This is a genomic window from Amycolatopsis decaplanina DSM 44594 (genome assembly GCF_000342005.1).
Lineage (GTDB): Bacteria > Actinomycetota > Actinomycetes > Mycobacteriales > Pseudonocardiaceae > Amycolatopsis > Amycolatopsis decaplanina.
The window spans coordinates 1-56,058 of record NZ_AOHO01000084.1 but is presented as its reverse complement, the minus strand read 5'-3'; the positions used below and the strand labels follow the sequence as shown (position 1 = coordinate 56,058).

Here is a 56,058-nt window from a genome sequence, read left to right as displayed (position 1 = left end):
ATCTGTCTCTCCTCAGGTCGAGTCCAACATATCGAAGTATCGCAGATTCTCGATATGTTATTCCCGGCCGAGCTCAGATGGAGCGTCCCAGCAGGTCGACGAGCTGCGCGATCCGCTGTTCGTCACGGCGGTAGTGCGTCCACTTCCCCACCCGGGTGGACTGGACGAGCCCGGCGCGCTGCAGCAACGCCATGTACGCCGACACGGTGGATTGCGCGAGGCCCAGCTTCTCCTGGAGGTGGCTGACGCAGACGCCGACCTCGTTCTGGTCGGCGATCGCCTTCTCCGGCGGGAAATGCCGGTCCGGCTCGCGCAGCCATCCGAGCACCTGGAGCCGGATCGGGTTGGCGAGCGCCTTCAACACCTCGACCAGATGATCGGTGATCTCCGGGACTGGTTCGGCTTGTGCGGTCATAGTCCTTCGAGTTTAAGCCGTGCCGAGCCGCGCGGCCCGGCCCTTCGCCCCGCTCGCCCAGCACGCGCCGCGAGCGCAGTCGACCGAGTCCAGCGATCCGGTGTCGAACGACTTCCAATGCCGTCCGCCGTCCGGACTCAGATCGCTCCCGCCGGGACCGACCGCGATCACGGTGTTCCCCAGCCACGCCAGGCCCGAGCGGTAGCCGACCGGGGCCTCGGACGGCGTCCGCCAGGTGCGTCCCTCGTCCGCGCTGAGCGCGACCGCCGGGCCGGGAGCGTTCGGCGCCGCGTAGTCGCCGCCGATGGCCACGCCGTGCCGCGGGTCCCGGAACGTCACCGAGAAGACCCCGGCGGAGGCGCCGCTGGGCAACGGGGTGTCGGCGGCTTCCCAGGTCGTCCCGCCGTCGCCGGAGTGCAGGACCCGTGCGCGGGCCCCGCCGCCGGTGGCGATCCAGGCGTCACGCGGACCCGACGTGGTGAGGCACTGGCCGCTGGCGGCGAACCCGAACTCGCCGTCGAGCGCGGGGACCATGCCCTCGGCGGGCACGGGCTTCCACGTGCGACCGCCGTCCGAAGTGGACTGCAACCGGAACTTGCCGTCCACCGGATCGCTCATCGCGAGGCCGCGCCGGTGGTCGAAGAACGCGACACAGTCGTAGAAGGCGGCCGGGTCGCTGTTCTGGAAGGACAGTCGCCAGCTCTTGCCGCCGTTGTCCGTGCGATAGATCCGGGACGCGTCGCCGGGCCCGATCGACAGCGCGACCGCGTGATCGGCGTCGAAGGCCTCGATGTCACGGAAGTCGAGCGCCTCGGTGCCCGCCGGAGCGACGGGCTTCCAGGTGCGGCCGCGATCGGTGGTGCGCAGGATGGTGCCCTTGCTGCCACTGACCCACGCCGTGCGGGAATCCACCGCGGAGAGGCCGCGCAGCTGCGCGTCCGTACCCGTCGGGGTCTCGGTCCACGCGGGCTCGGGACATTCCGGCGCGGCCTGCGCGACGCCGGTGAACGCCAGCGGGACGACCGCTCCCAGCAGGACCAGCAACGCACGCATCGGCGCACCTCTCCCTTGAATATCCGTGAAGGCCACCTTAAAGGGCGCGGCGCCTTCCAAGATGGCCTTCACGGAGTAATTCAGAGCGAGGAGATGAGCCTTTCGACGCGTTCGTCCACCGAGCGGAACGGGTCCTTGCACAGCACGGTCCGCTGCGCCTGGTCGTTCAGCTTGAGGTGCACCCAGTCCACGGTGAAGTCTCGCCCGGCGGCCTGCGCGGCGGCGATGAAGTCACCGCGCAGCTTCGCCCGCGTGGTCTGCGGCGGGGTGTCCTTGGCCAGTTCGATCTCGCCGTCGTCGGTGACCCGCCGGACGAGCCCCTTCCGCTGCAACAGGTCGAAGATGCCGCGGCCACGCCGGATGTCGTGGTAGGCCAGGTCGAGCTGGGCGATCCGCGGGCTCGACAGGTCGAGGTCGTGCTTGTTGCGGTAACGCTCGACCAGCCGGTGCTTGATCGCCCAGTCGATCTCGGTGTCGATCTTGCTGAAGTCCTGCTGCTCGACCGCCTCCAGCGCCCGTCCCCACAGTTCGACGACGCGCTCGGACTGCGGCGACGAACCGGTCTCCTTGACGTGCTGGACGGCGCGGGCGTGGTACTCGCGCTGGATGTCCAGCGCGGACGCCTCGCGACCGCCGGCGAGCCGCACCTGGCGGCGGCCGGTGAGGTCGTGACTGATCTCGCGGATGGCCCTTATGGGGTTGTCCAGGGTGAAGTCGCGGAACTGGACGCCCGCTTCGATCATCTCCAGCACCAGGTTCGCCGATCCGACCTTGAGCATCGTGGTCGGTTCGGCCATGTTCGAGTCACCGACGATCACGTGCAGGCGCCGGTAGCGTTCGGCGTCGGCGTGCGGCTCGTCGCGGGTGTTGATGATCGGCCGCGAGCGTGTGGTGGCGCTGGAGACCCCTTCCCAGATGTGTTCCGCCCGCTGGGAAAGGCAGTACACCGCGCCGCGCGGCGTCTGCAGCACCTTGCCCGCGCCGCAGATCAGCTGCCGGGTCACCAGGAACGGCAGCAGCACGTCGGCGATCCGGGAGAACTCCCCGGCGCGGGTCACCAGGTAGTTCTCGTGGCAGCCGTAGGAGTTGCCCGCCGAGTCGGTGTTGTTCTTGAACAGGAAGATGTCGCCGCCGATGCCCTCGTCCGCCAGCCGCCGCTCCGCGTCGACCAGCAGGTCCTCGAGGATCCGCTCCCCCGCCTTGTCGTGCGTGACGAGCTGGACGAGGTCGTCGCATTCGGCCGTCGCGTACTCCGGGTGGGAGCCCACGTCGAGGTAGAGCCGCGAGCCGTTCGACAGGAAGACGTTCGACGAACGCCCCCAGGACACGACACGCCGAAACAGGTAACGCGCCACTTCGTCCGGGGAGAGCCTGCGTTGCCCGTGAAAGGTGCACGTGACCCCGAACTCGGTCTCGATGCCAAAGATCCGCCGCTGCATCCCACCAGAGTAGGCGGTGAGGACCCGCTGACGGTGCGCCGTTCGGGCGGCGACACGCGGTCGGTACGTTGCGTTCGGTGAAAGGTGTGCGGGACATCCCGATCGGGTATCACGCGCATGACGTCCTGGGCCGGAAGTGGGGAACCCGTGTTAAAGCAGCTCAAGCGCCCTTTTCGCAAGGTCGGGCGGACCGATCGGCGGCTGATGGCACGGAGTGCGGCCTTGCCGAGGACCAGGGCCGACGACGTGATCACGTCACTCTCGAAAAGTGCGGACAAATCCAAGCTTTGGTGGTGTGTCGCGGTCCTGCTCGCGGCGAAGAAGGGTCCGGCGCGCCGGGGCGCGCTCCGTGGCGTGGCCGCCATCGCCGGGGCGAGCGCGGCGGCGAACCTGATCGGCAAGCCGCTGTTCCCCCGACGCCGCCCCGCGGCCGAAGAGGTGCCGATGCACCGGCGCCTCGTCCGGCGGCCGACCTCGTCGTCGTTCCCGTCCGGACACTCGGCGTCGGCGGCCGCCTTCGTCACCGCCGTCGCGATGGAATCGCCCAAGACCGGCGCCGCACTCGTGCCGCTGGCCGCCGCCGTCGCCTATTCCCGGGTCCACACCGGCGTCCACTGGCCCAGTGACGTCGGCGTGGGGATCGGCATCGGCATCGGCGCCGGCCTGCTGACGCGGCACTGGTGGCCGCTGAACGATGACGTCCCCGGCCGCACCGCGCACACCGCCGAAGCGCCCGAGATGCGCGACGGCGAAGACATGCTCGTCCTGGTCAACCCGCATTCGGGGATCGACGGCCAGGATCCGACCGAGGAAGCCCGCTTCGCCTGGCCCAAGGCCACCATCCTCTACCCGGACGCGAAACGGGACCTGCGCGATCAGCTCTGCGACGAGATCGCCGCCCGCGACAACACCGTGCGCGCGCTCGGTGTCGCCGGCGGGGACGGGACGGTCGCCGCGGTGGCCGCCGTCGCGGCCGATCACGACCTGCCGCTCGCGCTCATCCCGGCGGGCACCCTCAACCACTTCGCCCGCGACGTCGGCATGCGCTCGATGCCCGACGCGGACGCCGCCACCGAAGCGGGCAACGCCGTCGGGGTCGACCTCGGCGAGGTCAAGATCAACGACGGTGACGACCACCGCTACTTCGTCAACACCGCCAGCCTCGGCGGCTACCCGGAAATGGTCCGGATCCGGGAAAAGCTGCAGAAGCGGCACCCGAAGTGGCCGTCCGCGGCCATCGCGCTCGCCCGAACCCTGCGACGCGCGAAGCCGCTGGAAGTGACCCTCAACGGCAAACACACCAGCATCTGGCTGCTGTTCGTCGGCAACGGCACCTACTCGCCGAAGGGGTTCGCGCCCTCACGCCGCCCGGCACTCGACACCGGCCTTCTCGACGTCCGCTACCTGCGGGCCGACGTGCCGTATTCGCGGGCGCGGTTCATCCTCGCCACCATCACGAACAGCCTCAACGCCAGCCACGTCTACCAGGAACTCGACGTCCCGGAGCTGCACGTCCGGCTGCTCAACGGCAACCGCCGCGTCGCCACGGACGGCGAGGTCGGCCCGCTCGGCAACGACTTCCGCTTCCGGTCGCGGCCCAGCGCGCTCACCATCTACCGGCTCTAGGACATGGCTAGGCGCCGAGCAGGGCGCTGCCCAGAGGCGTCAGCGAGTGCAGCACGGCGTTGCGGTCGCGTTCGGTGGTGATCAGCCCCGCGCGTCGCAACACGGCGGCGTGTTTGCTGGCCGCCGACGGGGTCACGCCCAGCCTGGCGGCCAGCTCCGACGTGCTGCAGCCGACCGCCAGGACCGCCAACGTCGCCGCCCGGGTCGGCCCGAGCAGGTCGGCGAGGGCGGTGCCCGGCGATCTCCGCACGTCGCGGCCGTACCCGGTCGACGGGGCCGCCTGCCGCACCGATGGGTAGAGCAACCGAACCGGTGATCGCCCCGCCGCCGGAACGATCACCGGGCACACCGCGAAGTAGGTCGGCGAGATCAGCAGCCCGGCGCCGCCCGCGCCGCAGGAACCGACGATCCCGTCGCCGACCTGGAGCGTCGGAGACGACCAGCGCACCAGCGGCCGCAGGCTCGTCAGCACCGCGTCCACCCCGTCGTGCAGCAGCAGCTGCGCCCGCATTCCGCGGTCCGCGTCGACCTGGGCGCGCGCCGGGTCCCATCCCGGCGCCAGCGACAGTTCGAAATACTCCTGCATCGCCTGGACGAGCTTCGGCAGCCCGGCGGTGTCCCCGTCCGGCAACCCCGCCGCCCAAGCCGGCAATTCGCGGTTCGCCGGGAAATCCCGCAACGCCGATTTCAAACCCACCGAGTCGGTCCGGGCGACCTCCGCGAGCCCAGCCTCCAAACCGCTCTCGTCCGCGTCCGGCACGAGGAACGCCGGGATCGGCGCGTACGGGCGGCACAACCACAGCAGCACCGAAGCCGACTCCGCCAACCCGAGCCGGACGCGATGCCGCCACCGGTTGAACAACGCCGAGCCCGCATCGCGCCGTTGCAGGATCTGCAGACTCGAAACCAGCTCGGCCAAGGGATCGGCTTCGGGCGCGAGCCGGACGCGCGTCAGGTCCTGCAACGTCAGCTCGATGCGCACGGATGTCCTCGCCTTGATCGAAGTCGTCGCCGTGTGATCGCGAGCCGGGCCATTCCGTTACATCGCTGAACTGCCCTATTGCCGCTCCCGGAAATCTCCTCGACGGCAGTGGTTCAGACCTGAATGATGTTCGCAGAAGGTCCGTTTCTCGGGGGTTTTACGCGGAGCCTTCCACGAGGGGGATTAACCGGCTGGGCCTACGGGCCGCGTTTCGTCGCGACCTGTCGCCTCCTGTCGTTCCCCTTCACCTCACTGGGAGAAAACGCTTTCCACAAAGGGGAAAGAAATGACGAAAATGAAGCGTCTGGCGGGAATCATCGCCGCCGCCGCGGGTGTCCTGACCCTGGTCACCGCACCCGCCGCCACCGCGGCCCCGAAGCCCGCCGGCGACGGGTTCAAGACGGTCACCGTGCACGGCATCAAGCTCATCCCGGTCAAGCGCACCTCGACCGGCGCTCGCACGCAGGCCGCCGGCGTGGCCGACGCGGACATGTTCCTCATCCCGTCCGGCCTGGACCCGAACAAGTGCTGGGACGCCGACCTGGGCACCATCAACCGCAACGGCACCAAGATGCAGGTCTGGGACTGCAACATGGACGCGGACCACCAGGCGTTCTACATCACCGACAACCCCGAGGGCTACACCCGCTTCCAGAACGTGGCCAGCGGCCGCTACCTGGACGCGGACCTCAACACCATGAACCAGAACGGCACCATCGTGCAGCTGTGGGACTTCATCCCCGGCGCCAAGAACCAGTGGTGGGGCGGCAGCGTCAACCCCGAGGGTTACGTCCGCTTCCAGAGCCCGAGCAGCGGTCGCTACCTGACCGCGGAGGGCAACTCGGCCACCAACGGCACGCGGCTCCAGCTGTGGAGCTTCATCGCCGGCGGCCGCAGCCAGTGGTGGGGCACCGGTCCTGCCTGAGGTCGTGAGGTCACCGGGGTCGTGAGTGGTGAGGACGGTTAGAACCGTCCTCACCACTCACGAGCCCCACCACGTTCCGCTCAGATCGCCTGAAGTACGTGAAGGCCCCCTTCCTTGCGCCTAGCGCAAGGAAGGGGGCCTTCACGTACTTGCCGAGGTTCAGTCCTTCTTGGACTCACCGTCGGGCTTGTCGCCCTCGGCGTCGTCCTTCTTCGGCTCCTCCGGCTCGGCGGGCAGGAGCGCGTCCAGCGCCGCACCGGCGACCCGGCGGAACTTGCGGCCGCGCCGCTCCCGCTCCAGGACGGCGACCTCGAGCTTCACCGGGTCCGAGTCGCCGTTCGTGGGTGTGGGGGTGTTGTCGCGCAACGCCTTTACCGCGACCCCCAGCGCCACGCCCAGCTCCATGTCCGGCTCGAAGCTCTCCTTCAGCTTCGTGGTGAGAGTGTCGGCCTGACCGCCCATCACGACGAACTCCGGCTCGTCGAAGATCGAGCCGTCGTAGGTCAACCGGTACAGCTGGTCCTCGGCGGCGGTCGCGCCGACCTCGGCGACACAGACCTCCACCTCGAACGGCTTCAGCTGCTCGGTGAAGATGCTGCCCAGCGTCGCGGCGTACGCGTTCGCCAGCGCACGCGCGCTGACGTCCCGCCGGTCGTACTGGTAACCCTTCAGATCCGCGTGCCGGATACCGGCGACGCGGAGGTTTTCGAACTCGCTGTAGCGGCCCACGGCCGCGAAACCGATCCGGTCGTAGATCTCCGACACCTTGTGCAACGTCGCCGAGGGGTTCTCGGCCACGAACAGCACGCCACCGCGGTACTTGAGCACGACCACGCTCCGGCCACGCGCGATGCCCTTGCGCGCGATCTCGGAACGCTCCCGCATCAGCTGCTCGGGAGAGGCGTACAACGGCATCGTCACTGTGGTGCTCCGCTCTTTCGGGCTCTCATCGGAAAGGGAACAGGGAGGAGGGCTAGCGCCCGCGCTCGGCGCGTCCGGCCACGACCGCCTCGGCCACCGCGGTCGTCTGCTCGAGCGGCAACGCCACCGCACCCTGCTCCGCGGTGACCGTCACGATCGTCGGGAAGATCCGGCGCACCAGATCCGGCCCGCCGGTCGCGGTGTCGTCGTCCGCCGCGTCGTACAACGCCTCGACCGCCGTCCGGATCGCGCCTTCGGCGTCCGCGTCCGGGTCGTACAGCTTCTTCAGCGACCCCTTCGCGAACAGCGAACCCGAACCGATGGCGTGGTAGCCCGCGTTCTCCTCGTAGCGCCCGCCCGTCGCGTCGTACGAGACGATCCGGCCCGCGTGCTTCGCGTCCTCGGCGTCGAGGTCGTACCCGACGAACAGCGGAAGCACGGCCAGCCCCGCCATCGCCATCTCTAGATTGGACTTCACCAGCCCCGCGAGCTTGTTCGTCTTGCCGTCGAGCGAGAGCGAGACACCCTCGATCTTCTCGTAGTGCGCCAGTTCGACCGCGTACAGCCGCACCATCTCGATCGCAAGCCCGGCAGAGCCCGCGATGCCCACCGCCGAGTACTCGTCGGTGACGTGGACCTTCTCCATGTCGCGAGAAGCGATCAGGTTGCCCGACGTCGCCCGCCGGTCACCGGCGATCAGCACCCCGCCCGCGAACTTGACCGCGACGATAGTCGTCCCGTGCGGCGCGTCCAGCCTGCCCGCGTCCGCCGCGACCCGCCGCTCCGGGAGCAGCTCGGGCGCCTGCGCCCGAAGGAAGTCCGAGAACGACGAGGTCGCCGACGAGAAGTACGCGGCGGGCAGCGCCGACTTAACCGAGGTGTGTTCCATACGTGCTCAAAGTTCCAATCTGTGTGATCCGCCGGCTCCGCACAGGCGGCCGCGCGGGCCGCCGGAAGACGGGTTACTCGCCGCCCTTTTGCACGTACGCGCGGACGAAGTCCTCGGCGTTCTCCTCGAGCACGTCGTCGATCTCGTCGAGGATCGTGTCGACGTCCTCACCGAGTTTCTCGCGCCGCTCCTGGCCCGCCGGACCGCCGCCCTCGAACTCTTCGTCCGAGTCGCCTCCGCCGTGCTTTTCGATCTTTTCCTGAGCCATCTCGCCTCCCGGTGTGGCCGATGTTCCTTAGCCTACCCAGCGGTCCCGACATTCCGTGGGATCCGTGATCGCTTAACCCCGATGAAAGGAAATCCCGCTAGTCCGAACCGGTGAGCGCCTCCACCAGCTCCTCGGCGGTCGCGGAGTCGTCCAGCAACTTCCCCACGTGGGCCTTCGTGCCCCGCAACGGCTCCAACGTCGGGATCCGCACCAGCGATTCCCTGCCGACGTCGAAGATGACCGAATCCCACGACGCCGCGGCGATGGAGTTGGCGTACTTCTCCAGCGTGCGGCCCCGGAAATAGGCCCTGGTGTCCGAAGGCGGGGTCGTGACCGCCTCCAGCACCTCCTCCTCGGTCACCAGGCGCTTCATCGAACCCCTGGTGACGAGCCTGTTGTACAGGCCCTTGTCCAGCCGGACATCCGAGTACTGCAGGTCGACCAGCCGCAACCGCGGCGCGCCCCAGGCCAGCTGGTCCCGCGCGCGGTAGCCCTCGAGCAATCGCAGCTTCGCGGGCCAGTCCAGCCTGTCCGCGCATTCCTGGGGATCCCGCGCCAGTGCGTCCAGGATCTCGCCCCAGACCCGCAGGACCTCCTTGGAGGCTTCGTCCGCGCCGGTGCGCTCCAGGTTCGCCGACGCGATCTCGTGGTAGGCGAACTGAAGGTCCAGCCCGGTGTACTTGCGCCCATTGGCCAGCGACACCTTCGCCTTCAGCGTCGGATCGTGGCTGATCTGGTGCACGGCCCGCACCGGTTCGTCCAGTTTCAGGTCGTCGAACCGGATGCCCGCCTCGATCAGGTCCAGCACCAGCGCCGTCGTGCCGACCTTGAGGTACGTCGAGTACTCGGCCAGGTTCGCGTCGCCGATGATGACGTGCAGACGGCGGTACTTGTCCGCGTCGGCGTGCGGCTCGTCGCGGGTGTTGATGATTCCGCGCTTGAGCGTCGTCTCCAGGCCGACCTCGACCTCGATGTAGTCGGAGCGCTGCGAGAGCTGGAAGCCCGCTTCCTCGCTCTGCTGCCCGACACCGACGCGGCCCGAGCCCGTGATCACCTGACGGGACACGAAGAACGGCGTCAGCCCGGCGATCACCGCGGTGAACGGGGTCGACCGCTGCATCAGGTAGTTCTCGTGCGTGCCGTAGCTCGCGCCCTTGCCGTCGACGTTGTTCTTGTACAACTGCAACGGCGGCTGCCCCGGGACGGTGGCCGCCTTGCGCGCCGCCTCCTCCATGACCCGTTCGCCCGCCTTGTCCCAGATGACCGCGTCACGCGCGTTCGTCACCTCGGGCGCCGAGTACTCCGGGTGGGCGTGGTCGACGTACAGCCGTGCCCCGTTGGTCAGGATCACGTTCGCCGCCCCGAGGTCCTCGACGTCCGGGTCGTGTCCTGGTCCGCTCGGGCCGGTCAGGTCGAACCCGCGGGCGTCGCGCAGGGGTGATTCCACCTCGTAGTCCCACCGCGCCCGCCTAGCCCGCGGGATGTCCGCCGCGGCCGCGTAGGCCAGCACGACCTGGGTCGAGGTGAGTACCGGGTTCGCCGTCGCGTCGCCCGGCACCGCGATGCCGTACTCGACTTCGGTTCCCATGATCCGCCGCATACCCACCACCCTACGGGGTCGGGGCCGTGCGACGATGCCCCCCATGTCAGGCAGTGACGAACTCGTTGCGCTCTATGACCTCGACGGAACCGCGGTGGGAGCGGCGACGCGCTCCCGGGTCCGCGCCGAAGGACTCTGGCACGCGGCCGGCGTGGTGTTGGTCCGTTCGGGTGATGGAAAGTCCGTCTACGTGCACCTGCGCACTCCCACGAAGGACGTCTATCCCTCCACTTGGGACTGCTGGGCGGGCGGCGTCGTCGCGGCGGGCGAGACCCCCGAGGAGTGCGCGCGCCGGGAACTGGCGGAAGAACTGGGTGTTCACGGAGTGGAACTACGGCTGCTTTTCACCCATGTCTACGACGAAGGCACGATCCGTTGCCACAACTTCGCCTTCGAGGCACGGTGGGACGGTCCGTTCGTCCATCAGACGTCCGAAGTCGCCGAAGGACGATGGCTGACGCTCGACGAGTTGCGTTCATGGCTCGACGATCCTTCGAGCGCGTTCGTGCCGGACGGCCGTCTCGGTGCGCTGGAGTGGTTCCGGCGGGAGGCCGCTCGCTAGGCCGAACGGAGGCGCTGCGCGACGATCGGCAACAGCCGCCTCGCCGCTTCCGTTGCCCTCGCCTCGGTCCCGGCGGTCACGCTGAGGGCGGAGACGAGGTTCCCTTTGGCGAGCAGCACCGTGCACGTCGTGCCATCACACCAGGCGCGCTGGACCTCGACGCCGGTTTGCTTCGCCAGAGTGAGCTTCTTGCCGTCGCAGTCCGCCTGGGTGACGACGTCCGAGGCGTCGCGGTCGGTGTACTCGGTGACCTGATGTTCCAGCGTCGAGCCACTCGCGTACGACCACGTCGCCGCGCGGCTCGTACCGCGGGTGAGACCGGTCAGACAGCCGGACACCTTGCCCTCGCCGGGGACGACCTCTTCCTCGGCGACGTCCTCGTCGGTCAGCAAGGCGGCGGAAACGGCCGCGGGGACGGGAGCCTGGGTCGACGGCGGCGGAACCGGGTCGGCCTGCGGTTTGACCGAGGGCTGTGAAGGCTCGACCGCGGGCGTCGGTGTCGGGTCGTCGTAGTAGGTGTCTAGATCGTTAGGACGGTCGGCGCACCCCGACAAACCGAACAGCGCGACCGTCGCCACCGCGAGCACCTGCCGATGACGCACCCTCGAGCCTCCCCGGTGTCCCGCCTGACGTTTGCCGCGAGACTAGTGCAGCCCCTCAATGCCAGCCGAGGCAGGACCTGTGCCGCCAGTAGGCGACCGGCTCTTCGGCGAGCGTCGCGAGTTCCGCGAGTTCGTCGGCGGTCAACTTCGCCTTCGCGGCAACGAGATTCTCGCGGAGTTGGGCCGTACTCGACGGGCCGACGACCGCGACCGGCCGCCAGTCCTGTGCCAGCACCGCCGCGATCGCCACCGCGTCCGGGCCTGCCCCGTGTTCCCGTGCGATCCGCGCGAGCACCGCCGGAGGCTCGACCACCAGCCGTCCGTTCGCGACGGTTTCCTTGACCAGCACCCGTTTCCCGGCGTCGCGCGCTTCCACGAGCGCCGGGCCGACGGATGGTTCGAGCAGGTTCCACGTCGACTGCACGGCGCTGAAGACCGGCGTTCCGGACACCTCCAGCTCGAACGCCCGGCGGACCGCGTCGGCCTGTGCCGGCCCGGACGTGGAGAACCCCACCGGCACACCGTCGGCGGCGAGTTCGGCCAGCGCGCCGATCAGCCGCTCGTCGGTGAACAGAGGACTGTCCACGGTGAGCGAGTGGACCTGGTAGAGCGAAATCGCTTTCCCCAGCAGGTCAACGGTTTCCGCCCACTGCTCGGCGAATCGCGCCGCGGTGTGCTCCTTGACCTCGTGCACCTCCGCGTCGAGCTTCCACTCCCCCACGTAGCGATAGCCCCATTTGCTCGACACCGTCACGTCCGCGTGGGCGCGATCGGCGAGCCAGCCGGCCAGGAACTCCTCCGAAGAACCATACGAACGGGCGACATCGATCCAGCGGACACCCGCGCGGTACGCGTCGTCCAGCACGTCGTAGGTCGCCGCGCGCATCGCCTCGAACTCGCGACCGGGCGGCAGCGCGTCGACGCGGCCCAGGTTGATGTACGCGGGCCTGCCGAGCGCCGCCAGTCCGACGGCGATCCGGTCGCCGACGGGGATTTCCGAGTCTGTCACCGGGCTCCTTCGTTCTTGTGGCGGAGGATCGCGAGCCACTGGCTCGCGTTCTGCGCCTGCCGATGAAGCTTTTCGAGGCGCGCCGCCGGCGCCCGAACGTAACCCTTGCCGAAGACGGGCGCGATCTGACGAAGGCTGGCACCTTCCTCCCTGGCGGCGAGCAGTGCCCAATCGGACGCGTCGGCGCAGGCCGCGGAGGCACGGCGCAACTCGCCTAGCAGCTCGATGAGTTCGGGGGCGCTCACCTCCCCCGCCTGGACGGCGGCGGCCGTTGTTTCCAGCCAGGCCAGGACATCGGCTTCGGTGATCGGCGCGCGCGGGCGCCCGGAGGATTCGCTCACAGCCCGTAAGTATAGGGCGTTATACAAACAATTCCGGCGATCGCCACGCGCGAGGCGTCGGACACATCGTCCGAAAACCGCTGGAGCACAACGGGGAATCCGGGATTCACTGAGCCCGAACTTGAGGACTCAGGAGAAGGACAATTGGGACGTTTCGGTATCGCGATCCGGTTCGCGGCACTCGCGATCGTATGGGGTGCGAGTTTTCTGTTCATCAAGGTCGGCCTCACCGGCCTGTCGCCCGCTCAGGTGGCGCTCTCCCGCGTCTGCCTGGGCGCGGTGGCGCTGATGGCCATCGCCGCCTGGCGCCGTAAGCCACTCCCCCGGGACCCGGCGCTCTGGGGCCATCTCGCGGTCGTCTCCGTGCTGCTGTGCGTCATCCCGTTCCTGTTGTTCTCCTGGGCAGAGCAGTACATCTCCTCCGGACTCGCCAGCATCTTCAACGCGACGACGCCGCTGATCACCATGCTCATCGCCGCCGCGGCCCTGCCGTCGGAACGCTTCACGAAGGCCCGCACGACCGGCCTGATCCTCGGCTTCCTCGGCGTGCTCACCATCGTCGGGGTCTGGCAAGGGATCGACGTCTCGCACGAACTGACCGCGCAACTGGCGTGCCTGGGCGCGACGACCTGCTACGGGATCTCGTTCGTCTACGTGCGACGGTTCATCTCGGTGCGGAACCTCGACGCCCCGACCATCGCGCTCGGGCAGGTCTGCTGCGGCGCCGTCGTGATGCTGGTGCTCGCGCCGTTCATCGCGACGACGCCGGTACGTCTCGATACGCCGATCGTGCTCAGCATGATCGCGCTCGGGGCACTGGGCACCGGGCTCGCCTACGCCTGGAACGCGTCGATCATCGCGGCGTGGGGCGCGTCGAACGCCTCGGCGGTGACCTACCTCACACCGGTCGTCGGCGTGCTGCTCGGTGTCCTTGTCCTCGACGAACCCCTGGCATGGAACCAGCCCGTCGGCGCGCTGCTCGTCGTTCTGGGGATCCTGGCCGCACACGGGCGGCTTAGCCCGCGCAAGAAGGTCAAGGAAGCCGTAGCCGTCTGAAACGAAGAGGCCCTTCACCGCGACGCATGCGGTGAAGGGCCTCTTCGGCTCGTACTACAGGTACTGACCGGTGTTCGTGGCGGTGTCTATCGCCCGCCCCGAATCCTGGTTCTTGCCGGTGACGAGCGTGCGGATGTAGACGATCCGCTCGCCCTTCTTGCCGGAGATCCGGGCCCAGTCGTCCGGGTTGGTGGTGTTGGGCAGGTCCTCGTTCTCCGCGAACTCGTCGACGATCGCGTCCAGCAGATGCTGCACGCGCAGGCCGGGCTGCTTGGTCTCCAGCACCGACTTGATGGCCGACTTCTTCGCCCGGTCCACGATGTTCTGGATCATCGCGCCCGAGTTGAAGTCACGGAAGTACAGGACCTCCTTGTCACCGTTGGCGTAGGTGACCTCGAGGAACCGGTTCTCGTCCGTCTCCTCGTACATCCGCTCGACGGTGTGCTGGATCATCGCGTCGAAGGTCGCCCTCACGTCCCCGCCGAACTCGGCGAGGTCGTCCGCGTGGATCGGCAGACCGTCGGACAGGTACTTGGAGAAGATGTCCTTCGCGCCTTCGGCGTCCGGACGCTCGATCTTGATCTTGACGTCGAGCCGGCCCGGCCGCAGGATCGCCGGGTCGATCATGTCCTCACGGTTGGAGGCGCCGATGACGATGACGTTCTCCAGGCCTTCGACACCGTCGATCTCCGAAAGCAGCTGCGGGACGATCGTGGTCTCCACGTCGGAGGACACGCCCGAACCGCGGGTGCGGAAGATCGAGTCCATCTCGTCGAAGAACACGATCACCGGGGTGCCTTCGGAGGCCTTTTCCCGAGCCCGCTGGAAGATCAGGCGGATGTGCCGCTCGGTCTCCCCGACGAACTTGTTCAGCAGTTCCGGACCCTTGATGTTCAGGAAGTAGGACTTCCCGTCCGCCGAGTCGCCGCGTGCTTCGGCGACCTTCTTGGCGAGCGAGTTGGCCACCGCCTTGGCGATGAGGGTCTTACCGCAGCCAGGAGGCCCGTAGAGCAGCACGCCCTTCGGCGGGCGCAGCTGGTACTCCTGGTAGAGATCAGCGTGCAGGAACGGAAGCTCGACGGCGTCGCGGATCTGCTCGATCTGCCGGGTGAGGCCACCGATGTCCTCGTATCGGACGTCGGGCACCTCCTCCAGCACGAGATCCTCGACCTCCGCCTTCGGCACGCGCTCGTAGGCGTAACCGGCTTTCGAGTCCACCAGCAGGGAGTCGCCCGGCTTGAGGGGCTGTTCGGCCAGCGGATCGGAGAGCAGGACGACCCGCTCCTCGTCCGCGTGCCCGACCACGAGCGCACGGGGGCTGCCGCCCTCGACGTCCGGGGCCAGCACCTCGCGCAGCGCGCAGACCTCGCCGATCCGCTCGAAGTCACCGCCTTCGACGACGGTGAGTGCCTCGTTGAGCCGCAACGCCTGTCCGCGCCGCAGCGACGAGACCTCGACCGCGGGTGAGACCGAAACCCGCATTTTGCGGCCCGCGGTGAACACGTCCACCGTGTTGTCCTCGTACGCGGTGACGAACACGCCGTAACCGCTCGGAGGCTGGGCCAGCCTGTCGACCTCCTCTCGCAACGCGAGCAACTGGCCACGCGCCTCGCGGAGCGTCTCGACCAGTTTCGTGTTGCGTTCCGTGAGTTGGCTCACTCGTTCCGACGCCTCGGCGAGTCGCTGTTCCAGCACTCGGTTCTGACGTGGCGAATCGGTGAGCTTCCGGCGCAGCAGAGCGACTTCCTCCTCGAGGAAGCGGATTTGACGTGCCTGCTCGTCGGACGTGGTTCCAGCTCCGGTCGTTTCTGAAGGGTCGGCCTCCTCGCGCCGACCTCCGGGAAGGTCATGATGCATCGGGCACCTCCTCGGAGTGCTTTTCATTCCACGGTACCGGCGATCACCGACAATAAAAGGCCTTTCCGCATCACAAGATCGGCGCGTCGCGTTCCGGACCACCCGACTGCACGTACGTTCCCGCCGCGCAAGGGGCCATCCCGGTGCCGGGTCCCACACTCCCATGGTCACAATCCGTCCACCTAGCCTGACCTGCGGCGGAATACCCGGCTCCGTCCGGGTGCAAACGGGTGACCGGTATCAGTTCGGCCCTAATCGAGCGGCGATCCGGCTCGATGGCTAGCATCGGGCCGACGTTCGCCGGGGAGGCGGACCCGCAGGTCATGTTGAGCATTTTCGCAGAACAGCTAGGGGGCACCAGCCATGACTTACCCGCCGCAGCAGCCCGGCGGCTACGGACAAGATCCGTACGGCCAGCAGGGCGGGTACCCGCAGAGCGGTCCCCAGCCGCAGCAGGGATACCCCGGTGGCGGCCAGTACGGACAGGACCCGTACGGCCAGCAGCAAGGTGGCTACCCGCAGAGCGGACCGCAGCCGCAGCAGGGATACCCCGGTGGCACGCAGCAGTTCGGCCAGCCGGATCCGTACGGCCAGCAGGGCGGCTTCAACGCGTACCCGCAGGAAGGCGGCTATGGCGGCGGTGAGCCGCCCAAGAAAAAGAAGACCGGCCTGATCGTCGGCATCGCGATCGGCGCGGTCGTGCTGGTCGGCGGCGGTGTCACCGCCCTCGTCATCGCGCTGAACTCCGGCGACGACAACCCGACCGCCGCGCCGCCCTCCAGCAGCGCCGCCCCGTCGGAGGCCCCGTCCTCGTCGTCGCAGAAGCCGAGCTCGACCCGCACCAGGTCCAGCTCGCCCAGCACGTCGTCGACCAAGAGTTCAGGTCCGGCGCCCGGCGGGAAGGCCACTCCGCAGGAGGTCTTCGAGAGCGCCGCGAGCTCCTACAGCGCGGGTGACAAGAAGACGTTCCTCGACCTGATCTGCCGCAGCGAGAACACCAAGGACGAGGGCAAGCCGCTCGACCCCATCAAGCTCGAGATCATCGAGCCCGCCAAGGAAAGCGGTGACCGGGCGACCGGCCGCTACCGCGCCACCCAGGGCACCAAGATGGCGGAAGGCACCATCACGGCGGCCAGGGAATCGAGCCTGTGGTGCCTCAAGGACATCAAGGCCGACAAGAAGTGACCTTCCGGTGACGGTGAGCCACAAGCTGACCGCCGTCGCGGTCGTTTGTGGCGCGGTCGTGGCCGGGGTCGTGGTGGGGCTGCTGCTGGTGGCCCCGTCCGGCTCCGACCCGGCCGCGCCCGGCACCGTCACACCCACACCAGGGCCGAGTTCGTCCCGTCCGGTTCCGGTGGATCCGGACGTGGCGGCGGTCGAGGTGGCGGGCAAGGCGATCGCCGCGGCCATCGTCAATCACGACGCGACGGCGTTCGGGAAGCTCACCTGCGTCCAGCAGTCGTCGGCCGATCTGGCCGAGTTGGAACGGAAGTGGGCGGCCGCGGGCAAGGTGTCCGCGACCGTCCCGGACCCGCCGGTGGTCAGCGGCGATTCCGCCACCGTGACCGTGCACGTCGAAGGCGTGGGCGGCCAGAAGGACACGCCCTTCCCACTGAAGAAACGCGACGGCAAGTGGTGCGTGCCGTGATATCCGTCGAACGCTGACGAAAACTCGCCGAAGGGCGTCTGTCCGCTTGCAACTTGCGTTGTGCGCGGGAGTGGTCGTCAGGTGCTTCCGGCAGCTCGGCTGTCAGCCGCAAGGCCCGACCGTCACGACCTTGATCAACGGAGGATCGGGGACGTCGAGTGTCCCGATTCCTTCATCGTCGACTGGGTCGTGAGTGGACTGGGTCGTGAGTGGTAAGGAAGGTTAGAACCGTCCTTACCACTCACGACCCCTGGCCGAACTGTCAGGTACAAGCACCGGCGCCGGTCTCGCGCGTCCGGGGGTCAGCCCTTGCCGGAGCGGCGGTGGACCCGCGGCGACACGGTCCCGTCCGCCAGACGTCGCGCCGTCAGCAGGAACGCGGTGTGCGCGACCATCCGGTGGTCCGGCCGGACCGCCAGGCTCACGACGTGCCAAGGCCGCATGAGGGTCTCCCACGATTCCGGCTCGGTCCAGCATTGCTGGTCCCGCAAGGCTTCGGTGATCCGCGAGAGCTGGGTGACCGTCGCCACATAGACCGTGAGCACACCACCCGGCACCAGATGCGCGGCGACCGTCTCCAGCTGGTCCCAGGGCGCCAGCATGTCGAGGACGACGCGGTCGACCTCGCCGGTGTGCGTCGACAGGTCCGCGACCGTCAGCGACCAGTTGTCCGGTTTGTGGCCGAAGAACTTCTCCACGTTCCGCTCGGCGTGTTCGGCGTGGTCGTCCCGGATCTCGTAGGACTGCACGGTGCCTTCCGAACCGACCGCCCGCAGCAGCGAACAGGTCAGCGCGCCGGAGCCGGCGCCCGCCTCGAGCACCCGCGCCCCCGGGAAGATGTCGCCCCACATCACGATCTGCGCGGCGTCCTTCGGGTAGATCACCTGCGCGCCTCGCGGCATCGACAACACGTAGTCCGGCAGCAGCGGGCGCAACGCCAGATAGTGGCTGCCTCCCGCCGAAGTGACGACCGAACCCTCCTGCGCACCGATCACGTCGTCGTGCGCCAGCGCGCCGCGATGGGTGTGATACTGCTGTCCTTCGGCGAGGACCATGGTGTAGTGCCGCCCCTTGGAGTCGGTCAGCTGAACCCGGTCACCAACACGAAACGGCCCTCGGACCGACACTGAACCTCCATACCTGCGAGCACTGCTGAGCCCATGCGTCCTCGGCGGGAAAGAGTGCCTCGGACGGGACTACCGATCCTCGCAGGTGGCCGTACCGCGCTACGCCGGGGGTCGGCTCCGGGTCATCGCGGCGCGCAGGTCTTCACGCCGGAGCACCCCCGCGGGCCTGCCTTCGTCGTCCACGACGAGGAACTGCCACGCGGCGGTTTCCCGGACCCGCTCGGCGATCTCCTCCCCCGACTCCGAGGTGAGAAGCACGGTGTCGGCGCGGATCGGCTCCGCGGCCATCTCCGCGGGCGCGTGCGGCGACGTCCCGGCCAAATGCGCGGCGGCCGTCTCGTCGAGCAGCCCGGCCGCGACGCCGTCGGCGCGCACCAGGACCACCCCACGGCCCGCCGATGCGGCCAGCGCGTCCGCGACCGGGCTTTCCGCGGGAAGCTGGAGAACGGGCCGGACGAGCTCGCTCAGTCTCACACCTTCCGGCCACCCTCGGCGTGTTTCGGCGGCGAGTTCGCTTCGCGCGCCGAGGATCACGAACCACGCAGTCACGACACAGACGCCGAGCCGGAGCCAGCGGTCCTCGCTGCCCACCGCCAATCCCCACAGCGCCCAGACGACCAGTCCCGCCGCCACGAGGCCGCCCCCGACCACCGCCGCCCGGGTGCCCTTTTCCCGGCGGCCCGTCGCCGCCCAGACCCCGGCGCGAACCAGCCGGCCGCCGTCGAGCGGGAGCCCGGGAAGGAGGTTGAAGATCCCGACGGCGAAGTTCGCGACGGCGCATTCGGCGATGAGCAGCCATGCCGCGCTTTCCGACGGGACGGCGAACATGAGCAGCCCGCAGAAACCGCCGAGCAGCAACGAAACCACCGGTCCCGCGGCGGCGACCAGGCCTTCCTGTCGCGGCTGGCGGGGAGTCCTGGCGACCTCGGAGAGGCCTCCGAGCAGGAACAGCCGCAAGCGCCGGACCGGGATGCCGAGGCGCAGCGCGACCAGGCAGTGCCCGAGCTCGTGCGCGAGCACCGAGAGTCCGAGAAGGACCGCGAACGCGGCCGCCAGCAGCCAGGAGGTCAGCGTCGACGCACCGGGCAGGATCCGTCCGACCAGCGGCGTGTAGAGGACCACGATGATCAGGGAGCCGATCCACCACGAAGGGGCCAGCAACACGGGGATCCCGGAGACCCGGAACAGCAGGAGCCCACCCTCTGGTGCCACGCCTCGTCGAGGCGGGCCCTGCTCACCCGTCACGGCCATGTGTCAGAGCGTAGATGCCCAGGTGTGGGGTGCCGGTAACCCGCCCTTCCCGTCCGGGTGGTGTCGGTCATGCCACTCCGGTGCGTCGCGGTCCCGGAACTGTCGGTGCCCGGCGATACGCTCCCCCCATGCCCGACACCGACACGGTCACCGCCGATCCGCCGCCCGGCGCCGAAGTCCCGCGCCGTCGGCCGGCCCTGTCCCCGTCGCGTGCCAGCGACTTCAAGCAGTGTCCGCTGCTCTACCGGTTCCGCGCGGTCGACAGACTGCCCGAGATCCCGACGAAGGCCCAGCTGCGCGGCACGCTGGTGCATTCCGTGCTGGAGCGCCTGTTCTCCCTTCCCCAAGCCGATCGCACCCCTCCGCAGGCCAAGGAGCTGCTCGCGCCGGCATGGGAGGATCTGTCGGCGGAACGTCCGGAGTGGATCGAGCTGTTCGACCAGGAGGATCCCGAGGCCGTCACCTCGTGGCTCTCGTCCGCCGAGCAACTCGTCGACACCTACTTCGGCCTCGAGGATCCGCGCCGTCTGGAACCCGAAGCGTGTGAGCTGCACGTCGAGATCGAGCTGGGCTCCGGAGTACTGCTGCGGGGCTACGTCGACAGGCTGGACGTCGCGCCGACCGGCGAGATCCGCGTCGTCGACTACAAGACCGGCGCCGCGCCCCGCGAGATCGGCGAGGCCAAGGCGATGTTCCAGATGAAGTTCTACGCCGTTGTCCTCTGGCGGCTTCGCGGTGTAGTGCCGCGCCAGCTGAAACTGATGTACCTCACCGACGGGCAGTCCCTGGCCTACACACCCGACGAGGGCGAGCTGATCCGCTTCGAGCGCACACTGGAGGCGATCTGGCAGGCGATCCTCAAAGCGGGCAAGACCGGCGATTTCCGGCCGAATCCGAGCAAGCTCTGCGCGTGGTGCGATCACCAGGCGCTCTGCCCGCAGTACGGCGGCACTCCCCCGCCGTACCCCGGCTGGCCGGAGCCGGATCCCGGTGAGGAGTCCGTCTTGGATCGTGCGGATTAGGGTGCCTTTGTGACAGAAGCCTTCTACGTGCCGTCAGGCGACGGCGTCTTCCTCCCGACCCCGCACACCGCCGGCCCGTGGACCCCGGAAGCCCAGCACTTCGGGCCGCCCTCGGCGTTGCTGGTCCGCGCGCTCGAAGAGGTCGAGGCGCCGCACGCGAGCCAGCTGGCGCGGGTGACGGTCGAGATCCTCGGGCCCGCGCCGCTGAAAGAGCTTTCGGTGCGGGCCTGGGTGGAACGACCGGGCCGGTCGGTCGAGTGGCTGGAAGCCGAACTCTCGCACGGTGAACGGGTCGTCGCCCGCGCCTCGGCATGGCGTATCGCGACCTCCGACACGACCGCGGTGGCCACCGCGGAAGGTCCCGCGCTGCCGTCACCGGAGGGTCTGCCCACGTCGAACTGGCCGGAAGGCTGGCACGGCGGGTACCTCGACGCCGTCGAGTGGCGGCGTGTCAAGGGCGCGCTGGACGTACCCGGGCCTGCGACGGTCTGGGGACGTCAGCGCGTCGCGCTCGTCGACGGGGAGAAACCGAGCCCGCTGCAGCGTCTGTTCGTCCTCGCCGACTCCGGCAACGGGATCTCGAACTTCCTCGACCCGCGCGAGTGGTGGTTCATCAACTCGGAGCTGACCGTGCACCTCCGCCGCCCGCCGCTGGGCGACTGGATCGGCGTCGACGCGGCCACCCTGGCCGGCCCGAACGGGATCGGCACGGCGACGACCACACTGCACGACTCCTCGGGCCCGATCGCCTCCGGGGCGCAGGCGCTGCTGCTGCGACCGCGACAGGCTGGCTGATAGACGCGCTTTCTCGGCGTGTTTCCAATAGCCTTCCCGGAACAACAGACACAGGGAGCGCTTCGGCATGCAGATCACCTCGGTGGTCAACCAGAAAGGCGGGGTCGGCAAGACCTCACTCAGCGTGGGCGCGGCGGCCGCACTGGCCGAACGCGGCCGCCGGGTGCTGCTGATCGACCTCGACCCACAGGGCCACGCGACCACCGAACTCCTCGGGCTGGACGAGGTGGCGCCGGACATGCCCAGTCTGGCGAAAGCCCTGACCAAGGTGTGGAAGGGCCCGATCGAGGAACTCGCCGTGCGGCATCCGCGCAGCAACCTCGGGCGGGGCGGCGCGTTCGACGTCATCCCGACCTCGCCGGGCATGTTCGACCTGATCCGGCGGCTGGACCGGTTCCGCGTCCCAGGCTGGCAGCTGGCCAGGGTCATCCAGTTCGCGAACTACGACCACATCATCATCGACTGCCCGCCCGCGCTCGACGTGCTGACCAACAACGCGCTGGCCGCTTCGCACGGGATCCTCGTGCCGGTGCAGCCGGACCGGACGAGCATCCGGGCGCTGCGCCTGCTTTCGGACCAGGTCCGTTACGTCGAGCAGACCGTCGGCCGTCCGCCGATCGCCTACTACGGCCTCGTGCCCGGTCTGTACCGCCGCCCGATCTCGCACTACGCGGCGGCGGCGCTGCAGGAGCTGTACGCGTTCGGGATCCCGATGCTGTCGCACGTCCCGCTCGGCGTCGTGATGAACGAGGCCGCCGCGCATGGCGTGCCCGTGACGACGTATGCGCCGGAAACCTTGCAGGCGCTGTCGTTCCGTGAGATCGCGGAGACGCTGGACGGATACCTGCGGAACCATCCGTCCGCGGCCATCGTGCCCGCGGACGAGGAGTTCGTCTTCGAGGACTTCATCACCGAAGTGTCGGTGACCCGCAGCGCCAACGACAACGGCGCGCGGAAGCGGCTCTACGACCTGATGCCCAAGAAGCCGAACCGGCCCCGGTAGTCCTCAGCCCGCAATCAGTCACCTACTTGCGGGGTAGCGCGTGAAGTCTCCCCTTCCTCGGCTCAGCCGAGGAAGGGGAGACTTCACGCGCGCAAACCGGTCTCAAAGGCGGCAGGCCCGGATGTCCGAAGCCAGGACGGCCTTGGCACCGGTCTCGGCGAGTTCGTCCATGATCCGGTTGACCTCCTTGCGCGGCACCATCGCCCGCACGGCCACCCAGTCTTCGTCCGCCAGCGGCGCGACGGTCGGCGACTCGAGGCCCGGCGTGATCGAGATGGCCGCGTCGAGCAGCGACCGCGGGCAGTCGTAGTCCAGCATCATGTAGTGCTGCGCGAAGACGACACCCTGCAGCCGTGCCTTCAGCTGGTCCTTGGGCCGGGTGTGCTCGGTGCCCGCCCGCTGCAGCAGCACCGCCTCCGACACGCAGATCGGGTCACCGAAGGCCACGAGATTGTGCTGGCGCAACGAACGTCCGGACTCGACGACATCCGCGATGGCGTCGGCCACGCCGAGCTGGATCGAGATCTCGACGGCGCCGTCGAGGCGGATGACCTCCGCCTCCACCCCGTGCTGCTTGAGGTTCTCGCGCACGAGCCGCGGATACGACGTCGCGAGCCGCTTGCCCTGCAGGTCTCCGGCCTTCCATTCCCGGCCCGCGGGCGCGGCGTACCGGAAGGTGGAACCGCCGAAGCCGAGGCCGAGGATCTCCTCGACCGGAGCTCCGGAGTCGAGCGCGAGGTCGCGGCCGGTGATGCCGAGATCCAGTTCGCCGGACCCGACGTAGATCGCGATGTCCTTGGGACGCAAGAAGAAGAACTCGACCTCGTTGACCGTGTCGAGCACGGTCAGGTCGCGGGCCTCATGTCGCTTGCGGTAACCGGCCTCTCCGAGCATCTCCGACGCGGCGGCGGCGAGGGCTCCCTTGTTCGGCACGGCGACACGCAGCATTGCTTCTCCTTGGTTCTCCGGACGCGAACGCGTCACAGGTACCGGTACACGTCCTCTGTCGACAGTCCTCGGCCGAGCATGAGCACCTGTACGCGGTACAGCAGCTGTGAAATCTCCTCAGCGAGCCTGTCGTCGGATTCGTGCTCGGCGGCGATCCATACCTCGCCCGCCTCTTCGAGCACCTTCTTGCCCTGTGCGTGCACTCCCGCGTCCAGCGCGGCGACGGTGCCGGAACCGTCAGGGCGCGTGCGGGCGCGCTCGGCAAGCTCGGCGAACAGCTCATCGAAGGTCTTCACGGTCTGGAGATCCTTCCATCCGCGCCCGCGTCGCGCTGCCCCGGGCCGGTGTGTTGCCCGTCGCATCACACTTCAGAACAGCGCGGGGCCGCCCTGTTCGAAATCGAGCAGGTGCCGCTTCCGTTCGACACCACCGCCGTAACCGGTGAGATCGCCGTTGGAACCGATCACCCGATGGCACGGCACGATGATGCCGATCGGGTTCTTCCCGTTCGCGAGGCCGACCGCGCGCGACGCGGTGGGCCTGCCGAGCCGGTCGGCGAGCTGGCCGTAGGAAACCGTCTCGCCATATGGGATGCCGAGCAGGCTTTTCCAGACCATCCGCTGGAATTCCGTGCCGCCGAAGCTCAGTGGGAGATCGAAGTCCTTCCGGCTGCCGTCGAAGTACTCCTTCAGCTGTTTCTCGGTGTCCACGAAGATCGGCGAGCCCGGGTCCGGATGGCCGAAGCTCTCCTCGGCCGGGCGGTGCCGCTGCTGGACCATGTACAGCCCGCAGAGGCTTTCGCCGTCCGCGACCAGGGTCAACCGGTCGTACGGGCTGTCGATGACGGTGTGCGTGCGCATGGCGCTCCTGGGAACTCAGGCGGCGGGCAGCCGGTTGATCGGGTGATCTCCGGTCGCCCAGAGGTGTTGGACGGCGTAGGCGCGCCACGGGCGCCAGCGTTCGGCGTGCGCGGCGAACGCGGCCGGGCCGAGGCCGAGCCCCTTCGCGGCGACTTTGACGCCGAGGTCGGTCGGCAGGAAGGCGTCCGGGTCGCCGAGCGAGCGCATCGCGATGCTCTCGACGGTCCACGGACCGAAGCCGGGCAGCGCGTGCAGCCGTTCGCGGGCCCGTTGCCAGTCACTTCCCGCACCGAGGTCGAGCCCGCCGTCGTTCAGTTCCGCGACGAGGCCGAGCAGGGTCCGCTTACGGCTCTGCGGCATCGCGAGGCTTTCCGGGTCGATCTCCGCGAGCGCGAGGGCGTCCGGGAAGACATGCGTGAGGCCACCGTCCGGATCGTCGACGGGTTCGCCGTGCGCGAGGACCAAGCGAGCGGCGTGGGTGCGGGCCGCGGCGGTGGACACCTGCTGGCCCAGTACGGCGCGGACGGCGAACTCGTCGCCGTCGACCGTTCGCGGCACCCGCCTGCCGGGCGCGGCGGCCACGAGCGGCCCGAGCAGCCGGTCCGCGGCCAGGGCCTCGTCGACCGCGACCGGGTCGGCGTCGAGGTCGAGCAGTCGGCGGCAGCGGCTGATCGCGGTCGAGAGATCCCGCAGATCCGACAGCGTGAGCCGGCAGCCGATGTGGCCGTCTTCCGGCTTGAGCGCGACGACGGCGGGGCCGTGCGGGAGCCGCAGGGTCCGGCGGTACGCGCCGTCGCGCCATTCCTCGACGCCGGGGACGCCTGTCGCGACCAGATGACCGAAGAGGTTGTCCGGGAACAACGGCTTCCGGTAGGGCAGGCGCAGATTGAGCGTCCCGGGCGCGGTCGCCGGCGCGGTATGGACACGGGCTCGCAGTTCCGTCGGAGACAGGGCGAAGACCTCGCGGACGGTGTCGTTGAACGTCCGGACGCTGCCGAACCCCGCGGCGAGGGCGACGTCGATCATCGACAGGCCGGTCGTCTCGATCAGCAACCGTGCCGTCTGCGCCCGCTGCGCACGGGCGAGGCTGAGCGGACCCGCGCCGAGTTCGGCGCGCACATGCCGCTCCACCTGCCGGACGCTGTAACCCAGCCGGGCGGCCAGCCCGCTCACGCCCTCGGTGTCGACGACGCCGTCGGCGATCAGCCGCATCGCCCTGGCCACCAGGTCCGCGCGCTCGTTCCACTGCGGCGAACCGGGACTCGCGTCCGGGCGGCACCGTTTGCAGGCGCGGAACCCGGCCTCCTGCGCGGCCGCCGCGCTCGGGTAGAACGTCATGTTCTCCGGTTTGGGCGGGACGACCGGGCAACTCGCCCGGCAGTAGATCCGCGTCGTCAGGACGGCGGTGAAGAACCAGCCGTCGAACCGGCCGTCCTTCGCCTGGACCGCCCGGACGCAGCGCTCGAAATCCTCATGCACCCGACCAGCATCACCGACCCGGCAGGGTGGGGTCTAGCGGAAATGCGACATGGCGGTCAGAGCAGGAGCGCGGTCAACGCCGGCACGTCGAGTCCCACCAGCGACGACCGGAACACGCGCCGCTCTCCCGGTTCGACGTCGACGTCGTTCGGGACCACCACCACGGTGCAGCCCGCCGCGGCCGCGGAAGCCGCGCCCGGCGGTGAATCCTCGATCGCGACGCACCGGGAAGCCTGGACTCCGAGCAACTCCGTCGCCAGCCGATACGGCCTCGCGTGCGGCTTGTTCAGACCATCGACCTCGTCACCGCAGACTGTGGCCGCGAAGTACTCACGGCCGATGGTGTTGAGCGCGAGTTCGGTCAGCGACCGTTCGGTGGAGGTGACCAGCGCCATCGGCACACCGTTGGCACGCAACAGTTCGAGCAGCTCCCGCGCCCCGGGGCGCCACGGGAGGGGACCGTCGAAGAGGTTGGCCGTGCGCTCGCGGATCCACTCCCCCATCCCCGCGACCGACTCGCGGGTGACAGGCCTGGCGCATACTTCGAGCAGGAACGCGGCCGTGTCGTCCATATTGGACCCGACGAGACTCAGTCGCTGTTCCTCGGTCAGTGTGCCGCCGAGGCTTTCGACGGCCTCGTAGAGCGCGACGTCCCACAGCTTCTCCGAGTCGACCAGCGTGCCGTCCATATCCCACAGCACAGCGGCGAGCCCGTCCAGTGTGGACGGTTCGGTCACGGCTCCCCCTCACGATCGCGTCGGGGAACGACTCGACGTTCCCGAGCCCACGGTAGCCGAGACGGGATCACGTCGACGCCGAGGGAGTTGCCCGAAATGTCGCGTTGTGGTGGCTCCGTGCGGTTCGCCCCCGCGAAACGCGACCGGACATGCCCAACGGCGCACGGCCCCCTGGTCGTAGGCTGGACCGGTGAGTGAGCCCGTCGACGAGACCCAGCGGCCCGGCCGCGACCACCCGGATGACACCAAGCCGATCATGATCGTCGCCTTCGAAGGATGGAACGACGCAGGTGACGCGGCCAGCCGGGCGGTCGAGCATCTCCAGCTCAACTGGGATGCGACACCGCTGAGCGAGCTGAGTCCTGACGAGTACTACGACTTCCAGGTCAGCAGACCGACCGTGCGCATGGTGGACGGCGTCACCCGAAGGGTCGACTGGCCGACCACGCGGCTCTCGGTATGCCGCCCGGAGAGCCTCAGCCGGGACATCGTGCTGGTCCAAGGGCCCGAACCGAACATGCGCTGGCGCGCCTTCTGCGCCGAATTGCTGGAACAGATCCAGCAGCTGGAAGTCACCACCGTCGTCACCCTCGGCGCACTCCTGGCCGACACCGCGCACACCCGTCCCGTCCCGGTCACCGGGACGGCGTACGACAAGGACACCGCTTCGCAGTTCGGTCTGGAGCTGAACAACTACCAGGGCCCGACCGGCATCGTCGGCGTCCTGCAGGACTACTGCGTGCAAGCGGGCGTCCCGGCGGTGTCGATCTGGGCGGCCGTGCCGCACTACGTCTCGCATCCGCCGTCGCCCAAGGCCACGCTGGCGCTGCTGCACAAACTCGAGGACGTCCTCGACGTCGAAATCCCGCTCGGCGCCCTTCCCGAGCAGGCCGAGGAGTGGCAGCGGACGGTCACCGAGATGGCCGAGGAGGACGAGGAGATCAGCGAGTACGTCCGAGGGCTCGAGGAGCGCGGCGACGCGGAGACCGAATTCACGCTGGACGACGTGAGCGGGGACAAGATCGCGGCCGAGTTCGAGCGGTACCTGCGGCGGCGGCGTCCCGGCCAGGACGGTCCCGGACGGGGCTGAGCTCGCGGTCTCGTGAGTGGTAAGGACGGTTAGAACCGTCCTTACCACTCACGAGGCGCTAAAAGATGCGCCGCAGCGGGATCGGCCCCCGCGCCCGCTTCCGCCACTCCCGCGGATAGCCGAGCGAAACCTCTTCGAACCGCACTCCGTCCGCCTCCGTGGAGCGCGGGATGTGCAGGTGCCCGTAGACGGCGACCTCCGCACGGAAACGCAGGTGCCAGTCCTCGGTCTCGGTCGTGCCGCACCACAGCGCGAACTCCGGGAAGTACAGCGGTTCGGTCGGGTGGCGGTGCAGCGGCCAGTGCGACATGAGGATCGTCCCGTGATCCTCGGGGATCGCCTCCAGCCGTTCCGTGCTGATCTTCACCCGGTCGGCGCACCACGCCTGCCTGCTGGGGTACGGATCGGGGTGCAGGAAGAACTCGTCCGTGCACAGCACGCCCGCCTCGCGCGCCTGCTCGACCGCGGCCAGCATCGGCAGGCCGTCGGCCGAAGGGGTCCGCCAGCTGTAGTCGTACAGGACGAACAGCGGCGCGATCGTCAGTGGCTTGTCCTGGTGTTCCCACACCGGATAAGGGTCCTCCGGGGTGAGGACGTCGATCTCGCGGCAGCGCTCGACCAAATGCTCGTAGCGCGCCTGGCCCCGCAGCTGACATTCGTCCTTCTGGGTGGTCCACAGCTCGTGGTTACCGGGCACCCAGACGACCTTCGCGAAGCGTTCACGCAAGGTCCTGAGCACCCCGATCACGGATTCGGCGCGTTCGGCGACGTCACCGGCCACGAGCAGCCAGTCGTCGGGGGTCCGGGGGACGACCTCGTCGACGAGCGGGGCGTTGCCCTCATGGGTGACGTGGAGGTCGCTGGTGGCGAAGAGATGCGGCACTCCACCACCGTAGCTTCACCCGGACCGGGGAACCGCCGAAATCACGTCACGGCGCAGCCGGCCCGACGCCGACACGCCCAGCACGATCAACGCCGAGACGGTGTGCAGACCCGCCTGGACGTTCAGAAGGACGCCGGCGCCCAGCACGTTCACCAGCCCGCCCGTCAGCAGTGCGCCCAGCGCGGTGAACCCCGCCGTCCCGGCGAAAACGGTGCTCAGCACGCGGCCGGACCGTTCGGGAGACGCTGCGGTCTGGACCAGCGAGAGCAGACCGGATCCGGCGAGCACCCCGGGGGCGCCGACCAGGCCGAAGAGTCCGATGAAGACGCCCAGCGGCAGGGACACCGTGAGCGCGGGCAGGTTCCAGATCACCGCCGACAGGAGGCCGAGCGCGAGCCCGCCCCAGCCGAGCAGAGCGGCGGGCGCGACCTTGCGGGCGACGGTGGCGACGGCGAATCCCGCGGCCAGGCCGCCGAGTGCCTGCACGCCACGCAGCAGGCCGACGTCGCCTTCGGTGCCGTCGAGGATGTCGAGAACGAAGACCACGAACAGCACCAGGAACATCCCCTGCGCCAGGGACGTCAGCACCACGACGACACCGGCGAGCCGTAGGCGCCCTTCACGGCCGATCTCGCGAAGCCCGTCGAGCCAGGCTCGCAACACCGGTTCGTGTGGTCCCGCCGCGACCGGTGCGGCGGCGCTCCGAAACGGACGGGCCAGCAGGGCCGAGCCGATCACCAGCACGCCGAGATAGGCCACCACGACCCAGCCCAGGCCACCGAATCCGAGCAGGAGACCACCCGCCCAGCCGCCGGCCAGCCGCGCGACGCTGCCGTTGATGCTCATGAGGCCGTTGGCGCCGATCAGCTCGCCGGGGGCGACCAGTTCGGGCACGAGCGCGTTGCGGGCGGGCTCGAACAACGAAGCCAGGCCTGCCTGGGCCGCCATCACCCCGTAGACCACGAACACCGGGCCGCCGGACGCGACGAACAGCAACGGCAGCGCCACGAACGCCTGTCCCGCGCACACCACGCACAGCACCAGCCGCCGGTTCCAGCGGTCCGCGATCACGCCGGCGACCGGGCTGAGCAGCACCGCGGGAAGCAGGCCGAGGACGATGCTCATCGCGGTGGTGGCCGCGGAACCGGTCGCCTGGAAGACGAACACCGGCAACGCGATCTGCAGCATCCACTCGGCGGTCTCGGAGAAGAAGGCCGCGATCCACAGCCGCGCGAAGGCGGGTTCCCTCAACGGTTTCATCTGCTCGGCTTCCCCTCTGCGTCGATACGCGGGAACGCCCGCAGGCCCAAGTGGACCGGGAGGGCTTCCGCGGAGGCGTCTTCACGGATCGCGCCGACGTAGGGCCGCACGAGCGCGTCGATCGCCCGGACCAGCTCTTCCAGCTCGGCCGCGGTCACCCGTAGCGAGTAGTTGTTGATCCCCGACGCGTCCCGCCATTCCTTGTCGAGCCGGTCGGCGGCGTCGAGATAGCGCTCGGTCAGCTCCTTTTCCCGTGCGAGGGTGGTGCCCACGACCGCCAGTTGCGCTCCGTGCAGCTCCGGGTCGTCACCGAACTCGATGCCGACCTGACACGCCCGCCACGGCCGCTCCCGCCCGTCCTCCCCCTCCACCCGCTCCACGAGACCGTGCCGCGCCAGCTGGCGGAGATGCCAGCTGCAGTTCGAGGCGGTCGAGCCGACGGCCGCCGCGCACTCGCTCGCGGTCCGCGGACCGACCGCCATGAGGTGGTCCACCAGCGCCGAACGCAGCGGATGCGCCAGCGCCCGCATCAGCTCGACGTCTTCGATCCGCTTGCGCGGCGGCAACCCGGTCATCGCCCGATCCAATCTGAAAGATCTCTTTTGAAAGTTCTCTTTCAGATTCACAGGTGGTGGCGAAGATGTCAAGCGGCATGGATACCCTCACCTGGGCAGCTGCCGCATAGAGCAGTAGCTGCACAGTTCAACTACTGCCACAGGGAAGCACATGCCTGATCAGCGAGAACTCGCCACCGCGGCGGCTTTGGAGATCCCCCGGTTCGTCAGCGCGACCGTCTTGTTCCACACGGCCATGGCGGAGCGGCTCGGGATCAGCGCGACCGAGCTGCACGGGCTCCAGCTGGTCATCAGCGGGGCCGCGACCTCGCCGACCCAGCTGGCCCGCACACTCGGCATGACCACCGGCGCGGTGACCCGGATGCTCGACCGCATGGAGGCGCGGCGCCTGGTCGAACGTGTGCCCGACCCCGCCGACCGGCGCCGTCTCGCGATCCGTCCGCTTCCCGATCGGCTGGACGACGTCGCCGACCTCTACTCCCCCATGGCCCGGTTCTTCGGCGACCGCCTCGGCAGGCTCGACCGGCGCCAGCTCTCCGCGCTTCTCGGCGTCATGACCGATGGGCGCGCGTTCGCCGAGCAAGAGGCCGCTCGGCTGCGATCCGGAAAGAGGGGTTGACTAACGCTACATAGGTTGCGTTAGACTGCTCGCATCATGGACAACTGACATCGCACCTTCCCCGCTCCGAGGCGGCTTCGGTCGAGCGCTGCTCCCGTAAGCCACGAGGCCCGGCAGGGATCCCTCATGTCCGAAGAAACACGGTGATGTCGTATGTCTCTTTCCCTGATCGCCAAGGACCTCGTCCACTCCTACGGTGCCCGCGTCGTGCTCGACGACGTGAACCTGACCGCTTCGGCCGGACAACGGCTCGGGCTGGTCGGCGAGAACGGCGTCGGCAAGTCCACGCTCCTGCGGTTGCTGGCCGGGGTCGAAGAGCCGGACGGCGGCGAGGTATCGCGAGGCGACGACCTCGGATTCCTCTTGCAGGAACTGCCGTTCCCGTCGACGGCACGGTTCTCCGACGTCATCGACGACGCGCTCGCCGAGATCCGGCACGCGTCGGCGAGACTCGACGAACTGACCGAGGCGCTCACCCGGCATCCGGACGACGACGCGGTTCTCGAGGAGTACGGCACCGTGCTCGAATGGGCCCAGGCGCACGACCTGTGGGACGCCGATCGGCGGGCCGAGGTCGTGTGCGCGGGTCTCGGGCTCGCCGGCATCGACCGGGCGCGCGAGCTGGGCACGCTGTCGGGCGGGCAGCGGTCACGGCTCGGCCTCGCCGCGTTGCTGATCCGGCGGCCGGGCACGCTCATCCTGGACGAGCCGACGAACCATCTCGACGACGCCGCGATGGAATTCCTGGAACAGCACCTAGCCTCGCTGACCGGCGTCCTCGTGCTGTCGTCGCACGATCGCGTGTTCCTCGACGCGGTGTGCACCGACATCGTCGACCTCGACCCGGCGCTGGGCGGCCCGGCCCGGTACGGCGGCGCGTATTCCGACTACCTGGACCAGAAACGGGCCGAACGGGCGCGCTGGGAGCAGCGCTACGCCGAGGAACAGGACGAGCTCAAGGAACTGCGCGAATCGGTGGCCGTCACCGCGCGCAACGTCGCGCACAACCGGCCGCAGCGCGACAACGCCAAAATGCTCTACGACTTCAAGACCGGGAGGGTGCAGAAACAGATCTCACGCCGGGTCCGCAACGCCCAGCTGCGGCTGGACGAACTGGAACGCGACCAGGTGCGGAAACCGCCCGCGCCGCTGCGGTTCCAAGGAGACCTGACCGGCGAGCCAGGTGAGGGCAAGACGGCGATCTCGGTACGGGACCTCGAGATCGCCGGACGATTGCGGCTGGCGACCCTGGACATCACGACGACGTCGAGGCTCCTGATCACCGGCGGGAACGGCGCCGGGAAGTCGACGCTGCTGTCCGTCCTGGCCGGCGCGCTGACGCCGGACTCCGGGACCGTCCTTTCCGGACGCGGGGTGCGGATCGGCATGCTCGCTCAGGACGTCGCGTTCGCCGAGCCGGAGAAGACCGCACAGCGGACCTACGCCGAAGCCCTCGGCGAGGACGCTCCCCCGTTGCGCGGCCTGGGGCTGCTGGCCCCGCGTGATCTCGGGACCCGCGTGGGCGCGCTGTCGGTCGGGCAGCGGCGGCGGCTCGCGCTGGCGCTGCTGATCGCGGACCCGCCGGAGGTGCTCCTGCTGGACGAGCCGACGAACCACATCTCGCTCACCTTGGCCGAGGAGTTGTTCACCGCGCTCGATTCCGCGCCGGGCGCTGTCGTCATCGCGTCTCATGATCGATGGCTGCGGCGTGATTGGGCGGGTGATCACCTCCGGCTGGAAGCCGGTCGCGTGGCCGTGTAGGTCGTTATACACACTGCTGGGGCGGGGGTTCTCCGCCCCAGCAGTGTTTCAGAGCTCGATGCCGAGCAGCGCGTCGACCGCGTTCCGGATCAGCCCGGGGGCGGCCGGGTCGGTGCCGGAGCGGTTCAGCGCCTGCTCCACCCAAGCGTCGACGGCCGCGAGCGCCTTGGGCGTGTCCAGGTCGTCGGTGAGGTGGTCACGCAGGCGCGCGACGGTGTCTTCCGCCGCCGGGCCGGTGCCGAGGGAGACGGCCTCGCGCCAGCGCGCCAGCCGTGCTTCGGCGTCCGCCTGCAACCGTGCGGTCCACGGCCGGTCCTCGCGGTAGTGGCCGGCGAACAGCGCGAGCCGGATCGTGCCGGGGTCGACCTTGTCGGCACGCAGCCGCGAGACGAACACGAGGTTCCCGCGCGACTTCGACATCTTCTCGCCGTCGAGGCCGATCATCCCGGCGTGCACGTAGTGCCGTGCGAACGGCCTGTCCCCCGCGACGGCCTCCGCGTGTGCGGCGCTGTACTCGTGGTGGGGGAAGATCAGGTCCGAGCCGCCGCCCTGGACGTCGAAGCCGAGACCGAGCCGGTTGACCGCGATCGCGCTGCACTCGATGTGCCAGCCGGGCCGCCCCGCGCCCAGTTCGGATTCCCACGACGGCTCGCCCGGCCGCGCCATCCTCCACAGCAGCGCGTCGAGCGGGTGCCGCTTGCCCTGCCGGTCCGGGTCGCCGCCGCGTTCGGCGAAGAACTTCGCCATGGTCTCGGCGTCGTAGTTCGACTCGGAACCGAAGTGCCCGGTCGCGTTGTGATCGAAATAGATGTCCGGATACTCCGCGTCGTCGACGCGGTACGCGCTGCCGTTCGCCACCAGCTTGGCGATGACCTCGACGATCTCCGGGATGCTCTCGACGGCCCCGACGAACTGCCGCGGCGGCAGCACCCGCAACGCGGTCATGTCCTCACGGAACAGCGCCGTCTCGCGCATGCCGAGGACCACCCAATCGTCCTTGTCCCGCTCGGCGCGCTCCAACAGGGGCTCGTCGATGTCCGTCACGTTCTGCACGTAGTGGACGTCGTGCCCGGCGTCCCGCCACAGGCGGTTCACCAGGTCGAATGTCAGGTACGTGGCGGCATGTCCCAGATGGGTGGCGTCGTACGGCGTGATGCCGCAGACGTACATCCGGGCGGTGGACCCGGGCGCCGTGGGACGGATCTGCCCCGTCGCGGTGTCGTGGAGCCGCAGCGGACGGGGGGTGCCGGGGATACGGGGCACGTCGACCGATGACCAAGTCTGCATACCCCGACTGTAAGCGGAGCCGCCACGCCGTTCCCGCCCGGTGGGAGACGAACACGGCCGGAGTAAGCGAACTCGCTATTCCCCGGCACGTTCGGCGTTGGCGTGGACGGCGTCCCGGATGTACTCACCGAGGCCCGGCCGCTGGTCCGGCTCGCGCACCAGGAAGCCGAGCTGGACCGGTTCGGTCGCGTACAGCCCGGCGAGCTCCCGGTGCGTCGTGAGGTCGCAGTCCCCCATGAACGCCGCGAGCATCCGGCGATGTTCCTCGGCGAGGTCCATCGCCGAGGAACTGTCGGCGGGCGCGCCGGAGTCGAAGACGGCGAGCAACCGCCGGACCCAGTCCTGCCGGATCTTCTCCGCCTCGATCCATTCCTCCTTGGATCGAGGCACGGCCGCCGCCCGCCACTGCGGGGTCTCGCCCCACCGGCGGACGGCCTCCTCCGCGTAGCCGTCCGGTTCACGGAACTCGCCGAAGACCTCGAACCGCTCCTCCGGGGTCAGCGCACCGCCGGCCTCCTTCGCCGCGATCACCCGCTCGACGGATTCGGCCATCCGCGTCAGCTCGCCGATCCGGTCGGCGAGCAGCGCCCGCTGACGCCGCAGGTGCTCCAGCGCGTCCAGTCCCGGGTCTTCGATCATCTTCGCGATCGTCTCGAGGCCGAACCCGAGTTCGCGGTAAAACAGGACGCGCTGGAGGCGGTCGAGGTCGTCGTCGCTGTAGCTGCGGTACCCCGCGGCCGTCCGCCCGCTCGGGCACAGCAGGCCGATCTCGTCGTAATGATGAAGCGTGCGCACGGTGACCCCCGAGAGCGCCGCGACCTTGCCCACCGGATACCCCATGGTCCCAGCGTATCCGGCAGTGACCTACCGCTTCCTGGACCGCAGGTAGTCGCCGACCACGGCGGCACCGAGTCCGTCCAGGTCAGGAGCGACGACCCGGCCGCCCGAGCGGCGCGCGATGAGGTCGACGAACTCCGTCAGGCGCGGGTCGTCCCCGAGCCTGAACACCGTCACCGACGCGCCCAGCTTCGCCATCCGGTCCACTTCGGACAGTGTCTTGAGCAACGTCCTCGGCTGGGGTGGATAGTCGAAGTCCGCCGTGCCATCGGGTTCCAGATGCGCCGTCGGTTCGCCGTCGGTGACCATCAGGACCACCGGCTGCGCGTCGGGATGCCGCCGCAGATGCCGCCCGGCCAGGAGCAGGGCGTGGTGGGCGTTGGTGCCCTGCTCCCAAGCGCCCTCGAGGCCCACCAGTTCGGCCAATTCGACCGACGTCGCGTACCGGCCGAAGGTGATCAGCTGGAGGGCGTCGTTCCGGAACCGCGTGCTGATCAGCTGGTGCAACGCGAGCGCCGTCCGTTTCATCGGCAGCCAGCGGCCCTCCTGCACCATCGACCACGAGGTGTCCACGAGCAACGCCACCGCCGCGCGTGACCGGTGCTCGGTCTCGATCACCTCGACGTCCGAAACGTCCATCCGGACCGACCGTTCGCCCATCGACACCGAGCGCAGGACCGAGTTGCGGACCGTCCTGGACACATCCCACGGCTGCATGTCCCCGAACCGCCACGGCCTGGTCGCGCCGGTCGGCTCACCCGCGGCCCCGGCCGATTCGGTCTCCCGCTGTCCGGTCTTGCCGCGCAACGCGTTCACGACATCCGCGAGCGCCGTCTCGCCCAGCCGTCGCAAAGCCTTGGGCGACAACCGGAGTGTTCCATCGGGGGCACGCTCGAAGAGACCTTGGCGCCGGAGCTCGCGTTCCAGTTCGGACAGCCGCCGCGCGTCGACGCCGGCGTCCGGTCCCAGCTGCCGTTCGAGGGCGTCGACGTCGATGTCCTCGAGCCTCGCGCCCGGGTACGACTGGCCGAGCTGCTCGGCCAGCGCGTCCAGTTCGGCCAGATCCGACATCGCCCGCGCACCCTCGCCGAGACCCAGCGGATCGTTGCCCCGGAAGCGTTCCGACGACGTCCAGTCCTCACCGGGCCGCAGCGCCCGCAACTGGGCATCCAAAGTGGACAGCTGCTGCGCGAGCCGGGGGCCGCCGAACGCCTGCTGCGACAGTTCGGCCAGTTCGGCCCGCTGTTCCGGGGTCATCGAGTTGAGCATCCGCTGCGCGGCCGCGGCGCGAGCGGCGAGGACGTCGATCAGCTCTTCGACGTTCTTCGGGTTCTCCGGGAAGAACTCGCCGTGCTCGCGCATGAACTCCGCGAACCGCTCCGGGACGTCCTCACGGCCCTGGGCGTGCGCGGCCAGGAGGTCGTTGAGGCCGGCGAGCATCCGGTTGGCCCGCTCCGCCTCTTCCGGCCCGGCGTTCCGCAGTGCCTCCTTCATTCCTTCGAAGCGGGAATCCAGCAGCTCACGGCCGAGCAGGTCGCGGATCTTCTCGTAGTTCTCCCTGCCCTGCCGCGAACGCCAGCCGTACCCGGCGAGTTCGCGCACGGCCGCCGCCGTTCCCGGCGGCAGCGCGTCCAGCTGGGCCTCGCGGAAGCGGGCGTCGTCGTCCGGATCGGGGAACAGCTCGCGCCGTTCGGCCTCCAGCGCCTGGTCGAGCAGCCGCTGGACCTCTTGGAGCGTGCCGTCCAGCCGGTGCCGCCGCTGGATCTCCGACCGGCGCTGCCAGAGCCGCCTGGTCAGCTCGTCCAGCCCGGCGGTGCGCGGCGTGCCTCGTCGCAGCAGTTCTTCCAGAGCGGACCGGGGAGAGGCGCCCGCCATCACGTCGCGGCCGATCTCGTCGAGCGCGTCCCTCAGATCCGCCGGCGGCGCCAGCGGATCCGGGCCGTCGTGCCACGGCCCGTACGAATAACCTTCGGGGAGGAAACTCATCGGCCGTAGACGGTCGTCGAGTCGTCGGAGTCCTTGGCGAGTTTCCTCGACAAGAACAAGGATTCCAACGCCAGTTCGACCGCGGCCGCGATCCGCCCCGCCGGTTCGTCCGGCGCGACGCCCGCACGCGCGGCGACGTCGTGGAGCACGGGCAATTCCGGCAGCGCGGCGAGGACGTCCTTGCCGGGTACGCGCTCCCCGGTGGCCACCAGGTGCCCGGACTCGACGGCGTCGGCCAACGGCAGCAGATCCAAGCCCGCGAACCGCGAGCGGGCCGTCTCCGCGACCGCCCGGCGCAGCAGGTGCACGAGGTGTTCGGTCTCGCGTCCCTCCTCCCCCGGCTCGAATTCGAGCTTGCCGCGCAGGACGGCGGGCACCGCGCCGAGGTCGACCGGACGCGCCACGGCGGGTTCCTCGCCGGTGAGCGCGGACCGGCGCAGCGCCGCCGCGCCGACCGTTTCCGCCGCCGCGACGGCGAACCGGGCCGAGACGCCGGACCGCTGGTCGATGACCGGCGATTCACGCAGATTCCGCACGAACCGGGCGAGCACCTCCAGCAGCGGCTCGCCGACCTCGGCGACCAGATGCGCCTCCTGCCGGACGACCGCGATCTCGGCGTCGACGTCGAGCGGGTAGTGCGTCCGGATCTCGGCGCCGAACCGGTCCTTGAGCGGGGTGATGATGCGGCCCCGGTTGGTGTAGTCCTCCGGGTTGGCCGTCGACACCAGCAGCACGTCCAGCGGCAGGCGCAGGGTGTAGCCGCGCACCTGGATGTCGCGTTCCTCCATCACGTTCAGCAGCGCGACCTGGATGCGCTCGGCGAGGTCCGGCAGCTCGTTGATCGCCACGATGCCGCGGTGGGCACGCGGGACGAGTCCGAAGTGGATGGTCTCGGGATCGCCGAGGCTGCGGCCTTCCGCGACCTTCACCGGGTCGACGTCGCCGATCAGGTCACCGACCGAGGTGTCCGGTGTGGCCAGCTTTTCCGTGTACCGCTCGTCGCGGTGGCGCCAGGTCACCGGCAGGGCGTCGCCGAGTTCGGCGGCGCGACGGCGCGATTCCGGGGTGATCGGGTCGAGCGGGTGCTCGGCCAGCTCGGCACCCTCGATGACGGGCGTCCATTCGTCGAGGAGTCCCGCGAGGGTGCGCAGCAGCCGGGTCTTGCCCTGGCCGCGTTCGCCGAGGAGGACGACGTCGTGCCCGGCCAGCAGCGCACGTTCCAGTTGCGGCAGCACGGTGCGCGAGAAACCGACGATCCCGGGCCAGGCGTCTTCCCCGGCACGGAGCTTCGCGAGCAGGTTGTCGTGCAGTTCTTGTTTGATCGACCGCGGCAGGTGACCCGCCGCGCGAAGGTCCCCGGCGGTCCGGGGCAGGTTTGCGGGAACTTCGTTCACCCGTTCGACGCTACGTCGCGAGTGTGGCCCTGTCGATGTGAAGCAACTCCAGCTCCGGATCAACCGATCGGTTGAGTGACGGTCAAAGGATCGGTCGATGTGGCGACTGCGCCCGCCCGGGAGGCTGGACCCATGCCCAAGAAACCACCCGTGCCGGACTACGAACTCGGCCACCCTCCCGTCCGCACCGCCTTCCTCCGGATGAAGGTGCTCGTCTCCTGTTACATCGGCCTCAGCGTGCTCGCGCTCGTCGTGGCGTACCTCTGGCGGAACCGGCCGGATCTGGTGACCGACGTCGTCTGGGTCCGCGGCGAGGGCGTCCTCGTCGCGTCCGTGGTGCTGCTCCTGTTCGTCCTCGGGACCGCGCGCGGCCGTCGTGGCGCGTACCTGCGGCTGCGGATCGCGTCGGCGGCCATGGTCGTGGCCATCGCGGTGCTGATCTCGCTCCCCGGCTTCCTGCCGGTGTGGATGCGGATCGAACAAGGACTCTGCGGACTCGTCCTGATCGGTGTCGCGGTGATCGCCAACGGGACCCGTCTGCGGGAGCTGTTCGCACACCGACGAGAGGAGAAGTCAAGCCTGGGTTGTTGAGGGGTAGGGCAAAGATGGCGTTTCCTGGTGGCGATCCTCGTGAGTGGTAGGGACGGTTCTAACCGTCCTTACCACTCACGAGCCCACCACGGTCCGCCGCTCAAGTCGCCTGAAGTACGTGAAGGTGCGAAAGAAGCTTTCGCAACACGCCACGATTGCCTTACCCCTCGATAACCCGCCCATTTCCGGGTTTCCCTGGAAGCACGACTAAAATCAATCCAGTGTGCCGTCCTAGTGCGACCCTCGCGGTCTGGTCTTCGGCGTGGCTGAACGGAGCCGCCGCCTCCGACGACGTCCTTGACGCCCTGCAGGTCTGGGGCGAAGCCCACGACTTCGTCGCCGCGGACGCGGCGGCCGCCGAGGCGTTCGACCTGCCGCTCGCGTTCAACAGGGCCGCGACCCCGGTCCAGCTGCTGCTCGCCCTGCGCTCGCAGGGGGCCAAGAGCATGCAGCTGCTGCTTCCGGTGCCCGGTGACGTCCGGGGGCTGGGTGGCGGCGGGCCGTTCACCGAGGCCGCGCTGCGGACCGGCGAGGCCGTCGTGCTGCCGGATCTCGGCTACGGAGTGGTTCCCGAGGCGATCGCCGAAGGTCTCATGCGGTGGACCGTGTACTCGGTCCCCACACCGGGTGTCCTCGAGTACCGCCCGCTGGGCGAGGCCGAGCACGGCCTGACCGACGCGATCCGTTCGAGCGCAGGTGCGCTGCAGGCGCTGGATGTCGCCCGTGAACGGCCGGGCGTGCGGGCGGAACTCTCGGCGCGGCTCCGGTCGGCCACCGACGCCCCCTGGCCCGCCGGGATGCCCGGCCGGGCCCTGCGGGTGCTCCAGCGATCCGAGGAGATCGCGGCGATCCTCGCCATCGCCGAATCCGACGATCCGGGCGGCGCGCTCTCCTCGTCGGCGGCGCTTCGGCGGGCGGAGGCCTTGCGACCGCTGACCGAAGCCGTCCGCAACGCCCGGTGCGCGGCGATCAACGAAGCGGTGCGGGTGTTCGCCGAGCAGGCGGACAGGCATCCGTAGCCGGGCTGTTCACGTGGCCACGGTGTGTCTCTTCTGGACTTTCTCGGCATACCGCACAGACCACAGCGAGAGCCCGCCGATGACGGCGATCAGCAGGACCACGCTGAGCCCGTTCATCACGTCGGCGGACAACGTGTAGACCAGCGGCACCCGAACGGCGGCCTCCAGCAGCAACACCACTCCCCACACCGCCGACATCCGGGTGAAGGCCCGCCGGAAGGCGGGGACCTCGTCGCCGAGCCGGTCGATCTCCGCGCGTTTGGCCACACTGGAACCGGCCCGCACGGCGACGAGCACCATGGGCGTACGGCTGAAGCAGCTCAGCAGCAGCACGATCGCGGCGGTCGCGGTGGCGAAGGACTCCTTCAGCAGCAAGAATTTCGCATCACCGGTGACCAGCGAAAGCACCAGCCCGACCCCGAGCACACCGGCCAGCAACGCGGCGAAGCCGTCGAAGGACCGGTCGCGGACGGCGACCCACGCGATCCGGGCCGCGGCCGCCACCGCCCCGGCCAGCAACGAAACCTGCTCACTCTGCCCGGCGAGCCGGAGCCCGTAGTAGGCGGCCAACGGCAGCGCGACGTCCCAGAGCAGCAGGGAGAGCGTGGGGTTCTTGCCGTGCGCGGTCATGAGCCCGTTTCCCCCGCCGCTTCGCAGTCGGCCAGGAAGGTCAGGACACGCGCGTTGACCTCGGTCGCGGCTTCACCGGCGATCGCATGGGTCGCCGATGGCCACAGCTCGACCTGTCCCAGCCGCAGGAGTTCGCGGGCGCGGGCGGCCGCGCGTTCCGGGTGGTGGATGACACTGCGCCCGGCGATCAGGGCCAGCACGGGCATCCGCAGCGAACGCAACTGCTCGTCGGTGAACAACTTGGGCGACGGCAGGGCGATGCGGTAGGTCCGCATCCCCTCGTCGATCACCCGCGCCACCGGGTCCGCTGCGTCGACCTCCGCGCCACCGGAAATCCAGTCGAGGAACGCCGGGCGCGCCCACCGGTCGATGCCGGGGATCGCGGCGAGCGTGGCACGGACCACCAATCCCACGGTCAGGCCGCCGAACGTCAGCACAGGGTCGATCACGGTGAGCGACCTCAGCCGCTCCGGCGCCCGTACGGCGAGATTGACCGCGAGCCAGCCGCCGAACGAGTACCCGATCAGATGCACGGCCGCCAGGTCGAGTTCCGCCAGCACCGTACTCAGCCACGCGGCCTGATCCGCACCGTCGCGGATCGGGACGGTCTGTTCACTGCGGCCGGCTTCGCCGATGAGGTCCACCGCGTAGACCTCGCCGTGCCCGAGCAGCGCGGTCAGGTTGGGTTCCCACATCACCGCGGTCCCCGCGCGGCCGGGCAACAGCACGATCGGCGTTCCACCCGGCTGCCCGAACCGGTACACGCGCGCCACCCCGAACGCCGTCTGGACGTCATGGATCCCGGCCGGCGCGGGCAAAGCCGCCAGACCTCGTTCGTAGACGGCCTCGTACTCGGCACGTGCCTCCGACGAGGCGAAACCGCCCACCTTCATTCGCACCCCTCCTCTTTACGGTACGATCGGATTGTAAACAGTTCGTGAGAAGTTGGCAATCCAATCGGACTGCCAAAAGGAGGAGCGCGTGCCCAAGCGAGTCGATCACGAGCACCGGCGGCAGCAGATCGCCGCGGCCGTGCGCCGCATCGCGGCCGACCGGGGACTCGAAGGGGTCAGCCTGAACGAGGTCGCGGCCGAAGCAGGGATCTCGAAAGGGTTCGTCCAGCACTACTTCGCGTCGAGGGACGACATGCTGCGTTATGCGACGACCACCTTGCGGGGCGCGCTCGAGGAGCGCATCGTCGCCCGGTCGGGGGACGGGGTCCGCGTGCGGGATCTGCTCATCGCCTTGCTTCCCCTGGACGAGGCCGCACGGGACGACGCGCTGGTCGCCAACGCGTTCCTCGTGCGCGCTCTCAAGGACCCGGAGATCGCCTGCCACTTCCGGACCGGCCATCGCCTGCTCCGCGACACGGTGGCGGCCCTGCTCGCGGCCGCACGGGCGGACGGCGATCTCGTGCCCACCGTCGACCCGGCCACCGAGGCCGTCCTCCTGCTGGCCCTGGTGTCCGGCCTGGCCGACGCGGTGCTCCTCGGCTACCAGTCCGGCGACGAGGCCATCGCCCTCATCGACCTCCACCTGTCACGGATCACCGCCACACGAAGGAACCCCCGATGACGCGCCGCTCCGCGCCGGTCCTCGCCGTCGCATCACTCGCCCTGCTCAGCGCATGCGGGCCGAGATACGACGAAGCCACCACGGAACCCGTCCCCAGTCCCGCACCCACCTCGGCGGCCGAGAGGGAGAAGGCTCCGAGCGACCTCGCGGGCAAAGTCCAGTACGACATCAAAGGACGGGCGGAGGACATGATCGGCGGACCGAACCCGGGCCTCACTCTCCAGTGCGGCGAGTTTTCCGGCCAGTCGCTGAGCTGCTCGGCCCGTTTAAAGGACCAGATCATCCAGATCGACGCCCGGGTGTACGACTACTCCCCCGGCCTGGCCCTCGACACCTACAGACAGGACATCACCCCGAAGGCGCGTTTCCTCCTCCGGGACCAGGTGCACCGGGAATTCCACGAATCGATCATGGCCTTCCAGAACGGCGACCCGCTCGACGCGGACGACGTGCTGCGCTGCGACAAGATGCCGGAAGTGACGACCGTCCGGCTGGGTGTCGACGACGAGTGGGTGGACACCGGAATCCGCTGTTACCACTACGGCGGGACGCTGACCACGACGAAACGCCTGAACGTCATGTCCAGGGACATCAACTTCTACGACTGACCTCGTCGTGAGTGGTAAGGACGGTTCTATTGAGGGGTAAGGCGAACGTGGCGTGGTGTCGGGGCGTGTCGCGAAGCCACTTTCGCGACGTTGGATGTCCCGAAAGTGGCTTTCGCGACGTTGACGGAGGCTCGTGAGTGGTGAGGACGGTTAGAACCGTCCTCACCACTCACGAGGCCCGATCACTTACGGGCGCGCGGGCCTCTTCGCGGGCTCGCAGCACCCCACCGCGCAAGGCGACCCGTTGACCGTGCACCCGGCCGCCGGGAACGGCGACAGCTTCCGCGCCGGCGCCCCCTCGATGTGTTCCCGGATCAGCTCCACGACGAGCTCGGCGAAGCGCGGGTCGGTGTCCGGCGTCGCGGCTCGCGCGAAGCCCATTCCGTGCTCCGCGGCCCGCTCGGCGGCCTCGTTGTCGAGGTCCCAGATCACCTCGAGGTGGTCGGACACGAAACCGACCGGGCAGACGACCACCGAGGTGACGCCTTCCGCGTGCAGCGCGTCGATGTGGTCGACGATGTCCGGCTCCAGCCACGGCACCTGCGGCGGGCCGGAGCGCGACTGCCAGACGACGTCGTAGGTCTCGATCCCGGCTTCGGCCGCGACGAGGCGGGCGGCCTCGGCGATCTGGCGTGAGTAGCGCCGTCCGCCTTCCGAGGGCGGTCCGGAGGCGGTGTCGGCGGACTCGGGCACCGAGTGGGCACAGAACACCGTCCTGGTCCCGGGCTGGTTCCCCAGCTTCGCGTGCGCGGCGCGAACGGCGTCGGCGAAAGCGGCGATGAACAGCGGGTGGTCGAAGAACTGCCGCAGCTTCACCAGTTCGGGCGCGCCGTCGCCGACCGCCGCACGGGCGCGCTCGATGTCCTCGTCGTACTGACGGCAGGCGGAATAGCCGCCGTACGCGCTCGTCGGGAAGACCAAGACGCGCTGAGCACCCGACTCGGTGATCTCGGCCAGCGTGTCCTCGACCATCGGCCGCCAGTTGCGGTTACCGAAGTGGACGGGCAGATCGATCCCGGCGGCCGCGAGCCGCTTCTCCACCGCGGAAATCGCGTCCCGGTTCAGCCGGTTGATCGGCGAGACCCCGCCGAAGTGCTGGTAGTGCTCGGAGACCTCGAGCAGCCGTTCCCGGGGGACCCCTCGTCCCCGCGTGACGTTCTCCAGGAACGGCATCACCTCGTCGGGTCCCTCGGGACCACCGAACGAAAGCCAAAGCAGCGCGTCGTAACCCACCCCGTCATCTTGCCGGTGTGGCGCCACGCACGCTGACCCGGCCCGTTTTGAACCGACCGATCCAAAACATGGTACGGTCGGTTCCATGGCCAGGCCGAAGGAATTCGACGAACGCGCCGCGATCGGGCACGCCATGGACGCGTTCTGGGCCTGCGGCTACGAGGGCACGTCGACACAGGCCCTCTGCGAAGCCACCGGCCTGGGTCGCAGCAGCATCTACAACACCTTCACCAGCAAGCACGAACTGTTCATGCGCGCGCTCGACCACTACGCCGAGCGTGGAATCGTGGCCAGAACGGCCCTGCTGGAGGAATCCGGGACCGGGATCGAGCGGTTCCGCGCCCTGTTCTCGCACACGATCGACGAGGAAGTCACGCACCACGGCCGGGGCTGTCTCGTGGTCAACACGGTGGCCGAATTCGGCGACCGTGATCCCGAGGTCAAGGCGCGGATCGACGCCGACACCAGACGACATCTCACCCTTCTCTCGGCCTGCGCCAGGGAAGGACAACTCGACGGGACGATCGCCGGCGGCCGCGAACCCGGCGCCATCGCGGAGTTCGCGCACAGCACCGTCGCCGGGCTGCGGCTGATGTCCCGCCGCGGCGCCGGACGGGCCGCCATGGAGGCCGTCGCCGACATCGCACTGAACGCGATCGCCGCGAAGTAGACCGAAGCAAGCCCGTGCGCAACGCTGCCCACATTTTGGACTGATCAATACAAAACTGGAGGGAATTCCCGTGCCTTTGGCAGTCTGCGTACTCGGACTGAGCGTGTTCGCGCTCGGCACGTCCGAGTTCATGATCACCGGCCTGCTGCCGGGGATGGCGGCCGATCTGAACGTCGGCATCCCGGAAGCCGGCCTGCTCATCTCGGCTTTCGCGATCGGCATGGTGGTCGGCGCTCCCCTGCTCGCGATCGCGACACTCAAGGTGCCGAGGCGCGCAACCCTGATGGCCCTGCTCGTGGTCTTCGGGATCTCGCACGTCGTCGGCGCGCTGGGGTCGGGATACGCCTTGCTCTTCGCGACCCGCGTCGTCAGCGCCGTCGCCTGCGCCGGGTTCTGGGCGGTCGCCGCGGCCACCGCCGTCGCACTGGTCCCGGCCGAACGCCGTGGCCGTGCGCTGGCCATCCTGGTCGGCGGGCTCACCGTCGCGAACATCGCCGGGGTGCCCGCCGGGACTTTCCTCGGCCAGCACGCGGGCTGGCGCGCGGCGTTCTGGGCGGTCACGGCCCTCACCGTCATCGCGTTGATCGGCGTCTTCGCCCTGGTCCCGGAGACCCAGAACGGCGAGGACAAGACCGACATCGCGACCGAACTGCGGCTCTACCGCGGCGGCCGGTTCTGGCTGGCGCTCGGCGTGATCGCGCTCGCGCAGGCGATGATCTTCGCGACCTTCAGCTACCTCGCGCCCTTGCTGACCGACGTCGCCGGGTTGCCGGAAAGCTGGGTGCCGGGGGTGCTTTCCCTGTTCGGGCTCGGCGCGCTGATCGGTATCACCGCCGGCGGCAGGCTCGCCGACGCGAGGCCCTTCGCGACCCTCTACGGCGGCCTCGCGGTCGCCCTGCTCGCCCTGGTGCTGCTCGCGCTCTCCGGCCCGGCGACCCCGGTCGCGATCTTCGCCGTGTTCCTGTTCGGCGTCGCCGGGTTCGGGATCAATCCCGCCCTGAACGTCCGCGCCTTCGCCGTCGCGGGCAACGCGCCCACGCTCGTCGGCGCGAGCACGACCGCCGCCTTCAACGTCGGCAACACCGTCGGTCCCTGGCTCGGCGGCGAGTCGATCGACGCCGGCCTCGGCTATCCGAGCGTCGCGTGGGTGAGCGCCGGACTCGGCGCGGCCACCGTGCTCGCACTCACCTTCGCCGCCGGTGTCCAGCGCACCGACGACACCCGCCTGCTTCGCGAACCTATTACCCAGTAAGGAGAATCATGTCCGAACGAACCCGAACCACTCTCGACGAGTTCTTCCGCCGAATGTCCACAGGAGACACTGACGGTGCCTCCCCTGAAGTACATGAAGGCCCCCATCCTTGCGCCTGGCGCAAGGATGGGGGCCTTCATGTACTTGCGGGGCTCAGATGCCGAGGGCGTGCACTCCGCCGTCGACCATGATCATCGAGCCGGTCGTGGCGGGCAACCAGTCCGACAGCACGGCACAGACCGACTTCGCCGTCGGGTCCGGGTCGGAGCTGTCCCAGCCGAGCGGCGCGCGGTCGCCCCAGCCCTCCTCCAGCTCGGAGAAACCGGGGATCGACTTCGCCGCCATGGTCTTCATCGGACCGGCGCTGACCAGGTTGACCCGGATACCCTTCGGGCCGAGGTCGCGCGCCAGATACCGGTTCACCGACTCCAGCGCCGCCTTCGCCACGCCCATCCAGTTGTAGACGGGCCACGCGACGCGCGCGTCGAAGTCCATGCCGACGATCGACGAACCGCGCGAGAGCAGCGGCAGGGTCGCGACCGCGAGCGCCTTGAAGGAGTACGCCGAGACGTCGACGGCCACCTTCACGTCCTCGCTGGGGGCGTCCAGGAACGGCGCGCCGAGGCACGACTGCGGCGCGAACCCGATCGAGTGCAGCACGCCGTCGAGTCCGTCGACGTGCTCACGGACACGGTCGGCGAGCGAGTCGAGGTGCTCCTGGTTGGTGACGTCCAGCTCCAGCACCGGCGCCTCCACGGGGAGCCGCTTGGCGATGCGCTCGACGAGCGACAGCCTGCCGAAGCCGGTGAGCACGACCTTCGCGCCCTCCTGCTGCGCGATCTTGGCCGCGTGGAACGCGAGCGAGGCGTCGGTGATGACGCCGGTGATCAGCAGGCGCTTGCCTTCGAGCAGTCCTGGCACGGGACCTCCAGTCCGGAGTGGTTTCGATCGGTACGGGAAAAAAGGGGGGACGTCAGTGGCCCATGCCGAGGCCGCCGTCGACCGGCAGCACCGCGCCGTTGACGTAACCGGCCTCTTCGGAGGCCAGGTAGCGGACGGCGGCGGCGATCTCCGACGGCTCGGCGTACCGGCCGGAGGGAACCTGGGCGAGGATCTCCTTCTTGCGGTCCTCGCCGAGCTCGTCGGTCATGTCCGTGGCGACGAAGCCCGGCGCGATGACGTTCGACGTGATGTTGCGCGAGCCCAGCTCACGCGCGAGCGAACGGGCGAGACCGACGAGACCGGCCTTGCTCGCCGCGTAGTTGACCTGACCCGCCGACCCGCTGAGGCCGACCACGGACGAAATGAAGATGTAGCGGCCCCACTTGCCGCGCAGCATGCCGCGGGAGGCGCGCTTGGCGACGCGGTACGCGCCGGTGAGGTTGGCGTCCACCACGCGGGTGAACTGCTCCTCGCTCATGCGCATCAGGAGCGTGTCGTCGGTCATGCCGGCGTTCGCGACGAGGACCTCCACCGGGCCCTGGTGCTCCTCGACGAGCTTGAAGGCGGCGTCGATCTGCTCGGCGTCGGTGACGTCGGCCTGCACCCCGAAGAGGCCTTCGGGCGCGCCGGAACCGCGGTGCGTGATCGCGACCTTGTGTCCCTGCGCCGCGAGGTCCTTCGCGATCGCCAAACCGATGCCGCGGTTGCCGCCGGTGACCAGTACCGACCGTCCCACAGAGTTCTCCTCGCCTCGTCCTGTCGCGCTGACGGCACTGAGGCTATCGGCTCGCCGGGTTCGCGCCGGAGCCACGCCACCCCTACCTCCGGGTAACCGCGACTGTCCTAAGCGGATGTTAGGAACCGCGCCGAAACCTTGCCCGGCGGTCACGGATTGTTCACCGTGAGCCGGAACACAGGAGGTCAAAGATGACAACCCGGATCGGCGCGGCGTCGCCGCCCGTAAGCGAGCGACGAGTCGTCGGCAACGTGCTGCGCGGCTCGATCGGCAACCTGGTCGAGTGGTACGACTGGTACGCCTACGCCGCCTTCACCACGTACTTCGCGAAGTCCTTCTTCCCCACCAAGGACACGACGGCGGCCTTCCTCGGCACCGCGGCGGTGTTCGCCGTCGGATTCCTCATGCGGCCACTCGGCGGCTGGATGCTGGGCCGGTTCGCCGACCGGTTCGGGCGACGAAGCGCACTCGTGCTTTCCGTCACGTTGATGGCGACGGGGTCGCTGATGATCGCCGTGACCCCGACCTACGCCACGATCGGGATCGCCGCGCCGATCCTGCTCCTGGTCGCCCGGCTCGTCCAGGGGCTCTCGGTCGGCGGCGAGTACTCGACCTCCGCGACCTATCTGTCCGAAGTGGCCACTCCGGGCAAGCGCGGCTTCTACTCCAGCTTCCAGTACGTGACGCTGTACGGCGGCCAGCTGCTGGCGCTCGGTCTCCAGCTGCTGCTGCAGGCCGTCCTGACCGAGCAGCAGCTGACCTCGTGGGGCTGGCGGATCGCCTTCGTCGTCGGCGCGCTCGCCGCGGTCGTGGTGATGCTCCTGCGCCGCGGGATGGACGAGTCGGCCAGCTTCGAGGAGACCAAGGCCTCCGGCACCGGCAAGGACGCCGGCGACAAGGGCACGCTGCGCGCGCTGATCAAGTACCCCAAGGAGATCGCGCTCGTCATCGGCCTCACCCTCGGCGGCACGGTGTCGTTCTACACCTTCGCCACCTACAGCCAGAAGTTCATGGAGAACACCGCGGGCATCCCGCGCCGGACGGTCACGCTGATCCTGTTCTGCGCGATCCTCGTCGCCGCGATCCTGCAGCCGTTCGCGGGGAAGCTGTCCGACCGCATCGGCCGCCGTCCGCTGCTGATGTTCTTCGGGATCGCCGGCACGCTGCTGACCGTCCCGATCATGACGCTGATGGGCGGGACGAAGCAGCCGGTGCTCGCCTTCCTGCTGATGCTGGCCGGACTGGTGATCGTCACCGGGTACACCTCGATCAACGCGATCGTGAAGGCCGAACTGTTCCCGACGAAGATCCGCGCGATCGGCGTCGGTCTCCCCTACGCGCTCACCGTCGCGATCTTCGGCGGCACCGCCGAGCTCATCGCGCAGGCGCTCAAGGGAGCGGGCCACGAATCGGTGTTCTTCTACTACGTCGCGGGCTGTGTCCTGGTCTCGCTGATCGTGTACGGCACAATGCGGGAAACCTCGAAGACCTCGGAGCTGGACAAGAAGAAGCAGCCCGAGCCCGAGCTCGTGTCCGGCCGCGAAGGCTAGGCGGGAAGGTGTGGCCGTGCGGGTGCTGCTCGTCGAGGACGACGCCGGTGTCGCCGACGCGCTCGCCGAAGCGCTGCAGGCGCGCGGCCACACCGTCTCCCATGCCATCCGCGGCAGCGACGCGCTGCACCGGCACCGCGCGGCCGACGTGATCCTGCTCGATCTCAACCTGCCCGACATGAACGGGCTGGACGTGCTCAGAAAGGTCCGGCAGGTCTCGCCGGTGCCGGTGCTCGTGCTCACCGCGAGCGGGGACGAACGGTCCGTGGTGCGCGGGCTGCGGCTCGGCGCCGACGACTACCTGACCAAACCGGTCCGTCTGGCCGAACTGCTGGCCAGGATGGACGCGGTCGTACGCCGCGCCGCCGTCTCCGCCGCGCCGCGGGACGGCGTCGTGCGCGTCGAGGACGTCGAGATCGACCTCGGCGCGCGGCGCGTGCTGGTCGACGGGCACGACATCGGGCTCACCGCCAAGGAGTTCGCCGTCCTGGCCGTGCTCGCCGCCCGCCCGGGCACAGCGGTGAGCCGTCAGCAGCTGATGGACGAGGTCTGGGGCGACGCGTACCTCGCCGTCTCCCGCTCGCTCGACGTGCACCTGACCCAGCTGCGCGCGAAGCTCGACCGGCCGGGACTGCTGACCACGATCCGGGGTTTCGGCTACCGGCTGGGCCGGGACTGACCGGTGCGCGCCCGGCTGCTGGTCGTCCTCGTCGCGCTCGCGCTGACCGTGGTCGCCGCGTTCGCCGTCCCGCTGTTCGGGTCGACCGCCGCGCAGCGGACCCAGCAGCTGGTGATCGCCCGCAACGCCGATGTCGACCGGTTCGTCGTCCTCGCCCAGCAGGCCGTCGACGCCGCCGACCCGACCGCGCTGGCGGTAGACGCCGCGCGGTATTCGTCGTTATACGGCGAAGCGGTCGTGGTGGTCGACGCGTGCGGGGTGCCGCTGGTCGAAACCGGCGGGATGACCGCCGCGGACGCGGTGGTCCGCTCACTCGTCGAAGCCGCACTGCGCAACCAGCCCGCGCAGGGACCGGAGCAGCTGAGCCCGTGGTCGGCGGATCCGGTCCTTTTCGCCCGTCCGGTGGGCACCGGGACCCGGGTGGCCGGCGTGGTCGTGCTTCGCGCGTCGGTGACCACGGCGGCGGCCGACGTCGCCGCCCGCTGGGCCGCGATCGTCGCGGGCGCGGTGCTGGTCGCGGCGGTGTTCGTGCTGCTCGCGGTTCTGCTGGCCCGCTGGATGGTGCGGCCGCTGCACGAACTGGAGACCGGCGTGCAGGCGGTGACCGAAGGGCATCGCGCACAGGTTCCCGACCGGGCCGGGCCCCGCGAGCTGCGTTCCCTCGCGACGTCGTTCAACCGGATGTCCGACGCCGTCGTCGAGGCGTCCGAACAGCAGCGGCGGCTCGTCGCGGACGCGTCGCACCAGCTGCGGAATCCCATGGCGGCCTTGCGGTTGCGAGTGGACTCCCTGGCCGCGCAGGTCGACGGGGACGGCCAGCGGGCCTACCGGGCGACCGTCGCGGAGGTCGAGCGCCTGGAGTCCCTGCTCGACGGTCTGCTCGCGCTGGCGCTCGCCGAAAGCGCCGCGACCCGGCTCGCCGCGGGTGAGTCCGGCGACGAACCCTGCGATCTCCCGGCCGTCCTGGCCGAACGGGTCGACGCGTGGCGTCCCTCGGCCGAAGACGCGGGAGTCGGCCTCGCGGCGTCGGAAGGCCACGACGAGCCGGTGCCGGTGCGGTGCGCGGAAAGCGAGCTGGCCCAAGTGCTGGATGTCCTGCTGGACAACGCGGTGCGTTACGCGGGACAGGGCGCCACGATCACCACCGGCTACGAAACCGGCGACACCACAGCCACGGTCTTCGTGTCCGACAACGGTCCTGGACTGTCCCCAGAGGACCGCGCACGCGCGACCGAACGATTCTGGCGTGCCGGTGGCGACGGCGCGCCGCGCGGAACGGGCCTGGGGCTGGCGATCGCGAGTCAGCACGTGCTCGCCCGGGGCGGGAAACTCGAACTGCGCGAGGCGAAACCGTACGGGCTCGAAGTCCGCGTCGAACTCCCTCTCGCGGCAGGGGAATGACCATGACCGTCACCAGGCGTACCGCGCTCCTCGCCGGGCTCGCGACGCTCGCGGGATGCTCCACCGCGGGCTACCGGGGCCCGGAGCGAGAGGTCGTCGTCGCCGCGGGCGAGAGCGGCGGGTTCTATCTCGCCTTCGCGGAACTCTTGGCCCAGCAGCTGAACCTGGCGGAACCGCGGCTGCGCGCGACGGCCGTCGCCACCGAGGCCAGTGTCGAGAACCTGCGGCGGCTGCGCGACGGCCGGGCCGATCTCGGGCTCGTCCTCGGCGACGTCGCCGAGTCCGCCTTCGCCGGTGCGGAGCCGTTCTCCGTTCCGATCGCGTTCTCGGCCATCGGCCGCGTCTACGAGAACTACCACCAGCTCGTGGTCCGGGCGGACGGCGGCGTGCGGTCGCTCGCCGATCTGACCGGGCGGCCGGTGGCGATGGGCGCGAGCGGGTCCGGCGTCGCGGTGTTCAGCACGCGTCTGTTCGCCCGCGCCGAAGTCCCCGTGAAGGCGAAGAACCTGCTCTTGGGTGAAGCGATCAACGCGCTGGCGGCGCACGAGGTCGACGCGCTGCTCTGGTCCGGCGGGATCCCGACGCCCGCGCTCACCGAGCTGAACCGGACCACCCCGATCACGCTCCTCCCGCTCGACAGCCACCTTCCCGCGCTGCGCGCGGGCTACGGCCCGGTGTACGACCAGGTCCACGTTCCGGCGCAGGCCTATCAGGGGGTCGGTGAACTGCGGACGATCGGCGTCGCGAACCTGCTGCTGGCGGCTCCTTCACTACCCGACGACGTCGCGGCGGCGGTGGCGCGGGTGCTGGCCGGGCACGCCGCCGACCTGGTCCCGGCGGCCGCGGTGGGGACGCAGTTCCTCGACGTCCGGACGCTGATCGGCACCGGCAAGGTCCCGCTGCATCCCGGAGCCGCGTCGGCCTACCGTGCCCTGCACGGGTGATCAAGGCTCCGTCTTCAGAGGGATGCGCGTCGCACCGGCGCGCTGCCAGGGTCGGAAGCAGGCGGCCATCGGGCCGCCCCGATCCGGAAGGACTCGAAGCAGTGTCATCGAGACACACCAGGGTGGTGCGGGGTTCGGCGCTGATCGCGGGCCTCGCGCTCGCGGGCGGGCTCGCCACGGCGGCCCCCGCCGTCGCGGCCGACCAGGCCAAGCTCACCGCACCGGCCCTCACCGGCCCGTACGAAGTCGGCACCACCGACCTCCACCTCGTCGACCCGTCCCGCCCCGATCCGTGGAAACCGGAACGGCGCCGGGAACTCATGGCCACCGTCACCTATCCGGCGGACCGGCTCGCCGACGGACCCCGGGCGCCGTGGCTCACGCCCGGCATCGGCACCGTCATCGATCAGATGCTGGCGGGTGAGGACTACCTCGGTCTCCCGGCCGGTTCCATCGACTGGGCGTCGGCGAAGCGGCGCGCCGGGCTCGGCGTCCCCGTGGCGCAGGGCGCGCCGAAGCCCGTGGCGCTCTTCTCCCCCGGTTTCGGCGGGCCGCGGGAGACGTACTCGGCGATCGTCGACGACCTGGCGAGCCGCGGGTACGTCGTCGTCTCGCTCTCGCACACCTACGAGAGCGCCGCGGTCGAGTTCCCCGGCGGACGACTCGAAACGGCCGTTCCGCCGGGCGAGGAACCCGAGTTCATGAAGAAGGCGCTCGACGCCCGGGTCGCCGACAGCAGGTTCGTCCTCGACCAGCTGGCGAAGATCAGCCGCGGGCAGAACCCGGACGCGGAGAACCGGCCGCTCCCGCGCGGGCTCGGCTGGTCGCTCGATCTGTCCAGGGTCGGCGCCTACGGCCACTCCTACGGCGGGTTCACCGCCGGTGAGACGATGATCCACGACCGCCGTGTCGACGCGGGGATCAACCTCGACGGCGCGATGGCGACCGCGTTCGGCTACCCGCCGGGCAGTGCCTACGTGCCGGGCGAGGTCACGAAACGCGGTCTCGACCGGCCGTTCCTGTTGATGGGCGCCGAAGGCGTCGACGAGAACGGAAAACCGCTCGAACACACGCACCGGCATCCCGAATTCGACCGCAGCTGGGCGGACTTCTGGGCCAACCAGCGAGGCTGGAAGCGTGACCTGCTGCTGCGCGGCGGCAGCACGCACATGGCGTACAGCGACCTGCAGGTCGTGGTGCCGCAGCTCGGTTCGCGAGTCGCGCCGGAGAAGCGGGAGGCGGTCATCGGCACCATCGATCCCCGTCGTTCGCTCGCCGCGCAGCGGGACTACATCGGCGCGTTCTTCGATCTGCACCTGAAGGGCCGTGACCGGCACCTGTTCGACGGCGAGTCACCCCGCCATCCGGACATCGACTTCATCGAGTAGGCGGACGCGCGTGAAGGCCCCCTTCCTCTCGGGTCGAGCCGGGGGGAGGGGGCCTTCACGTAGGTTGGAACCGTGACCGAGCCACGGAAACCGATCGTCGAGATGCCGCTGCGCGTGCGCTACCACGAATGCGACGGGCAGGGCATCGTGTTCAACGCGAACTATCTCGCCTACGTCGACATGGCCATGTTCGAAGTGGAGAAAGCCCTCTTCGGCTCGCACCAGGCGGCGTTGGCCCGCGGAGTCGACGTCGTCGTCGCCGAGTCGAACCTCCGCTACCGCGCGCCTTGCCGCTACGACGACGAACTGGCCGTGGCCGTCTTCCTGGACCATCTCGGCACGACGTCACTGATCATCGACTTCGAGATCACCCGCGGCGGCGACGTGTGCACGGAAGTGAAGACCCGTTACGTCTTCGTCGACCCGGCGACGCTCAAGAAGGCGGCGCCGCCCGCGTCGGTGCGCGAGGCGTACGCCGCCTTCCTGCCCGCTCAGGCGGACTGAACGCCGGGGCGCCGGTCCTCGACGACGTAGCTGGCGCGCGTGCTGATCGGCGCGCCGGGGGTGTTGACGAACGGCACCACCCGGAAGTCACTCCGCCATCGCTGCCGGTTGACGTTGACCCGGACGTACCCGCGCTGGCTGTTGAAGAACTTCATGTGCGGGTTGGCCTTCAGCAGGTTCTCCCCGGCGGGCGTCATGTCGGCGCCGTTGCCGCCGCTGGTGATCGACGTCCCGACGAACTCGCTCGCCACGGTGGGCGAACCCGGGTCGGCGAAGTCGCGCTTGAGGTCCCAGGCGTAGTTCTGATGCCTGTCGCCGGTGATGACCACCAGGTTCCGCACCCCGCGATCCTGCGCCGCGGCGAGCACGCGGTCGCGGTCGGCGACGTAGCCGTCCCACGGGTCGAGGTAGACGTTCATGGCCTCGCCGGCGTCGGTGTCGGTCTGCCCCATCGGCGCCTGGTTGCCGAGGATCTGCCACCGCGCGTGGGAGCGGGAGAAACCGTCGAGCAGCCACTTCCGCTGCTCCGCACCGAGCAGGGTGCGGTCCTCGTCGAAGCGCTCGGCGCAGTTCGCCGACTGGCCGTCACCGCACGGCTGGTCGTCGCGGTACTGGCGGGTGTCGAGCATGGTGAAGTCGGCCAGCGTGCCGTAGCTCAGCCGCCGGTGAAGACGCGCGTCCGGCCCCTTCGGCAACTGGGCGATGCGATACGGCAGGTGCTCGTACATCGCCTGGAACGCCTGGGCGCGCCGCTGGCGGAACACCGCGGGATCCTGGTCCGGTTCCTTGTCGACCTGGGAGATGTCGCCCGCCCAGTTGTTCTCCACCTCGTGGTCGTCGTTGACGTGGATCCACGGGAAGGCGGCGTGCGCGGCCATCAGCGGCGCTTCGGACTTGTAGAGCGCGTACTGGAGCCGGTAGCGCGCCAGGTCGAAGGTCTCGCCCTTGAACTGCGGTCCCACCGGCGTTCCGCGGCCGACGCCCGTGACGCCGCTTTCGTAGAGGTAGTCGCCCAGATGCACGACCAGGTCCAGGTCCTCGGCCGCCATGTGGTCATACGCGGTGAAGTGCCCGGCCTCCCAGTTCTGGCAGGACGCGAACGCGAAGTTCAGCTCGCGCGGTGACGACCACGCCACGGGCGCCGTCCGGGTGCGGCCGACCGGCGAGATCTCGCCGCCGGTGCGGAAGCGGTAGAAGTACTCGTGGTCCGGCGCGAGGCCGTGGATCTCGGGATGCACGGAGTGGCCGAGTTCGGGCGTGGCGACCACGGAGCCGCGGCGGACGACGGCGCGGAAACGCTCGTCGAGCGACACCTCGTACTCGACGCGGACCGGCGTCCGCGGCATGCCGCCGAAACCGTCGGCCTCGTAAGGCTGCGGCGCGAGCCTGGTCCAGAGCACGACACCGCCGGGCAACGGGTCACCCGACGCGACGCCGAGGGTGAACGGGTTGCCGGCACCGCGAGCGAGCGGCATCGCGCCGGCGGCGTTCCAGGCACCGGTCCCCAGCAGGACGGCGGCCGCGCCGGCGGAGCCATAACCGAGGAAGCGACGCCGCGACAGGGGGTGAGGGATCGAAGGCATGAAGCCCTCCTGTGGTGGGATGGTCACGGGCGGGCCTCATGCTCGTCCGGCTTGATGGCCGCCCGGCCGCGCTCAGGCGAAGCGCCCATGAACGAAAGACGATCAACCCTCGTGTTCCGCATCCTGTTCTACCGCCCCGAAATCCCGCCCAACACGGGTAACGCGATCCGCTTGACCGCGAACACCGGCTGCGAACTCCACCTGGTGGAGCCGCTCGGTTTCACGCTGGAGGACAAGCAGCTGCGGCGCGCCGGGCTCGACTACCACGACCTCGCGCGCGTCCACGTCCACGCGGATCTCGACGCGGCTTGGGCGGCCTTGCTGCCCGCCCGGGTCTACGCGTTCAGCGCTTCGGCGACGCGGCTGCACACCGACGTCGCGTACGAGCCAGGAGACGTGCTGATGTTCGGGCCGGAGTCGGCGGGGCTGCCTGCCGAAGTGCAGGGCTCCTCCCAGGTGACCGACCGGGTACGGCTGCCGATGCTGCCGACGAGCCGGTCGCTGAACCTTTCGAACACCGCGGCGATCAGCGTCTACGAGGCTTGGCGGCAGAACGGCTTCGCGACTCCCAGTGGCTCGTGAGTGGTAAGAGCCTGTCTTTGATGCCGGTTGCGGGTATGGGTCGGGCCTCTGCTAGTGATCTTGA

58 protein-coding genes (1 of these 58 only partly in view) are annotated in these 56,058 nt (G+C 69.5%); 25 read left to right on the top strand and 33 right to left on the bottom strand.

What is annotated here, in order from left to right; translation table 11 throughout:
- From H074_RS37905 to pafA, 4 genes are all read right to left on the bottom strand, one after another.
- Positions 1-2, bottom strand: a 2-nt sliver of a protein-coding gene (locus H074_RS37905; RefSeq protein WP_007035402.1) for a TIGR03620 family F420-dependent LLM class oxidoreductase. Its footprint begins 862 nt before the window's first position; a 2-nt sliver of its 864-nt coding sequence is all that appears in the window; its start codon straddles the left edge of the window (only 2 of its three bases are visible, at positions 1-2); its stop codon lies beyond the left edge, outside the window.
- A gap of 71 nt (positions 3-73) precedes the next feature.
- Positions 74-415, bottom strand: coding sequence for an ArsR/SmtB family transcription factor (locus H074_RS37900; protein WP_007035401.1), 342 nt, complete (start codon positions 413-415; stop codon positions 74-76).
- A 12-nt stretch (positions 416-427) separates the two neighbouring features.
- The gene (locus H074_RS37895; protein WP_007035400.1) at positions 428-1,468 is read right to left on the bottom strand and encodes a WD40/YVTN/BNR-like repeat-containing protein; all 1,041 of its coding nucleotides are present in this window, start codon (positions 1,466-1,468) and stop codon (positions 428-430) included.
- A gap of 80 nt (positions 1,469-1,548) precedes the next feature.
- The gene (gene pafA, locus H074_RS37890; RefSeq protein WP_007035399.1) at positions 1,549-2,907 is read right to left on the bottom strand and encodes a Pup--protein ligase; all 1,359 of its coding nucleotides are present in this window, start codon (positions 2,905-2,907) and stop codon (positions 1,549-1,551) included.
- Positions 2,908-3,054: 147 nt separating this feature from the next.
- On the opposite strand from pafA, the gene H074_RS37885 reads away from it, so the two are divergent.
- On the top strand, positions 3,055-4,533 hold the full coding sequence (locus tag H074_RS37885) for a bifunctional phosphatase PAP2/diacylglycerol kinase family protein (protein ID WP_039924549.1): 1,479 nt from the start codon (positions 3,055-3,057) through the stop codon (positions 4,531-4,533).
- Between the two features lie 7 nt (positions 4,534-4,540).
- Here H074_RS37885 and H074_RS37880 read toward each other — a convergent pair whose 3' ends face one another.
- Positions 4,541-5,515, bottom strand: coding sequence for an ArsR/SmtB family transcription factor (locus H074_RS37880; protein WP_007035397.1), 975 nt, complete (start codon positions 5,513-5,515; stop codon positions 4,541-4,543).
- Between the two features lie 286 nt (positions 5,516-5,801).
- Here H074_RS37880 and H074_RS37875 point away from each other — a divergent pair, with 286 nt between their 5' ends.
- Complete coding sequence (locus H074_RS37875) at positions 5,802-6,440, top strand: RICIN domain-containing protein (RefSeq protein WP_039924536.1); 639 nt, start codon at positions 5,802-5,804, stop codon at positions 6,438-6,440.
- A gap of 159 nt (positions 6,441-6,599) precedes the next feature.
- Here the strand turns inward: H074_RS37875 and prcA are convergent, their stop codons facing one another.
- From prcA to dop, 4 genes are all read right to left on the bottom strand, one after another.
- The gene (gene prcA, locus H074_RS37870) at positions 6,600-7,361 is read right to left on the bottom strand and encodes a proteasome subunit alpha (RefSeq protein ID WP_007035395.1); all 762 of its coding nucleotides are present in this window, start codon (positions 7,359-7,361) and stop codon (positions 6,600-6,602) included.
- Between the two features lie 52 nt (positions 7,362-7,413).
- Positions 7,414-8,250: a proteasome subunit beta gene (prcB, locus tag H074_RS37865; protein ID WP_007035394.1), complete on the bottom strand. Its 837-nt coding sequence runs from the start codon at positions 8,248-8,250 to the stop codon at positions 7,414-7,416.
- Positions 8,251-8,323: 73 nt separating this feature from the next.
- Positions 8,324-8,518 (bottom strand): ubiquitin-like protein Pup, encoded by a 195-nt coding sequence (locus tag H074_RS37860; protein WP_005150863.1) that lies wholly within the window; start codon positions 8,516-8,518, stop codon positions 8,324-8,326.
- 97 nt (positions 8,519-8,615) lie between these two features.
- Positions 8,616-10,118 carry a depupylase/deamidase Dop gene (gene dop, locus H074_RS37855; RefSeq protein ID WP_039924535.1) on the bottom strand — a complete coding sequence of 501 codons (1,503 nt, stop codon included), beginning with the start codon at positions 10,116-10,118 and terminating at the stop codon, positions 8,616-8,618.
- Between the two features lie 43 nt (positions 10,119-10,161).
- On the opposite strand from dop, the gene H074_RS37850 reads away from it, so the two are divergent.
- Positions 10,162-10,680, top strand: a complete 519-nt coding sequence (locus tag H074_RS37850) for an NUDIX hydrolase (protein ID WP_007035392.1) — start codon at positions 10,162-10,164, stop codon at positions 10,678-10,680.
- On the opposite strand, the gene H074_RS37845 is transcribed toward H074_RS37850, so the two are convergent.
- From H074_RS37845 to H074_RS37835, 3 genes are read right to left on the bottom strand one after another with little or no spacing between them, the layout of a single operon-like run.
- Entirely contained in the window at positions 10,677-11,282 is a 606-nt protein-coding gene (locus tag H074_RS37845; RefSeq protein WP_007035391.1) for a hypothetical protein, read from the bottom strand. The two genes, H074_RS37850 and H074_RS37845, sit on opposite strands and share 4 nt — an antisense overlap.
- A 55-nt stretch (positions 11,283-11,337) precedes the next feature.
- Entirely contained in the window at positions 11,338-12,291 is a 954-nt protein-coding gene (locus tag H074_RS37840) for an aldo/keto reductase (protein WP_007035390.1), read from the bottom strand.
- Positions 12,288-12,632, bottom strand: a complete 345-nt coding sequence (locus tag H074_RS37835; protein WP_007035389.1) for a hypothetical protein — start codon at positions 12,630-12,632, stop codon at positions 12,288-12,290. Before H074_RS37835 ends, H074_RS37840 begins: the two co-directional genes overlap by 4 nt.
- A 144-nt stretch (positions 12,633-12,776) precedes the next feature.
- Between H074_RS37835 and H074_RS37830 the strand changes: the two genes are divergently transcribed.
- Positions 12,777-13,688, top strand: a complete 912-nt coding sequence (locus H074_RS37830; protein ID WP_007035388.1) for a DMT family transporter — start codon at positions 12,777-12,779, stop codon at positions 13,686-13,688.
- 54 nt (positions 13,689-13,742) lie between these two features.
- Here the strand turns inward: H074_RS37830 and arc are convergent, their stop codons facing one another.
- A complete protein-coding gene (gene arc / locus H074_RS37825) occupies positions 13,743-15,545 on the bottom strand; it encodes a proteasome ATPase (RefSeq protein WP_007035387.1) in 1,803 nt (600 codons plus the stop codon).
- A 363-nt stretch (positions 15,546-15,908) separates the two neighbouring features.
- Between arc and H074_RS37820 the strand changes: the two genes are divergently transcribed.
- Complete coding sequence (locus tag H074_RS37820) at positions 15,909-16,730, top strand: hypothetical protein (RefSeq protein ID WP_007035386.1); 822 nt, start codon at positions 15,909-15,911, stop codon at positions 16,728-16,730.
- A 7-nt stretch (positions 16,731-16,737) separates the two neighbouring features.
- A complete protein-coding gene (locus H074_RS37815) occupies positions 16,738-17,193 on the top strand; it encodes a hypothetical protein (RefSeq protein WP_007035385.1) in 456 nt (151 codons plus the stop codon).
- A gap of 302 nt (positions 17,194-17,495) precedes the next feature.
- On the opposite strand, the gene H074_RS37810 is transcribed toward H074_RS37815, so the two are convergent.
- Positions 17,496-18,320, bottom strand: coding sequence for a tRNA (adenine-N1)-methyltransferase (locus H074_RS37810; protein ID WP_007035384.1), 825 nt, complete (start codon positions 18,318-18,320; stop codon positions 17,496-17,498).
- 99 nt (positions 18,321-18,419) lie between these two features.
- Positions 18,420-19,571: a M50 family metallopeptidase gene (locus H074_RS37805; protein ID WP_051072096.1), complete on the bottom strand. Its 1,152-nt coding sequence runs from the start codon at positions 19,569-19,571 to the stop codon at positions 18,420-18,422.
- A 128-nt stretch (positions 19,572-19,699) separates the two neighbouring features.
- Between H074_RS37805 and H074_RS37800 the strand changes: the two genes are divergently transcribed.
- From H074_RS37800 to H074_RS37790, 3 genes are all read left to right on the top strand, one after another.
- A complete protein-coding gene (locus H074_RS37800; protein ID WP_007035382.1) occupies positions 19,700-20,593 on the top strand; it encodes a RecB family exonuclease in 894 nt (297 codons plus the stop codon).
- A 9-nt stretch (positions 20,594-20,602) separates the two neighbouring features.
- On the top strand, positions 20,603-21,388 hold the full coding sequence (locus tag H074_RS37795; RefSeq protein ID WP_007035381.1) for a thioesterase family protein: 786 nt from the start codon (positions 20,603-20,605) through the stop codon (positions 21,386-21,388).
- Positions 21,389-21,455: 67 nt separating this feature from the next.
- On the top strand, positions 21,456-22,391 hold the full coding sequence (locus tag H074_RS37790) for a ParA family protein (protein ID WP_007035380.1): 936 nt from the start codon (positions 21,456-21,458) through the stop codon (positions 22,389-22,391).
- Positions 22,392-22,493: 102 nt separating this feature from the next.
- On the opposite strand, the gene hisG is transcribed toward H074_RS37790, so the two are convergent.
- The 5 genes from hisG to H074_RS37765 all read right to left on the bottom strand — a co-directional run bounded on the left by hisG (position 22,494) and on the right by H074_RS37765 (position 26,415).
- Positions 22,494-23,339, bottom strand: coding sequence for an ATP phosphoribosyltransferase (hisG, locus tag H074_RS37785; RefSeq protein ID WP_007035379.1), 846 nt, complete (start codon positions 23,337-23,339; stop codon positions 22,494-22,496).
- Positions 23,340-23,371: 32 nt separating this feature from the next.
- Complete coding sequence (locus H074_RS37780; protein ID WP_007035378.1) at positions 23,372-23,635, bottom strand: phosphoribosyl-ATP diphosphatase; 264 nt, start codon at positions 23,633-23,635, stop codon at positions 23,372-23,374.
- A 72-nt stretch (positions 23,636-23,707) separates the two neighbouring features.
- Complete coding sequence (locus tag H074_RS37775) at positions 23,708-24,199, bottom strand: methylated-DNA--[protein]-cysteine S-methyltransferase (protein ID WP_007035377.1); 492 nt, start codon at positions 24,197-24,199, stop codon at positions 23,708-23,710.
- Between the two features lie 15 nt (positions 24,200-24,214).
- Positions 24,215-25,678, bottom strand: coding sequence for a DNA-3-methyladenine glycosylase 2 family protein (locus H074_RS37770; protein WP_007035376.1), 1,464 nt, complete (start codon positions 25,676-25,678; stop codon positions 24,215-24,217).
- Between the two features lie 56 nt (positions 25,679-25,734).
- Positions 25,735-26,415, bottom strand: a complete 681-nt coding sequence (locus tag H074_RS37765) for an HAD family hydrolase (protein WP_007035375.1) — start codon at positions 26,413-26,415, stop codon at positions 25,735-25,737.
- 190 nt (positions 26,416-26,605) lie between these two features.
- Here H074_RS37765 and H074_RS37760 point away from each other — a divergent pair, with 190 nt between their 5' ends.
- A complete protein-coding gene (locus H074_RS37760) occupies positions 26,606-27,505 on the top strand; it encodes a PAC2 family protein (protein ID WP_007035374.1) in 900 nt (299 codons plus the stop codon).
- 58 nt (positions 27,506-27,563) lie between these two features.
- Here H074_RS37760 and H074_RS37755 read toward each other — a convergent pair whose 3' ends face one another.
- From H074_RS37755 to H074_RS37745, 3 genes are read right to left on the bottom strand one after another with little or no spacing between them, the layout of a single operon-like run.
- Positions 27,564-28,388, bottom strand: a complete 825-nt coding sequence (locus H074_RS37755) for a metallophosphoesterase family protein (RefSeq protein WP_007035373.1) — start codon at positions 28,386-28,388, stop codon at positions 27,564-27,566.
- Positions 28,389-28,403: 15 nt separating this feature from the next.
- Positions 28,404-29,648: an MFS transporter gene (locus H074_RS37750; RefSeq protein WP_007035372.1), complete on the bottom strand. Its 1,245-nt coding sequence runs from the start codon at positions 29,646-29,648 to the stop codon at positions 28,404-28,406.
- A complete protein-coding gene (locus H074_RS37745) occupies positions 29,645-30,223 on the bottom strand; it encodes an ArsR/SmtB family transcription factor (RefSeq protein ID WP_007035371.1) in 579 nt (192 codons plus the stop codon). Before H074_RS37745 ends, H074_RS37750 begins: the two co-directional genes overlap by 4 nt.
- A 151-nt stretch (positions 30,224-30,374) precedes the next feature.
- Between H074_RS37745 and H074_RS37740 the strand changes: the two genes are divergently transcribed.
- Positions 30,375-30,842 (top strand): MarR family winged helix-turn-helix transcriptional regulator, encoded by a 468-nt coding sequence (locus H074_RS37740; protein WP_007035370.1) that lies wholly within the window; start codon positions 30,375-30,377, stop codon positions 30,840-30,842.
- A 153-nt stretch (positions 30,843-30,995) separates the two neighbouring features.
- The gene (locus H074_RS37735) at positions 30,996-32,603 is read left to right on the top strand and encodes an ABC-F family ATP-binding cassette domain-containing protein (RefSeq protein WP_007035369.1); all 1,608 of its coding nucleotides are present in this window, start codon (positions 30,996-30,998) and stop codon (positions 32,601-32,603) included.
- Between the two features lie 48 nt (positions 32,604-32,651).
- Here the strand turns inward: H074_RS37735 and mshC are convergent, their stop codons facing one another.
- The 4 genes from mshC to H074_RS37715 form a co-directional block, all read right to left on the bottom strand.
- Positions 32,652-33,890, bottom strand: a complete 1,239-nt coding sequence (gene mshC / locus H074_RS37730) for a cysteine--1-D-myo-inosityl 2-amino-2-deoxy-alpha-D-glucopyranoside ligase (RefSeq protein WP_007035368.1) — start codon at positions 33,888-33,890, stop codon at positions 32,652-32,654.
- A gap of 75 nt (positions 33,891-33,965) precedes the next feature.
- Positions 33,966-34,730, bottom strand: coding sequence for a MerR family transcriptional regulator (locus H074_RS37725; protein ID WP_007035367.1), 765 nt, complete (start codon positions 34,728-34,730; stop codon positions 33,966-33,968).
- A gap of 24 nt (positions 34,731-34,754) precedes the next feature.
- Complete coding sequence (locus tag H074_RS37720; RefSeq protein ID WP_007035366.1) at positions 34,755-36,713, bottom strand: vWA domain-containing protein; 1,959 nt, start codon at positions 36,711-36,713, stop codon at positions 34,755-34,757.
- The gene (locus tag H074_RS37715) at positions 36,710-38,107 is read right to left on the bottom strand and encodes a sigma 54-interacting transcriptional regulator (RefSeq protein ID WP_007035365.1); all 1,398 of its coding nucleotides are present in this window, start codon (positions 38,105-38,107) and stop codon (positions 36,710-36,712) included. The genes H074_RS37720 and H074_RS37715 overlap by 4 nt, the downstream gene beginning before the upstream one ends.
- A 132-nt stretch (positions 38,108-38,239) precedes the next feature.
- Here H074_RS37715 and H074_RS37710 point away from each other — a divergent pair, with 132 nt between their 5' ends.
- The gene (locus H074_RS37710; protein WP_039924532.1) at positions 38,240-38,698 is read left to right on the top strand and encodes a hypothetical protein; all 459 of its coding nucleotides are present in this window, start codon (positions 38,240-38,242) and stop codon (positions 38,696-38,698) included.
- Positions 38,699-38,919: 221 nt separating this feature from the next.
- The gene (locus H074_RS37705; RefSeq protein ID WP_007035363.1) at positions 38,920-39,717 is read left to right on the top strand and encodes a hypothetical protein; all 798 of its coding nucleotides are present in this window, start codon (positions 38,920-38,922) and stop codon (positions 39,715-39,717) included.
- 9 nt (positions 39,718-39,726) lie between these two features.
- On the opposite strand, the gene H074_RS37700 is transcribed toward H074_RS37705, so the two are convergent.
- Positions 39,727-40,347 carry a VC0807 family protein gene (locus H074_RS37700; RefSeq protein ID WP_007035362.1) on the bottom strand — a complete coding sequence of 207 codons (621 nt, stop codon included), beginning with the start codon at positions 40,345-40,347 and terminating at the stop codon, positions 39,727-39,729.
- Positions 40,344-41,240 (bottom strand): alpha/beta fold hydrolase, encoded by an 897-nt coding sequence (locus tag H074_RS37695; protein ID WP_007035361.1) that lies wholly within the window; start codon positions 41,238-41,240, stop codon positions 40,344-40,346. The genes H074_RS37700 and H074_RS37695 overlap by 4 nt, the downstream gene beginning before the upstream one ends.
- Positions 41,241-41,328: 88 nt before the next feature.
- Here H074_RS37695 and H074_RS37690 point away from each other — a divergent pair, with 88 nt between their 5' ends.
- Together H074_RS37690 and H074_RS37685 are read left to right on the top strand one after the other, a co-directional pair.
- Entirely contained in the window at positions 41,329-41,922 is a 594-nt protein-coding gene (locus H074_RS37690; protein WP_007035360.1) for a TetR/AcrR family transcriptional regulator, read from the top strand.
- Positions 41,919-42,530 carry a hypothetical protein gene (locus tag H074_RS37685; RefSeq protein ID WP_007035359.1) on the top strand — a complete coding sequence of 204 codons (612 nt, stop codon included), beginning with the start codon at positions 41,919-41,921 and terminating at the stop codon, positions 42,528-42,530. Before H074_RS37690 ends, H074_RS37685 begins: the two co-directional genes overlap by 4 nt.
- A 186-nt stretch (positions 42,531-42,716) precedes the next feature.
- On the opposite strand, the gene H074_RS37680 is transcribed toward H074_RS37685, so the two are convergent.
- On the bottom strand, positions 42,717-43,763 hold the full coding sequence (locus H074_RS37680) for a ferrochelatase (protein WP_007035358.1): 1,047 nt from the start codon (positions 43,761-43,763) through the stop codon (positions 42,717-42,719).
- Between the two features lie 85 nt (positions 43,764-43,848).
- Here H074_RS37680 and H074_RS37675 point away from each other — a divergent pair, with 85 nt between their 5' ends.
- Together H074_RS37675 and H074_RS37670 are read left to right on the top strand one after the other, a co-directional pair.
- Positions 43,849-44,433: a TetR/AcrR family transcriptional regulator gene (locus H074_RS37675; RefSeq protein WP_007035357.1), complete on the top strand. Its 585-nt coding sequence runs from the start codon at positions 43,849-43,851 to the stop codon at positions 44,431-44,433.
- A 70-nt stretch (positions 44,434-44,503) separates the two neighbouring features.
- Positions 44,504-45,685, top strand: a complete 1,182-nt coding sequence (locus H074_RS37670) for a Cmx/CmrA family chloramphenicol efflux MFS transporter (protein ID WP_039924530.1) — start codon at positions 44,504-44,506, stop codon at positions 45,683-45,685.
- Positions 45,686-45,838: 153 nt separating this feature from the next.
- On the opposite strand, the gene fabI is transcribed toward H074_RS37670, so the two are convergent.
- Together fabI and fabG are read right to left on the bottom strand one after the other, a co-directional pair.
- A complete protein-coding gene (fabI, locus tag H074_RS37665) occupies positions 45,839-46,606 on the bottom strand; it encodes an enoyl-ACP reductase FabI (RefSeq protein WP_007035355.1) in 768 nt (255 codons plus the stop codon).
- Between the two features lie 52 nt (positions 46,607-46,658).
- Positions 46,659-47,363, bottom strand: coding sequence for a beta-ketoacyl-ACP reductase (fabG, locus tag H074_RS37660; protein ID WP_007035354.1), 705 nt, complete (start codon positions 47,361-47,363; stop codon positions 46,659-46,661).
- Positions 47,364-47,554: 191 nt separating this feature from the next.
- On the opposite strand from fabG, the gene H074_RS37655 reads away from it, so the two are divergent.
- The 6 genes from H074_RS37655 to H074_RS37630 all read left to right on the top strand — a co-directional run bounded on the left by H074_RS37655 (position 47,555) and on the right by H074_RS37630 (position 53,829).
- Positions 47,555-48,913 (top strand): MFS transporter, encoded by a 1,359-nt coding sequence (locus H074_RS37655; RefSeq protein ID WP_007035353.1) that lies wholly within the window; start codon positions 47,555-47,557, stop codon positions 48,911-48,913.
- 16 nt (positions 48,914-48,929) lie between these two features.
- Entirely contained in the window at positions 48,930-49,592 is a 663-nt protein-coding gene (locus H074_RS37650; RefSeq protein ID WP_039924546.1) for a response regulator transcription factor, read from the top strand.
- A gap of 3 nt (positions 49,593-49,595) precedes the next feature.
- Positions 49,596-50,993, top strand: coding sequence for a sensor histidine kinase (locus H074_RS37645; protein WP_007035351.1), 1,398 nt, complete (start codon positions 49,596-49,598; stop codon positions 50,991-50,993).
- Positions 50,994-50,995: 2 nt separating this feature from the next.
- Positions 50,996-51,937, top strand: coding sequence for a TAXI family TRAP transporter solute-binding subunit (locus H074_RS37640; RefSeq protein WP_039924545.1), 942 nt, complete (start codon positions 50,996-50,998; stop codon positions 51,935-51,937).
- Positions 51,938-52,038: 101 nt separating this feature from the next.
- Positions 52,039-53,325 carry an alpha/beta hydrolase family protein gene (locus H074_RS37635; protein ID WP_051072095.1) on the top strand — a complete coding sequence of 429 codons (1,287 nt, stop codon included), beginning with the start codon at positions 52,039-52,041 and terminating at the stop codon, positions 53,323-53,325.
- Positions 53,326-53,397: 72 nt separating this feature from the next.
- On the top strand, positions 53,398-53,829 hold the full coding sequence (locus tag H074_RS37630) for an acyl-CoA thioesterase (protein ID WP_007035348.1): 432 nt from the start codon (positions 53,398-53,400) through the stop codon (positions 53,827-53,829).
- On the opposite strand, the gene H074_RS37625 is transcribed toward H074_RS37630, so the two are convergent.
- Positions 53,817-55,412, bottom strand: a complete 1,596-nt coding sequence (locus H074_RS37625) for an alkaline phosphatase D family protein (protein ID WP_007035347.1) — start codon at positions 55,410-55,412, stop codon at positions 53,817-53,819. The genes H074_RS37630 and H074_RS37625 overlap by 13 nt on opposite strands.
- Before the next feature lie 111 nt (positions 55,413-55,523).
- On the opposite strand from H074_RS37625, the gene H074_RS37620 reads away from it, so the two are divergent.
- Positions 55,524-55,994, top strand: a complete 471-nt coding sequence (locus H074_RS37620; RefSeq protein WP_007035346.1) for a tRNA (cytidine(34)-2'-O)-methyltransferase — start codon at positions 55,524-55,526, stop codon at positions 55,992-55,994.
- Positions 55,995-56,058 lie beyond the last annotated feature (64 nt).

What these genes read in the sequence shown, in the direction of transcription:
- H074_RS37745 (WP_007035371.1), bottom strand. Translation starts at nt 30,223, where the DNA reads ATGACCGGGTTGCCGCCGCGCAAGCGGATCGAAGACGTCGAGCTGATG.
- pafA (WP_007035399.1), bottom strand. Translation starts at nt 2,907, where the DNA reads ATGCAGCGGCGGATCTTTGGCATCGAGACCGAGTTCGGGGTCACGTGC.
- H074_RS37820 (WP_007035386.1), top strand. Translation starts at nt 15,909, where the DNA reads ATGACTTACCCGCCGCAGCAGCCCGGCGGCTACGGACAAGATCCGTAC.
- H074_RS37800 (WP_007035382.1), top strand. Translation starts at nt 19,700, where the DNA reads ATGCCCGACACCGACACGGTCACCGCCGATCCGCCGCCCGGCGCCGAA.
- H074_RS37735 (WP_007035369.1), top strand. Translation starts at nt 30,996, where the DNA reads ATGTCTCTTTCCCTGATCGCCAAGGACCTCGTCCACTCCTACGGTGCC.
- H074_RS37640 (WP_039924545.1), top strand. Translation starts at nt 50,996, where the DNA reads ATGACCGTCACCAGGCGTACCGCGCTCCTCGCCGGGCTCGCGACGCTC.
- H074_RS37720 (WP_007035366.1), bottom strand. Translation starts at nt 36,713, where the DNA reads ATGAGTTTCCTCCCCGAAGGTTATTCGTACGGGCCGTGGCACGACGGC.
- H074_RS37790 (WP_007035380.1), top strand. Translation starts at nt 21,456, where the DNA reads ATGCAGATCACCTCGGTGGTCAACCAGAAAGGCGGGGTCGGCAAGACC.
- H074_RS37740 (WP_007035370.1), top strand. Translation starts at nt 30,375, where the DNA reads ATGCCTGATCAGCGAGAACTCGCCACCGCGGCGGCTTTGGAGATCCCC.
- dop (WP_039924535.1), bottom strand. Translation starts at nt 10,118, where the DNA reads ATGCGGCGGATCATGGGAACCGAAGTCGAGTACGGCATCGCGGTGCCG.
- H074_RS37850 (WP_007035392.1), top strand. Translation starts at nt 10,162, where the DNA reads ATGTCAGGCAGTGACGAACTCGTTGCGCTCTATGACCTCGACGGAACC.
- H074_RS37700 (WP_007035362.1), bottom strand. Translation starts at nt 40,347, where the DNA reads ATGACCGCGCACGGCAAGAACCCCACGCTCTCCCTGCTGCTCTGGGAC.
- H074_RS37655 (WP_007035353.1), top strand. Translation starts at nt 47,555, where the DNA reads ATGACAACCCGGATCGGCGCGGCGTCGCCGCCCGTAAGCGAGCGACGA.
- H074_RS37675 (WP_007035357.1), top strand. Translation starts at nt 43,849, where the DNA reads ATGGCCAGGCCGAAGGAATTCGACGAACGCGCCGCGATCGGGCACGCC.
- hisG (WP_007035379.1), bottom strand. Translation starts at nt 23,339, where the DNA reads ATGCTGCGTGTCGCCGTGCCGAACAAGGGAGCCCTCGCCGCCGCCGCG.
- H074_RS37895 (WP_007035400.1), bottom strand. Translation starts at nt 1,468, where the DNA reads ATGCGTGCGTTGCTGGTCCTGCTGGGAGCGGTCGTCCCGCTGGCGTTC.
- H074_RS37695 (WP_007035361.1), bottom strand. Translation starts at nt 41,240, where the DNA reads ATGAAGGTGGGCGGTTTCGCCTCGTCGGAGGCACGTGCCGAGTACGAG.
- H074_RS37775 (WP_007035377.1), bottom strand. Translation starts at nt 24,199, where the DNA reads ATGCGCACGCACACCGTCATCGACAGCCCGTACGACCGGTTGACCCTG.
- H074_RS37710 (WP_039924532.1), top strand. Translation starts at nt 38,240, where the DNA reads ATGCCCAAGAAACCACCCGTGCCGGACTACGAACTCGGCCACCCTCCC.
- arc (WP_007035387.1), bottom strand. Translation starts at nt 15,545, where the DNA reads ATGCATCATGACCTTCCCGGAGGTCGGCGCGAGGAGGCCGACCCTTCA.
- H074_RS37900 (WP_007035401.1), bottom strand. Translation starts at nt 415, where the DNA reads ATGACCGCACAAGCCGAACCAGTCCCGGAGATCACCGATCATCTGGTC.
- prcB (WP_007035394.1), bottom strand. Translation starts at nt 8,250, where the DNA reads ATGGAACACACCTCGGTTAAGTCGGCGCTGCCCGCCGCGTACTTCTCG.
- H074_RS37805 (WP_051072096.1), bottom strand. Translation starts at nt 19,571, where the DNA reads ATGGCCGTGACGGGTGAGCAGGGCCCGCCTCGACGAGGCGTGGCACCA.
- H074_RS37860 (WP_005150863.1), bottom strand. Translation starts at nt 8,518, where the DNA reads ATGGCTCAGGAAAAGATCGAAAAGCACGGCGGAGGCGACTCGGACGAA.
- H074_RS37685 (WP_007035359.1), top strand. Translation starts at nt 41,919, where the DNA reads ATGACGCGCCGCTCCGCGCCGGTCCTCGCCGTCGCATCACTCGCCCTG.
- H074_RS37625 (WP_007035347.1), bottom strand. Translation starts at nt 55,412, where the DNA reads ATGCCTTCGATCCCTCACCCCCTGTCGCGGCGTCGCTTCCTCGGTTAT.
- mshC (WP_007035368.1), bottom strand. Translation starts at nt 33,890, where the DNA reads ATGCAGACTTGGTCATCGGTCGACGTGCCCCGTATCCCCGGCACCCCC.
- H074_RS37875 (WP_039924536.1), top strand. Translation starts at nt 5,802, where the DNA reads ATGACGAAAATGAAGCGTCTGGCGGGAATCATCGCCGCCGCCGCGGGT.
- H074_RS37750 (WP_007035372.1), bottom strand. Translation starts at nt 29,648, where the DNA reads ATGAAACCGTTGAGGGAACCCGCCTTCGCGCGGCTGTGGATCGCGGCC.
- H074_RS37725 (WP_007035367.1), bottom strand. Translation starts at nt 34,730, where the DNA reads ATGGGGTATCCGGTGGGCAAGGTCGCGGCGCTCTCGGGGGTCACCGTG.